Genomic DNA, 54832 nt, shown 5'->3' with positions numbered 1-54832 from the left:
GTCCTCGTTGACGAGCCGGTGGACGGTGCCCGGCGTGAACCAGGCGACCGTGCCGGGCACGAGGGGCGTGACCTCGTACCCGGACGTCGTGAGCGTCTGCACGGCGCCCCGCCCGCCGGTGACCACGTACGCCTCCGAGCACGCCAGGTGCAGATGAGGAGTTCCGCCCCGGACGCCGTCGGCCGCGGGCCAGTCGTACACGCACAGCCGGGAGACGGCGACGCCGCCCGGCAGGCCGGCGAACTCCCCGCCGCTCACCACGGATGCGCCTCCAGGTACTTGGCGATCTCCGCCCGCTCCCAGGCCCCGTCCGCGACGACAACCCGGTAGCGCCGGCGCAGTGTGTCACCGGGGGCCAGTTCCAGCTCGTCGAAGAACGCCCAGGAGGGGGCGACGGCGGCGAACGGGTCGTTGCGTACGAACCAGTGGGACGGGTGGGCCCCTTCGGCGCCGAGGTGGTCGTTCTCGGGAGCGTGCGCGAAGACGAGCGTCGCGTGGCCGTCGGTGCCGTCGTGTTCGCCGGAGAAGGCCAGCCAGGGCGCCTGGGCCCCCATCAGGCCGGGGCCCTCGGTCTCGGGACCGATGATCCGGCCGTCGCGGAAGGCCCGCGGGCCGCGCCAGAACAGGCCCGTGTACCCGGCCATCGCACGGCCGGCGGTCGTCGGGCTGCCGAAGCGCAGCGGCTCGGCCCGCTGGTTGGTGATGGCGCTGGTCCAGGTCAGCGCCCAGGAACCCGACGCCGGGTCGACGTCGTGCACCTCGATCCGGCGCTCCTCCTCGGCCCACAGTTCACCGGTGTACGGGTGCCAGGTCAGCCGCTCCGCGATGACCACGCGGTCGTCGTGCGCGGCGACCTCGTCGAAGCCGACGTGCGCCATCGAGCCGACCCGCTCCGGGAGCGGCAGGTACCCCTGGCCGTGGACGTAGGAGTTGCCGCCCCAGAGGTTGGCTCCGGACAGGTGCGAGGCCGTCAGCTGCAGGCCCTTGTGCCAGCGGTGGTCGTTCGGCCGGTAGTCGGTGACGACGTCGCCGGCCAGCGTCCGGACCGGGTGGAGGTACGGCTTCGGCGCCTCCCAGGCGGCCTCGGGGCGGTACACGTAGGCGAGGAGTTCGACGCCGGTGCCCGGCTCGGTGACGGTGATGCGGTCACCGTGGGCGTGGACGACGCGCAGTCGGCTCGCACGGGTCACGCGGGCACCTCCTCCGCGACGACGGGCGCCCAGCCGGGCGCGCCCCCGTGCATCGCCGTGTAGAACGGGTCGCCGGGCCCGATCTCGCCCGCCCGCACCGTGGTGTCCGTGAACGCCGACTTGTACAGCGCGGTGATCAGTTCCAGGCTGGTGCGCCCGTCCGCGCCGCTGCTGCGCGGCCGCCGGCCCGCACGCATGCTGGCGACCAGCTCCCGCAGTTGCTCCAGGTGCGAACTGGGCACGTCGGGGCCGAAGTCCTGCCAGGCGGCGGCTTCGGCGGTCGGCACGTCGCGGGCCGGGGTGACGCGCCAGTTCTCGTTGCTGTGGCCGTAGAGGTGCGTGAGCTCGACGGTCGCGCGCTCGCAGTCGATGCGGATGCGGCTCACCTCGTCGGGGCTCAGCACGCTGTTGACGATCGTCGCCAGCGCTCCGCTCTCGAAGCGGACCAGCGCCGTGGAGACGTCCTCGGTCTCCACGTCGTGGACCAGCCGCCCGGCCATGGCACGCACCTCGCTCCATGGACCGAGCAGGTCGAGGAGCAGATCCATCTGGTGGATGCCGTGGCCCATGGCGGGCCCGCCGCCCTCGGTGTGCCAGCGGCCCCGCCAGGGCACCGCGTAGTACGCGGTGTCGCGGTACCAGGTGGTCTGGCAGTGCGCCACCAGCGGGCGCCCCATCGCCCGCTCGGCGATCAGCCGGCGCACGTGCCGGGAGCCCGAGCCGAAACGGTGCTGGAAGACGATCGACGCGTACGGGCCGCCGTCGGTACCCTCTTCCGCCTCCACGGCGTCGTAGTCGGCGAGAGTCGGCACCGGCGGCTTCTCGCACCACACCCAGGCCCCGGCGCGCAGCGCGGCCACGGTCTGCTCACGGTGCAGCGTCGGCGGGGTGCAGACGCAGACCAGGTCGGGCCGCTGTTCCTCGAGCATCCGGTCCAGGTCGGTGTAGGCGTGCGGGATGCCGGTCTCGGCGCAGAACGCCTCGACGGCGGCCGCGTCGATGTCCACGGCCGCGACGACCTCCGTCTCGCCCTCCTCGGCGAGCCGCGCCAGCGCGGGCAGATGGGATCCGCGCCCGATGGCGCCGGTGCCGATGACGGCGGCCCTGATGCGCCGGCCGGTGAGCGGGGGTGTGGGACGGGACATGGGCGTGATCAGCACCTCTCCGGACGACGGGCGCGCGCGGACAAGCGCAGCAAGCGCTTTCCCTTTCCGCTGCAACGTATGTGGCGACGACGCGGCCGGTCAACACCTCCGGCCCGGCCGGCCAGGTGAACCCCTGTGTCCGGCCCCTCGCAGCGGGACGGTACGCTGCCCTCCGCGACACAAGATCGCGACACAGGACCACCGCCGGACGACCGTCGGATCGCGCTCAACCTCCTCGGCCTTCTCAGCACTTGGACGTCACACCTTCATGTCATGGTTTGAATCCCTCGTCCTCGGACTCGTCCAGGGGCTGACCGAGTTCCTCCCCGTCTCCTCCAGCGCGCACCTGCGGCTGACCGCGGCCTTCTCCGGCTGGAAGGACCCGGGCGCGGCGTTCACTGCCATCACCCAGATCGGCACGGAGGCCGCGGTGCTGATCTACTTCCGCAAGGACATCGGACGGATCATCTCCGCCTGGTTCCGGTCGCTGGCCGACAAGGGGATGCGCCGGGACCACGACGCCCAGATGGGTTGGCTGGTGATCGTGGGCTCCATACCCATCGGGGTCCTCGGCGTGACCCTCAAAGACCAGATCGAGGGCCCCTTCCGCGACCTGCGGGTCACCGCGACCATGCTGATCGTGATCGGCGTGGTCATCGGCATCGCCGACCGGCTGGCGGCGCGCGACGAGACCGGCGGACGGCACCGGGCGCCCAAGCAGCGCAAGACGCTGGAGAACCTCGGCGTGAAGGACGGTCTGATCTTCGGCCTTTGCCAGGCCTGCGCCCTGGTCCCCGGCGTCTCCCGCTCCGGCGCCACGATCAGCGGCGGCCTGTTCATGGGCTACAAGCGCGAAGCGGCCGCCCGCTACTCCTTCCTGCTCGCCGTCCCGGCGGTGCTCGCCTCCGGGGCCTTCGAGGTGAAGGACGCGGTGGGCAGCGGGCATGTGGCGTGGGGACCGACCCTCTTCGCCACGGCGATCGCCTTCGCCTCGGGGTACGCGGTGATCGCCTGGTTCATGAAATACATCTCCTCGAAGAGCTTCATGCCGTTCGTCTGGTACCGCGTCGCCCTCGGCATCGTCATCATCGCCCTGGTCACAGCGGGTGCGCTCAGCCCGCACGCGGCCGAGTCGGCGAGCTGAGGCCCCACTCGGCCCGCCTTCCCGTGACCGACCACATACGGTCTGCGTAGCCGTGCGGTAGCGGACTGTCAGTGCTTGGCCCTAGGCTTGTCCGCGTGTCCCCCGATTCCACGACCCCTGGTTCCGTGCGGTCTGCTGCCGATCTGAACGAGCAGATCCGCGCCCTGTGGCTGCGCGCGGGCGGGTCCCTCTCGGCGCAGGAGCGGGCGGAGTACGAGCTGTTGGTGATCGAGTGGGCCGAGGCGATCCGGGACGGGGTGATCGAGGCGGCCTGACGGAAGGGCGGCTCGTACGATCCGGATCATGGAGCATCTCAGCAGTGTGCCGCCACGCCGGGGCCTCGTCGTCTTCCTCAACGGCACGTCCAGTTCGGGCAAGTCGACCATCGCGGCGGAGTTGCTGCGGATCCTGGACGAGCCGTACTTTCACATGCCCGTCGACGCGTTCCACGCCATGCGGTCGCGGGCCGAGATCGCGCCGGACCAGCTCTCCACCGTGCTCCACCGGACCTGGCAGGGCTTCCACCGTGCCGTCGCGGGTATGGCCGCGGCCGGCAACAACGTCGTCGTGGACCACGTACTGAGCGCCGAGTGGCGGCTGCGGGACTGCCTGGCGCTGTTCCCGGCACGTGATGTGGTGTTCGTCGGTGTCCACTGTTCCCCTGAGGAACTCGAGCGCCGCGAGCGCGAGCGCGGTGACCGGACGAGCGGGCTCGCCGCGCGGCAGCTGGCCCAGGTGCACGCCCACGGTGACTACGACATCGAGTGCGACACGGGTGTTTTGAACGCCCAGGAGTGCGCCCGCCGCATCAAGGAGTTCCTGCCGACGAGGCCCTTGCCGACGGCGTTCGAAAGACTGCTGTCCGCCGCGCAGGGGCCGATGCACTCACTCTGAGGCCGCAGGTAGTGCCGGCACGCCTCTTGGATCCGTGCGCCTGGTGCCCAACACTGTGTCGGTGACGCAGCGTGTGGAGCTCGCGACGGTGATGGACCGGCTGGCCGTGGACGGGGTGGTGACCGACTACGCGGTGGCCGTGGACGACGGCGACTGGACGGCGTACCGGGAGTTGTTCACGGCGGACGGGCGGGCCGACTACCGCAGCGCGGGCGGCATCGAGGGGGACGTGGGGCAGGTCGCCGGATGGCTCGCGGAGAGTCTGGGACTGTTCGCGATGCGCCAGCATCTGATCGTCAACCGGCGGGTCCGGTTCGGTCTTCTGGAGCGGGACACCGGGGACACCGCCCGGGTCCAGGCCGACTACCTCAATCCGATGCGGTTCGCGGGCGGCGACGGCGACTCCACCGCGCCGGACCTGGTGTGCGGCGGCCGTTACTCCTTCGGTCTGCTGCGCACGGCCGACGGCTGGCGGCTGCGCGAGGTGGTCGTCCAGGAGAAATGGCGTCGTCTCCCCGGCCCCCGCCCGGCACCGGTGGCTGGGTGAGCCCGGCTTCCGACCGGCACCGGTGGCGGGGGAAGTCCAGCTCCTGACCGGTGCCCGGCCGACGCACCCGGTGCCGGAAGGACGTGCGGTGCGCACACTGGAACCGTCCACCGGGAAATCGGTATGCACAGGCCGGCGCTCGCAGGGTAGAGAGGCGACGTATGAATACGTTCGACCGCTGGCTCGCCTCCCCATGGCGGCGATCCCTCACCGCCGTCCTCGCGGGTGCCCTTCCCGTGTTCGCCTTCCCCGAGCCCTCCCTGTGGTGGTTCGCCTACGTCGCGCTGGTCCCGTGGATCCTGCTCGCGCGCGCCGCACCGACCGGTCGGCGGGCGGCGTACGACGGCTGGTGCGGCGGGTTCGGTTTCATGGTGGCGGTGCACCACTGGCTGCTGCCGAGTCTGAACGTCTTCATCTTCCTGCTGGCCGCGCTGCTGGGTGCGCTGTGGGCGCCGTGGGGCTGGCTGGCACGCCGGTTCCTCGGCGACGGACCGGCGGGCGGCGGACCGGCGGGCGGCGGACCGGCGGGCGGCGGACCGGCGGGCGGCGCGCCCGGGCCCGGGCGGGTGACAGCCGCGCTGCTGGTGCTGCCGTCGGCCTGGCTGGCGGCGGAGCTGGTCCGTTCCTGGCAGGGGCTGGGCGGTCCCTGGGGCATGCTCGGCTCCACCCAGTGGCAGGTGGCCCCGGCGCTGCGGCTCGCCTCGGTGGGCGGGGTCTGGCTGCTCAGTTTCCTGGTGGTGGCGGTGAACGTGGCGGTCGCCGTGCTGGTGTCGGTGCGCGCCTCCCGGTTGCCCGCCGTGGCCTCGCTGGTGGCGACCGCCGCCGCGGCCTCCGCGGCCTGGATGTGGGCGCCGCGGCCCGACGTCGACGGCGGGGTGCGGATCGCGATCGTCCAGCCCGGGGTGATCAAGGGACCGACGGCACGCTTCGAGCGCGAGGAGGCGCTCACCCGACGGCTCGCCGGGAAGGGCGTCGACCTGGTCGTATGGGGCGAGAGCAGCGTCGGCTACGACCTCGACGACCGCCCGGACCTGACCCGTCGGCTCGCCGCGCTGTCCCGTTCCACCGGCGCCGACGTGCTGGTCAACGTCGACGCCCGGCGTTCCGACCGGCCCGGCATCTACAAGAGCTCGATGCTGATCGGCCCGGGCGGTCCGACCGGCGCCCGGTACGACAAGATGCGGCTCGTGCCGTTCGGTGAGTACATACCCGCCCGCTCGCTGCTGGGCTGGGTCACCTCGGTGGGCAAGGCGGCCGGCGAGGACCGGCGGCGGGGCAGCGAGCAGGTGGTGATGAACGTCGGGCACGGGTTGCGCGTCGGCCCGCTCGTGTGCTTCGAGACGGCCTTCCCCGACATGAGCCGCCATCTCGCGGAGGACGGCGCGGACCTCCTGCTCGGCCAGTCCTCGACGTCCTCGTTCCAGGACAGCTGGGCCCCGGAGCAGCACGCCTCGCTGGCCGCGCTGCGGGCCGCCGAGACCGGACGCCCGATGGTGCACGCGACGCTGACCGGTGTCTCCGCGGTCTACGGACCCGGCGGACAGCGGCTCGGCCCGTGGCTCGGCACGGACGCGAGCACGACCCACGTGTACGAGGTGCCGCTGGCACACGGCGTCACCCCGTACGTCCGCTACGGCGACTGGCCGGTGCACGTCGCGCTGCTGGTGCTCGCCGCCCTCTGCGTCGGCGAGGGGACGCTGACGGTCAGGCGGCGCCGGAGGAGGACTCCCGGACCGCACCTACCACCCGTTCGCACAGTTCATGGGTCGCCAGTGCGTCACGGGCGCTGACCACCTTGCCCTCCCGCACGGCCCCGAGGAAGGCCAGCACGGCCTGCTCGATGCCGCGCTGGCGGGCCACCGGCACCCAGTCGCCGCGCCGCCGCACCGTCGGCTGGCCCTTGTGGTCGATTATCTCGGCGAGGTTGACCACCTGGCGCTTTGTGTCCTGCCCGGAGACCTCGAGGATCTCCTCCGCCGAGCCGCTGAGCCGGTTCATGATGCCGAGCGCGGTGAAGCCTTCCCCGGCGAGCTGCAGGACCACATGGTGCAGCAGGCCGCCCTCCGTGCGGGCGCGGACGGTCACGTCCTCGATCGGTCCCGGCACGAGGAACCGCAGGGTGTCCACGACGTGGATGAAGTCGTCGAGGATCATCGAACGCGGCTCCTCCGGCAGCCCGATCCGGTTCTTCTGCATGACGATCAGCTCGCGCGGATGGTCGGCGCACTGCGCGTAGCCCGGGGCGTGGCGCCGGTTGAAGCCGACGGCGAGCGAGACGCCGCGCCGTTCGGCGAGCGCCACCAGCCGCTCGGAGTCGGACAGTTCGTAGGCCAGCGGCTTGTCGACGTACGTCGGTACGCCCGCCTCGAGCAGCCGGCCGACGATCTCCGGGTGCACGACGGTGGGCGCGTGCACGAAGGCGGCGTCGAGGTCCTCGGCGAGCAGCGAGTCCAGGGTGGGGTGCCGGTGTCCGGCCGGTAGGTGGAGGCCGTCGGCGACCCGGGCCAGGGTCGCGGGCGTGCGGGTGTGCAGGTGCAGGTCGACGCCCGGCTGCACGGCCAGCACCGGCAGGTAGGCCTTCTGCGCGATGTCGCCGAGTCCGATGCAGCCGACCTTCACGAGCGCTCCCCTAGCGGTTGCGTGCTGGTGTCCTCCCGGCAGCATACGGGGGGCTCCAGTCGGCGATCCCGTCGAAGCCGCGCAGCAACAGCGCCGGGGCGGCCTTCGACAGCGCGGTGATCGCGGTGTCGCGTACGGCGGCGGCGACCCGGCTGCCGGCCATGCTCATACCGGCGGCCCGGACGGCCCGGCGGGCGATCGCGGTCGTACGGGGAAGTCTGGCCGCCGTATAGGCGGGGAGGTCGCCGGCGAGCAGGGCCAGGACGACGGCGTCCTCGACGGCCTGGTTGCCGCCCTGCCCCAGGGTGGGCGGCATGGCGTGCGCGGCGTCACCGACCAGGGCGGTCCGGCCGCGGTGGAAGGCCGGCAGCGGCTCGGCGAGGTGGTGGACGTCGTGGCGGAGCACGCCCTCGGGGCGCGCGGCGGCGAGGACGGCCGGGATCGGGTGGTGCCAGTGACCGAACCGGCGCAGCAGCTCGGCGCGTTCGTCGTCCGGGGCGCGCTCCCCGGCCGGGGCGGTGGCGGCGGCGTACGCGTACACCTGGCCGTCCTTGAGCGGGTGCGTGCCCCACAGGCACCCCCGGCCCCAGGTCTCGTGCGAGGCGAACCGCTCACCGGGCGCCGGGGTCAGCACCCGCCAGGTGGTGAAGCCGGCGTACACGGCGCCCGGGTGCCCGGGGAACAGCAGGCCCCGCGCGCGGGAGTGGACGCCGTCCGCGGCCACCACCAGGTCGGCCTCCAGATCGTCGTCGGCGGTGGTCACACGGGCGGGCCGGCCGCTGTCGCCCGGGTCGGCGAGGGTCGCCGTGGCGTCGGCGCGGACGGTGCCCGGCGGCAGCAGGGCTGCCAGCGTGGCGACCAGGGTGGCGCGGTGCAGCAGGACGAGGGGGCCGCCGAAGCGTGCGGCGGCCGCCTCGGCGTTGGAGCGGGACAGCCAGCGGCCGCGCGGCGTGCGCAGCCCTCCGTCGCCCTGCCAGGCGGCCAGGTCGCGTATTTCCTCACCGATGCCGAGGAGGTCCAGGGCGCGTAGCGAGTTCGGCGCCAGGGAGATGGCCGCGCCGACCGGCTCCAGGGAGCGCGCCCGTTCCAGGACGGTGACCTGCCACCCCTGCTGGTGCAGGGCCGCGGCGGCGGTCAGGCCTCCGATGCCGCCCCCGATCACGACGGCGCTCGACGACTGTGCCATGGCTCCTCCAACGGCGCGGAGCATCCGCGCACTACAAGTGTAGTTCGGCAACGCCTCGAAGGTACTACATGTGTAGTCGAAGAGGTAGGTTGACCGGCATGTCCGTACACACCCCGAGCGCCTCCCGCGCCGATCTCGTCGCCGACACCGCCCTCGCCCTGCTCGCCGAACGCGGCATGCGCGGGCTGACGCACCGGGCGATCGACGAGGCCGCTGGACTGCCGCAGGGCTCCACGTCGAACCTGGCGCGGACCCGGCAGGCGCTGCTGGAACTGGCGGTGCGCAGGCACGCCGAGCGGGAGGCGCGCGTACTGGCCCTGGAGGAGCTGCCCGATCCGCGCGGCGGCGCGGACGCGCTGGCGGACGCCCTGGCCCTGGCCGCGCACCGCTCGATCACCCGGCACCGCGCGCTGCTCGTGGCCCGCTACGAACTGGCCCTGGAGGCAGCCCGCCGCCCGGAACTGCGCGCCTTCTACGATGCGACGGGCGCCGTCTTCCGCGAACAGCTGACCGCGATGCTCGACGCCGCGGGCTCGGCCGACCCCACCCGGCATGTGCTGTCGCTGGTCGCGTGGGCGGACGGCTTGATGTTCAGTTGCGTGGCCGGGTCGTTCAACGCCGAGGCGCCGAGCCTGGCGGACGTGCGGGCGGGGATGCGGGAGCTGCTGCGGGGGATGCTCGGTGGCTGAAAGGAACCGCCGTTCTCGGCCGGGAAATCCCGTGGTGAAGGGCGGCGGGGGTGGGTCAGGATGCGGGCATGACGATCACACGTGAAGAGCCCGCCCAGAACGCCGACGAACGCTCCATGCTGGAGGGCTGGCTGGACTACCACCGGCGGACGCTGGCCTGGAAGTGCGAGGGCCTGACGGACGAGCAGTTGCGGACCGCGTCGGTGGAGCCGTCCGAGCTGTCGCTGCTGGGGCTGGTGCGGCACATGACCGAGGTGGAGCGGTGGTGGTTCCACGAGGTGCTGCTGGGCGAGGACCCCGGGGTGCTCTACTGCACCGAGGACGACCCGGACGGCGACTTCCACCTCACCGGGACGGAGACCTGGGACGAGACCCGAGCCGCCTGGGAAGCCGCGATCGAGACGTCTCGGCGCCACGCAGCGGCCCTGACCCTCGACGACTTCTCCAAGATGCGGGGCAGGACGACCGGGGAGCCCTTCAACCTCCGCTGGATCTACACCCACATGATCGAGGAGTACGCCCGCCACAACGGCCACGCCGACCTGGTCCGGGAGCGACTGGACGGCGCGACCGGCGACTGACGTCAACCGCGGCACAGCCGTACTCCCCGTACGGGGCACGAGATCACCCGTGCGGGGCATCATCCGCTCCCGTACCGTTTCCAACCCGGGCCCCAGCCAGCAGAGTTGCGCGCGTGCATCGTACGACGACCACCGCAGCGCTCCTGGCCACCGTGGCCGTCTCGGCCCTCTCCGGCTGTGTGACGGTCCAGCGCCCGCCGGCACCCGGCCCGCCGCAGGGCTCCGCCCCGTCGCAGGCACCGGTGCCCCGGCCGGACGGCAGCGCCCAGCCGCGTGCCGTGCAGGCACCGGTACGGGAGGCGCTGGAGATGGTCGGCCCGTCCCGTCACCCTCAGCAGCGCACGTCCCCCGCTCCGCGTCCGCCGGTGGACCCGCCCACCACCCGGCAGCCGCCATCCCGTGTGCAGCCCCCTCCGCATCCGCATCCCCGCCCCCACCGGCGCAGGCCCCCGGAGCAGCCGCACATCGAGGTCCCGGACTTCTCCCGGACGGCGCCGAAGTCCCCGGACGTCTGCGCCCTCGGCAGGAAGTACGGCGGCTGGCGCCCGGACAGTCCCGAGGCGACGATCTGCGAACAGGCCTATCGGCGCTGACCGGGGCGGGCCGGGGCGGGCCGCCTACGTCGGGCGCTGCCTCGGCGGTCCCCAGGGTCCCCCTCCGGCGGAACCCCCCTCCGCGAGCCGCACCTCCAGCCTGCTGATCGCCGCGCGCACCCCGTCCCCGTACCGGTCGTCGCCGAGTGCGCCGGCCGCCCCCCGGGCCTGGCGCAGATGGGTGCGGGCGGCCTCGCGGTGGCCGAGCTTCACGTAGTCGGCGGCGAGGTTCAGATGCAGGCTGGGGTAGAAGGCGCGCACCGCCGCCGGACTGCCGTCCCCGGGCGCGTGGGCCTCGGCCAGCTCCTGAGCCGCCGACAACGCCCGCAGGTCCCAGGCGAGTTCGTCCGAGGGGTCGTCCTGGGTGTCGGCCAGGTAGTGGGCCAGCGTGCAGCGGTGCAGTGGGTGCCCGTCCGCTCCCAGCTCCGCCCACAGGTCCAGGAAGCGGCGCCGGGCCTCCTCACGGTCCCCGCCGTGATGCAGCATCACGACCTGCCCGATCCGGGTCAGCACGGCGTCGGGCGCCGTCTGCTCCTGTCGCTCCGCCACCGCGTCCTCCGGGCACACTAGGGGCCTGTCCCGGACGACGCTAACCGGCGGCACCGGCAAACCCGGTCAGGCGGCCCCGTACGACACGGGGCCGCCGGGTCGCGGTCAGCCGAGATCGGGGATCGTCCAGTCGATCGGCTCGTGGCCCTGCGCGGCGACCGCCTCGTTGATCTGCGTGAACGGACGCGAGCCGAAGAACTTCTTGGCCGACAGCGGCGAGGGGTGCGCGCCCTTCACCACGGCGTGCCGCTCGGCGTCGATCAGCGGGAGCTTCTTCTGCGCGTAGTTGCCCCACAGCACGAAGACCGCCGGGTCGGGGCGGTCGGCCACGGCCCGGATCACCGCGTCCGTGAACCGCTCCCAGCCCCGGCCCTTGTGCGAGTTGGCCTCGCCGCCCCGGACCGTGAGCACCGCGTTCAGCAGCAGGACGCCCTGCTGGGCCCACGGCATCAGATAGCCGTTGTCCGGGATCGGCGTGCCCAGCTCCTCGTGCATCTCCTTGTAGATGTTGCGCAGCGACGGCGGGATCCGCACCCCCGGACGGACCGAGAAGCACAGGCCATGGCCCTGGCCCTCGCCGTGGTAGGGGTCCTGACCGAGGACGAGGACCTTCACGCTCTCGTACGGCGTGGCGTCCAGCGCGGCGAAGACCTCCTCCCGGGGCGGATAGACGGGACCCTTCGACCGCTCCTCCTCGACGAACTCGGTCAGCTCCTTGAAGTAGGGCTGCTGCAGTTCGTCGCCCAGAACCCCGCGCCAGGACTCGGGCAGCATGGCGATGTCGGTCACGTCAACGTCCTCACGATGTCAATCAACTACGGCGTGCGGTCACTTCCAGGCTTCAGAACCTACAGGCGACCACTGACAACGGGAGCCCGCCCTCGGAAAAGCACCCCTGACCAGCAGCTGCCGACTACCAGCTGGTCTTCCGGTGCAGCTCCCACATCATCATGATCGTGGACGGGTCGAGCGCCTGCTCTCCGCCGGAGATGTCGTCGCTGGCCGCCACGTACTGGCGGCCCTGCCACAGCGGCAGCAGCCGGGCGTCGTTGACCAGGATCTGCTGCGCCTCCTGGAACTCCTTCACGACCTTGGCGCGGTCGCTCTCGCGGCGCGACTCGGGCAGCAGGGTCTTGGTGATCTTCGGCGACGGGTAGGGCGTGCCCAGCGCGTTCTGCTCGCCCACGAACGGGGCGATGAAGTTGTCCGCGTCCGGGAAGTCCGGGAACCAGCCGCGCCCGAACACCGGGTACTCACCGTTCTCGTACCCCTGCACGTACGTCTTCCACGGGCGGCTCTTCAGGGTGATCGTGAACAGGCCGGAGCCGTCCAGCTGCCGCTTGAGCTCCTGGAACTCCTTGGCGGTCTCCGAACCGTAGCGGTCGGTGGTGTACCAGAGCGTGAGCGGGACGCGCTGGTGGATGCCCGCCTTGGTGAGGATCTCGCGGGCCTTGGGGACGCTGGGGTCGCCGAAGTCGTCGAAGAAGCCGGTGGTGTGGCCCGTCAGCCCCGCGGGGACCATGGAGTACAGCGGGTCCACGGTGTCCTTGTACACCTTGTGCGCGATGGCGGCGCGGTCGACGACCTGCGCGACGGCCTTGCGGACGGCCGGGTTCTTGGCCCAGGGGTCCTTGGGGTTGAACACCAGGTAGTTGATGTCCGTGCCGGCGCCGTCCACCAGCTGGAGGTCGGAGGAGTCCTTGCTCTGCAGGGCGACGATGTCGTCGGCGGCGAGGCCGCGGTAGGTGACGTCGATCTGCTTGTCCTTGAGCGCCTTGACCATGGTGCCGGAGTCCCGGAAGTAGCGGATGGTCACCGCGTCGTTCTGGCGCTGGGCGAAGCCCTGGTAGTGGTCGTTGCGGACCAGTACGGCCTTCTCGCCCTCCCGGTACGACTGGAGCTCGTAGGGCCCGGATCCGTCGACCTTGCCGTCCTTGCGCAGCGACCTGGCGGGGTAGTCGTCGGGGTCGACGATGGACATGGCCGGGGTGGCGAGCACGAAGGGGAAGGTCGCGTCGGGCTTGTTCAGGTGGAAGACCACCTGGCGGTCGCCGAGCACCTGCACCCGGTCGAGGCTGCCGAGCAGTCCGGCGGGGCCGGTCTTGGCGTTGATGGTGCGGATGCGGTCGATGGAGTACTTGACGGCCTGGGCCGTGAGCGCGTCGCCGTTCGAGAACTTCATGCCGGGGCGTATCTCGCAGCTGTAGGTGCGGTAGCCGGAGTCGGTGAACTTGCAGCTCTTGGCGGCGTCGGGCTGAGGGGTGGTGGCGCCGCCCGGGTAGGCGAGGAGCGTCTGGTAGATGTTCCGGAACAGCTCCCAGGAGCCGTCCCAGGACGCGGCCGGGTCCAGGGTGCTGGGGGCGCTGGTGGTCCCCACGACGATCGGCCCCTCGCTGTTCGGGTCGCTCGCGGAGAAGACACTGCACCCGGCCATCAGGCCTATGGACGCGACAGCCGCCACTCGTCTCAGGCATCGCTTCCGGTTGAACACGCGCACGCTCCTCGATCCGCCATACCAAGGGTCGGCAGACCTTACCGCAGCGTTCCGCGCCCTGAACCACCCTGTGACCAGCGCCCTTGATCAACTGTGCTATGACGACGTTGTCACCGGACCGTGCGGGCCCGGTACTACGCAAAACGGGCGTCTTCCCCGCGAGGAAGACGCCCGAAGCGCTGTGCCGGCCGTGCCGTCAGCCCACGCCGGCGTTCAGGAAGATGCCGCCGTCGACCACGAGCGTCTGCCCGGTGATCCAGTCCGACTGCACCGAGGTGAGGAACGCGGCGGCGCCGCCTATGTCGGAGGGCACACCGAGCCTGGCGAGCGGGTAGGCGGCGGCCGCCTCCGCCTCGCGGCCCTCGTACAGGGCCTGCGCGAACTTGGTCTTCACGACGGCCGGGGCGATGGCGTTGACCCGCACCTTGGGCGCGAACTCGTGCGCCAGCTGCTGGGTCAGATTGATCATCGCGGCCTTGCTGACGCCGTAGGCGCCGATGAACGGCGAGGGCGCGAGGCCGGCGACCGAGGCGATGTTGACGATCGCGCCGCCGTTGTCCTTCTGCCAGGCGTGCCACGTCTTCTGCGCGAAGCCGAGCGCCGAGATCACGTTGGTCTCGAACACCTTGCGCGCGACGTCCAGGTCGAGGTCGGCGATCGGCCCGAAGACCGGGTTCGTACCGGCGTTGTTGACCAGGAAGTCGATGCGGCCGAAGGCCTCCATGGTGCGCTCGACGGCCTCGGCCTGGTGGGCGAGGTCGTGCGCCTTGCCGGCGACGCCGATGACCCGCTCGGCGCCGAGCTGCTCGACAGCCTCCTTCAGTGCCTCCTCGTTGCGGCCGGTGATGCACACCCGGTCGCCGCGCGCGACCAGCGCCTCGGCGACGCCGTGGCCGATGCCGCGGCTGGCGCCCGTGACGAGGGCGACCTTGCCGGAGAGTTCGGGAAGTTCAGTCATGTCCGTGATCCCCAGGGTTCTAGTCGAGCGGTCCGCCGGCCACGTACAGCACCTGGCCGGAGACGAAGCCGGCGGCCTCGCCCGTGAAGAACGCGATGGCGTTGGCGATGTCCTCGGGCTCACCGACGCGCTGGACGGGGATCTGGGTGGCGGCGGCGGCCTTGAACTCCTCGAAGCCCATCTTGACGCGCTCGGCCGTGGCCTTGGTCATCTCGGTGGCGATGAAGCCGGGGGCGACGGCGTTGGCGGTGATGCCGAACTTGCCCAGTTCGATGGCGAGGGTCTTGGTGAAGCCCTGCAGGCCCGCCTTGGCGGCGGAGTAGTTGGCCTGACCCCGGTTGCCCAGCGCGGAGGAGGAGGACAGGTTGACGACGCGGCCGAAGCCCGCGTCGACCATGTGCTTCTGCACGGCCTTGGTCATCAGGAAGGAACCGCGCAGGTGCACGTTCAGGACGGTGTCCCAGTCGGAGACGCTCATCTTGAACAGCAGGTTGTCACGGAGCACGCCCGCGTTGTTCACCAGGATGGTGGGCGCGCCGAGTTCCTCGACGATGCGCGCCACGGCCGCCTCGACCTGCGCCTCGTCGGAGACGTCGGCGCCGACCGCGATGGCCTTGCCGCCGGCCGCGGTGATCTTCTCGACGGTGTCCTTGCAGGCGGCCTCGTCGAGGTCGATCACTGCGACCGCGCGACCCTCGGCGGCCAGGCGCACGGCGGTGGCGGCGCCGATGCCGCGTGCCGCGCCGGTGACCACGGCGACCCGCTGCTCAGTGGTGGACATTGCTGGTTCTCCTCGCCCTAGAGAAGGTGCGCCCGTTTGGTGAGCGACCGCTTAGTACCTTCAGTACACGTGACGCTAGAAGCCGTGGCACCCGGTGTCAACGGCACACCGGGTGCGTGTGATCCATTACCTCACCAGGAGGTCCAGCAACCGCGCAGCCTCGCCCGCCGGATCGGTGGTGAGCCCGGTGTGGACCGGGCCTGGCTGTACGACCGTGGAGCGGGGTGCGATCAGCCAGCGGAAGCGCCGCCCGGCGTCGTCGCCCGCCGCCTGCCCGGCCGCCGCCCCGCCGGTGCACACCCCCTCGACGGCCCCGAGCGCGGCCCGGACGCCGGCCACGTCCGCGGCGGGGTCCAGGGCCAGCAGCCGGGCCTCGTCGAGGTGGGTGCGGGCGCCGACGTACGCCTTGGCGCGGCAGTAGACGACCACGCCGGCGTTGATGCACTCGCCCCGCTCGACACGGGGTACGACCCTGAGCAGCGCGTACTCGAAGACGTCGCGGTCGCCGCCCTGGCCCGCCCTGGTGATGTGACGCTCGGTCATTTGTGCCCCTTGGTGCCTTCGATGCCTTCGATGCCTTCGATGCGCCCATGGATGACGGCGGCTCGCGCTAGCAGCGGCCGGGCGTACGCCCGCCGGAGGTCGTCCGGGGTGGCGAAGCCCGGCTCGTCGGCCAGCCAGGCGTCGGGGATCTCGGCGGTGACCTCGGCGAGGAGCTCCTCGGTGACCAGGGGCGCCAGCTCGGCGGCGGCGCGCGCGACATCCGGTGCGAACCGTACGAGGGCGTGGTCCGAGGCGTCGTACGGGCGGGTGGCGGAGGTCTCGGCGGAGGGCCAGTTGTGGTGCCAGATCATGGTGGCGCCATGGTCGATGAGCCACACCTCTCCCCCGCGCACCAGCAGGTTCGGGTTGCGCCAGGAACGGTCGACGTTGTTCACCAGCGCGTCGAACCAGACGATCCGCCCGGCCTCCGCACGGCTGACCGTGAAGGCGAGCGGGTCGAAGCCGAGGGCTCCGGAGAGGAAGTCCATCCCGAGATTGGTGCCGCCGCTGGACCTGAGCAGTTCCTGCACCTGCTGGTCGGGCTCGCCGAGCCCCAGCACCGGGTCGAGCTCGATCGCCACCAGCCGGGGCATCCGGAAACCGAGACGGCGGGCCAGTTCGCCGCAGACGACCTCGGCGACCAGGGTCTTGCGGCCCTGGCCGGCGCCGGTGAACTTCATGACGTACGTGCCGAGGTCGTCGGCCTCGACGAGCCCCGGCAGCGAGCCTCCCTCACGCAGGGGCGTGATGTAGCGGGTCGCGGTGACTTCCTTGAGCATCGCCCCAGGTTACTGGCCTGCGCCGAAGGCCGGACCGACAGCGCGGCCACAGCTCCGGCTTACGCGGGCCTCATCTCCGGGAGGACAAGATCTCGATGCCGTCTGAACAGGTGGTGCTCCGAGACCGTACCCCTGGACGGATCACGAAAAGCTCCGCGGAAGGGAACCCCTCATGACCAGCGCATCGCCCACTCCCGCAGCCGGACCGGCCCGCCGTACCGTCGTGGCGGCGGCCGGAGCGGCGGGACTCGCAGCCGCGCTGGCTGCCTGCGGCTCGGACGACGATTCGTCGAACACCTCCGGCGCGGCCGGGTCCTCCGGTACCTCCACCGGGGCGGCGGGAGCCGCCGGCTCCGGCACCGCGCCCAACGAGCAGGCGAGCGGCGGCAGCGCCGGCGGCACGGCGCTCGCCAAGACCTCGGACATCCCCGAGGGCGGCGGCAAGGTCTTCAAGGACCAGGGCGTGGTGGTCACGCAGCCGACCGCGGGTACGTACAAGGCGTTCTCGTCCAAGTGCACCCACGCGGGATGCGCGGTGGGCAGTGTCGCCGACGGTGTCATCGTCTGCCCGTGCCACAACAGCCACTTCTCCGCCGCCGACGGCAGTGTGAAGCAGGGCCCTGCGACCCAGCCGTTGGCCGCCGCGAACATCACCGTCTCCGGGGACGAGATCAAGCTGGCGTGAACGCGGGCGTCAGCCCCGCCGACGCGGCCGTCCGAGGCAGCCGAGCACCTCGTTCGTCGTCGTGACCGTGGCGACCAGCGCGAGGGTGTTGCGGATCATCACCGGGGTGTATTCAGGGGGCACCCCGGCGATGGCGTCGGCGGGCACGACGGCGGTGTAGCCGAGGTTCACGGCGTCGAAGACGGCGTTGGGGACCGCCACGTTGGCCGACACCCCGGTGACGACCAGCGTGCGGCAGCCCAGGTTGCGCAGCAGCGCGTCGACCTCGGTTCCCTGCACGGGCGACAGGCCGTGCAGCCGTCGTACGACGATGTCCTCGTCGGCCACCTCGATGGGGGCCGCGACACGCACCGCCGCGGTGCCGGACAGCTGCTGGACCGGAAGCCGTTCGGCGGCACGGAACAGCCGGGCGTTGCGGCCGGCGCCCCGGCCGTCGGGGCGGCGTTCGGCGATGGCGTGGATCACCTGGACGCCACTGTCGTGCGCGGCGGCGACCAGCCGGGCGACGTTGCGCAGGGCACCGGAGGAGCGGGCCTGACTGGCGAGTTCGGGCAGCGCGCTGTCGGGGCCGACCACGCCCTGCTGGCACTCGACGGTGAGCAGGACGGTGCTCGCGGGTTCGAGAAGCTCACCGAGCTGCTCGCGGGACACCATGAGACCCTCTTTCGCCGGGTTGCGGGGCGGGCGAGACTAACGGCCATTGCGCACGAGGGGAAGACGACCCATTCTTTTCTGACGTGATGTCAGAGGATCTAGGCGCCGGACAGGACCCGGACCGTCTCCTCTGGCACGACGTGGGAGAAGAGGGGGACGCATGACCGCCACTCAGCGCCGGGGCCGCAAGATCATGATGACAACGGGTGAGGTGGACGAGTTCCTCACCACCCAGCGCACCTGCCGGGTCGCCACCGTGTCGGCGAACGGCGCTCCGCACGTGAGTGCCCTGTGGTACGCCTGGGACGGCGTGTCGCTGTGGCTGTACTCCGTGGTGCGCAGCAAGCGCTGGACGGACCTCAGTCGCGATCCGCGGGTGGCGATCGTGGTCGACTCGGGTGAGGAGTACGAGCAGCTGCGCGGTGTCGAGCTGACCGGCACGATCGAGTTCGTGGGCGAGGTGCCCCGGATCGGCGAGCTGTGCGCCGAACTGGACACCGCCGAGATGCTCTTCGCCCGGAAGAACTTCGGCCTGGACGAGATGCCCCACGACGGGCGGCATGCCTGGGCCCGGCTGACACCGGACAAGATAGTCTCCTGGGACTTCAGCAAGCTGGGGCCCGCGTAGGACGGCCGGGACGGCTCAGCCGACCTTCTCAGCCGACCTTCTCGGCCGCCGTCCGCAGGGCCTCGACCGCCGCCCGGATCGACGGGCGGCGGTCGGCGTCCGCACGCCAGACGACGTAGACATGGCGGCGTACCCGCTGCCTGAGCGGGACCGTGACGACGCCGGAGGGCACCGGATGGCGGCCCAGCAGCGGCGCGATGCACACGCCCAGACCGGCTGCCACCAGGCCGAGCTGGGTGTGGGTCTCGGCCGCGCGGTGGCCGACGATCGGCTCGACGCCGCGTGAGCGCAGGGTGAACATCAGCCATTCGTGGCAGAACTCGCCCTCGCCCCAGGTGATCCACTCGTCCTCGGCGAACTCCCCGAGGTCCACCTCGTCCCGGTCCGCGAGCGGGTGGCCGACCGGCATGGCGACGTCGGCGGGGTCGTCCAGGAGGGGCGCCTTGACGAGGCCGTCGGGCACCGGCATCGGCTTGTTGTACCAGTCGAGGACGACGGCGAGGTCCAGGTCGCCGCGGACCACGCCGGCGACGCCGTTCTCCGGCTCCAGTTCGCAGGAGCGCACCCGTAGCGCGGGATGCAGGGCGCGCAGACCTGCGAGGGCGGCGGGGAACAGGCCGCGTGCGGCGGTCGGGAAAGCCGACATTCGCAGCTCGCCGGCGACCTGGCCCCGGTGCGCCTCGAGGTCGGACTGAGCGAGCTCCACCTGGGAGAGGATGCGTGCCGCGTGCTCGGCGAGCAGCCGACCACCGTCGGTGAGCCGGACGCCACGCCCGTTCTTGGCGAGCAGCTGCTGACCGACCTCCCGCTCCAGTTTGCCCAGTTGCTGGGAGACCGCGGACGTCGTGACGTGCAGCGCCTCGGCCGCGCCGCTGACGGAGCCGTGCCGGGCGAGGGCGTCGAGGGTACGCAGGCGCTCCAGGTTCAACATGTAAGTAATACTAAGGCGTACAGCTGTGGAAATCTCAATTGTGCTACGAGGTTCGCTGCAGCATCGTGGAGCCATGACCACCGCCACCACCGCATGCACCGCCACAGGCACAGGCACAGGCACTGCCACCCGGAGCGAAGCCCGTACCGCCTCGAGCCCCCGCGTCCGCCTCGACTGGCGCCTCCGCTTCGGTGCCCTGTCCCTGATATGGGGCTTCAGTTTTCTGCTCATCAAGGTGGGCACCGACGGCTACGCGCCGTTCCAGGTCACCCTGGGGCGGCTGGTGTTCGGCACGGCGGTGCTCGGGGCCGCGATGGCGGTGAAGCGGCAGCGGCTGCCCCGCGGGGCCCGGACCTGGGGGCACCTGGCGGTTGCCGCCTTCCTGCTCAACGCCCTGCCCTTCTCCCTCTTCGCCTACTCGGAACTGACCATTCCGTCCACGCTGGCCGGCATCTGCAACGCCACCTCCCCGCTGTGGGGCATGGTCCTGTCCCTGGTCGCCCTCTCCGAGGACCGGCCGACGCGGGTGCGGGTCGCCGGGCTCGGCCTGGGCTTCCTCGGCGTCCTGACGGTCCTCGGCGCCTGGCAGGGCTTCAGCGGCCTGGACGCCACGGGCACGGCGCTGGCCCTGATGGCCTCGCTCAGCTACCCGGTCGGCTGGATCTACCTGCGCCGCACACTCGCCGGTTCCGGCCACTCGCACCTGTCGATGACCGGCGCCCAGCTGCTCCTGGCCACTCTGCAACTGGCAGTCGTCACCCCCGCGTTCACCACCCTTCCCGGCCACTTCCCCGTCATACCGCTGCTCGCCGTCGCAGCGCTGGGCGCCCTCGGCACCGGCCTCGCGGTCCTCATCCAGTACGGCCTGGTCGCCGAGGTCGGTCCGACGACGGCCCAGATGGTCACCTACTTCATCCCGGTCATCGCCACCGCCGCCGGCGTGGCCGTCCTGGGCGAGACGCTGCGCTGGACGACACCGGTGGGCGCCGCGATCGTGCTGGCGGGTGCGGCACTGACCCAGGCTCGGGGCAGGCGGACGGGCTGAGGGCTCCGGCGCCGTCCGGCGGCCTGGGCCTGCCGGGGTACTAGACGTAGCTGCGCATCGGAGCCGGCCCGACGGCGGAGGTGATCGCGTCCGCCAGCGGGCCGGCCTCGGCCGGGTCCAGGGTCGAGACGGTGATCCGGATGCCGGGTGGGGTGTTCAGACGGAAGCGTGCGCCGGGTGAGACGGCCCAGCCCGCGTGCAGGAGGCGGGCGACCGCGCCGGTCTCGTCGGGGACGGGCACCCAGACGTTCATGCCGCTGCGGCCGTGGGCGCGGACCCCGCGCTCGGCGAGCGCGTCGATGAGCAGCTCCCGCCGGGTCCGGTACGCCGCAGCCACCGCCGGCCCGTCCACCACGCCGTCCGCCCACATCCGGAACACCGCCCGTTGCAGCAGCAGGCTCACCCAGCCCGGGCCCAGCCGTTGGCGGCCACGGACCCGGTCGACGGTGACCGGGTCGCCCGTGAGCACCGCGAGCCTGAGGTCGGGACCGTAGGCCTTGGCCGCGGAGCGGACGAACGCCCAGTGACGGGTGACGCCCGCGAGGGGGTGCAGCGGCAGGTCGACGATGCCATGACCGTGGTCGTCCTCGATCAGCAGGGTCTCCGGGTACTCGCGCAGGACGGCGCGCAGGGCACGGGCGCGGGGCGCGCTCACCGCGGCACCAGTGGGGTTCTGGGCGCGATCGGTGACTATGAGGGCGCGCGCGCCGGAGCGCAGGGCGGTGCGCAGTTCCTCGGGCCGTGGCCCCTCGTCGTCGACGCCCACGGGGGTCGTACGCAGTCCGAGCGCGGCGACGAGGTCGAGGGTGTGGCCCCAGCCGGGGTCCTCGACGGCGACGGCGTCCCCCGGCCTCAGGTGAGCGGTGAGAACCCGTTCGACGGCGTCGAGCGCCCCGGAGAGCACGGCGAGCGGGCCCTCGGGCACGTGGTCGGCGTCGAGTTCCGCTCGTGCGACGCGCGCCAGTTCCGGCTCCACCGGGTCGTCGCCGTAGAGCACCGGCTCCCGGTCCAGTTCCTCGGCCACGGCTGCCAGCGTGGGGGCGAGCGGCGGCAGCAGTGCCGGGTCGGGGTTGCCGTCGGACAGGTCGCGCACTCCGGCCGGTACGTCCACGCGCACCTCCTCCCGCCCGGTGGTGGCCGGCTTGGGCCTGATCCGGCTGCCCCGGCGCCCGGCGGTCTCGATGACTCCGCGCTCGCGCAGGGTGCGGTAGGCGGCCGCGACGGTATTGGGGTTCACCCCCAGGCTGAGGGCCAACTCCCGCATGGGCGGCAGAAGCCGGCCGGGCTCGAGGGCACCGGTCCCCACCGCGCCCTCGATGCTCGCGGCAATCTCCGCTGCGCCACGTCCACTGATCCGATACTCTCCTAGCACAAAGACAATTATGCACTAGTGCAATCAACACGCAAGGAAGCCGCCATGCAGGGCACCCAGCAGACGCCGCCCCCGTCCGCCGCCTACTCCCCGACCGACCGCACCGTCCCCACCCGCTCCGCCGACCGGGCGTCGTACGACCGGGATCTGGTGCACGCGATACTCGACGAGGGCTACGTCTGCCACCTCGGTTTCGTCCGCGACGGCGCACCCGTCGTACTGCCCACGCTCTACGGCCGGGTCGGCGAGCGCCTGTACGTCCACGGCTCCACGGGCTCGCGCCCGCTGCGCATGACCGGTGAGGCCGACCCGGGTCTGCCCGTGTGCCTGACGGTCACCCATGTCGACGGCCTGGTGCTGGCCCGCTCCGCGTTCCACCACTCCATCAACTACCGCTCCGTGGTGGTGCACGGCACCGCGCATCAGGTCACCGACCCGGAGGAGAAGCGGCTCGCGCTGGACGCCCTGGTCGACCACGTGGTCCCGGGCCGCACCGCCGACTCCCGGCCCGCCAACAAGAAGGAGCTGGCCGCCACCTCCGTGATCCGCCTCGACCTGAACGAGGTCTCCGCCAAGCTCCGCACCGGCGGTGTGAACGACGAGCCCGAGGATCTCGCGCTCCCCCACTGGGCCGGCGTGGTACCGCTGCGCAAGGGGTACGACACTCCGCTCCCCGAGGCCGATCTGGCCCCTGGCACGACGCTGCCCGACTACCTGGCGGACCTGTGATGCCGATACATCCCTGGGACGCGCCCACGACGACTCCGAGCGGCAGACCTGGCTGGCCACCCATGACTTCGGCCGGCCGGCGGTCAACGGCCCGCCCGGCGGATCCCCGCTCGTCCAGCCGCTGCACTTCGCCTGCGATCCCGAGCGCGGCGGGGCCGTCACCCACCTCGCCCGTCCCAACCCGCTGTGGCAGGCACTGGAGGCGAACCCGCGGGTGCTGCCGAGCGTGGTCGACGACTACGTCCATGTCCCCGGCCCGTGGCAGGCCGTGCCGGGCACCCCGCCCGAGCACGGCGGCGTGCCCACCAGCTTCTACGCGGCGGTCCAGCCGAGCTGCACCGCCCACGTCGTGGACGACCCGGCGGCCAAGGCCGACCTCCTCAACCGCCAGGTCGGCCACTTCCAGCCGGAGGGCGGCTCGGCCCGGGCGGCCGCCGACGCAGCCCCGTACGGCCGCCTGCTGTCCGGCATCCGCGACCTGCGCCTGGAAGTGACCGACGTCCGGGCCAAGTTCAAGTACGCGGGCAGGAAGGCGGAGGAGGCCGGCAGCAGATGGCGGCCGCTCCGACGACCCGGAACGGCCCGCGCGACGCGGCGGCGCTGGAGCATCTGGTGCGGCGGGGGCTGTTGCCGACCACCCCCGCCCACCCCGTCCGTCCCGCCCGCCGCCTCCTGACGGCGCGCACGGCCCGGTCTCACAGCAGCACCGGCCGCTCCTCCCCGCGTGCCCGCCGCGCCCCGCGCGCCTCCGCCACCGCGAGCCCGGTGACCGAGCCGAGCATCAGCAGGGTTCCGGCCACCGTGGAGGCGGTCAGGTGCTCGCCGAGGAGGACGACGGCCAGGACGGCGGCGCTCACCGGCTCCAGCAGCATGATCACGGAGACGGTGGCCGCCCGTACGACGGCGGCGCCAGCGAAGTAGAGGGCGTACGCGAGAGCCGTGGGGATCGCCGCGATGTATCCCAGCAGCCAGAGCACCCGCATGGGGTGGGCGGTGTGCGGCAGCAGCCCCTCGTCCAGGGCGAACGGCAGCAGACACAGGCTGGTCACTCCGAATGCCCACACCGCAGCGTCCGAGGCGTCGGTCCCGCCGCGCTGCCCCCACCAACGGGTGAGCAGAGTCATCATGGAGTAGCCGGCCGCCGACACGAGCGCGAGCAGTACGCCCCACGGACGTACGGTCGCGCCCGTGCCGCCGAACGTCAGCACGGCGAGTGCGGTGAGCGCACCGGCGACAGCGACGGCACCGGCCGCGCCGAGCCGCTCCCCCAGCGCGAAGCGGGCGCCGAGCGCGATCAGCACGGGACCGGCGCCGAGGGTGACCACGGTGGCTACGGCCAGTCCGGTCGCGGACACGGCCGCGAAATAGGCGGTCTGGAACACGGCGGGGCCGACCCCGTTGGCCACGGCCTTCAGCACACGGTGGCCGAGCGGCTCGGTCGCCGCGGGACGCGGACGGCGGCGCAGAAGCCAGCCGACGAGCAGCAGCGCGAGCCCGGCGGCGCAGCGCCAGAAGGAAAGGGTGACGGCCCCGATGTCACTGGTCCGGTAGACCAGGGAAGCGGCGGCGCCGGCGGTGCCCCAGGCGGCACCAGCGACGGTAAGACAGAGCAGGCCACGCCCGACGGGCAGGCCAGAGACAACATGCGACACGAGTGGTCTCCGCAGCGGTGGAAGTTCGGTATCGGCCCCGCGTCAGCAGGACCCACGGACTTCGTCTGCGGGCAGCACCGTCCCGCCCGGCGACACGCCGGGCGCGTTCCCGGAGGCCCGCCTCAGGCGGCGGGGGGCGAGAGGACGAGTGCGTTCATCGGCATGGTCGCCACCTTAGGCAGCCGTTCGGCGGGCGGACAACTGCCTTTCGGGACCGCCGCCGGCCACCGGCTCCACGGCGCCCTCGGCCGGTGCCGACGACTGCGCGATGAACGCGCCGAGCAGGACGACGGCACCGCCGACGACCTGCGGCGCCGAGAGGTGCTCGCCGAGCAGCACCCACGCCAGCACGGTCGCGATCACCGCCTCCAGACAGGCCACGACGCCCGCGACCTGCGGGGACAGCCGGCGTACGGACAGCACGCCGGTGACGTACGCGACGACCGTGGCCACGAGCACGATCCAGGCCAGCAGGACGGCGGCCGGAACCTCGCCGCCGTCCATGCGCGCGGTGCCGGACAGGACCGACCAGTCCATGGTCCAGGGACGGGCGACGAAGGTCAGGACCACGGCCCCGACGAGGAGTCCGTAGGCGATGACGCCGAGCGGGTCCGGTGCTTCCTCCCCCGTCCCGGCGCCGTGGTCGGACAGCATGAAATAGCCGACCTGGCAGCCGGCCGCGCCGAGCGCCAGCAGCAGCCCCAGCACGTCGAAGGCGAGTCCTGACCACACCTCCACCACGCAGGCGAGGCCGCCGACCGCGAGGACCACCCCGAGCGCGGCCGCCCTGGTCACCGGCCGCCGCTGCACGAACCGCACCCAGCCGAGCACGAGCGCGGGTGCCAGGTACTCCACGAGCAGTGCGACCCCCACTGGGATCCGGGACAGCGCGGCGAAGTAGCAGGCCTGGACCCCGGCGACGGCGAGCAGCCCGAACCCGGCGAGCAGCGCGGGGCGGCGGCGCGGGAGGGAGCGGTGACGCACCGCGAGCGGCAGCATCACGAGCGCGGCGCCCGCCACCCGAAGCCACACCACGTGCAGCGGGTCGAGCCCCGCCTCGATCAGCGGCTTGGCGGCTGGTCCCGACCCACCGAAGGCGAGCGCGGAGCCGAACGCCATGCCGAGCCCGACGCTCTTCCCGCCCCCGCCGTGACTGCCCTCAGAGATGCGCACCGGCACATGATGACAGGCGATGACATGAGCGTCACCCCGGTTGACACCTGTCTCAACGGCTGGACGGCGCCGGGCCGTCAGGCGCCGCTCAGCGCGCCGTACCGCAGTCGCCCACGCGTTCCGCCGTGGCGCCGTCGATCCGCGCGAGCAGGTCGGGCACCTCGACGCCGGCGTGCTCGAGCACCTCGACGGCACGGGCCCCGGGGTCGGCGGCCAGCGCCGCCAGGAGGTCGGTGCCGCGGACCCGGTCCTCTCCGCGCCGCGTGGCGCGCTCGCGGGCGGAGCGCATGGCGGCCGCGGCCACCGGTGACCAGCCCTCGGCGTCGGCCAGGACGTGCAGCGCGCCGGAATCTTCCACTCCGCTCTGCCAGCGCAGGCCGTAACCGATGCTGCGCTGCACGAGGTAGCCGAGCAGACGGACGGCCTTCCGGGCGTCGCCGATGGCGGCGCGCGCCTCGGCGTCGGCCTCCAGGAGTGAGTGCAGCAGATGGGCGGTGTCGATCTGCCGGTCCCCGTCCCGGACGGCCCTGCGGCGGGCACGGTCGACCACCGCCGCGAGTTCCGCACCGAACCCGGCTTCGTCGTCCGCGCGGCGGACGCCCTGGTCGCGGGCGGGCCGACGGTGAATACGGGGTTGCACGTCCTCCACCTCATCAGTCACCGACGGCCCGCGTCATCCGCGAAAGGGAGCATTTCGGCCTCCCGCGGAGAGTGGACGCCGATGTTCGGGATCTCATCCCTGCGGAGGAGACCGGACCCGCACGACGCCGGACAGCCCCGCTCTCCACACATTCTGACGGTTCGTCAGTATTGAATGTTCAGGGCCCTGCGGCTACGTTCCGCGACACCGTAGCCCGACACGAAGGGGTGGTCGCATGGCCGAAGTCAGCGCGGAGGCACGCATCCAGGCACCGGCCGAGAAGGTGTGGGAGAAGCTCACCGACTGGTCGGCGTACGGGGAGTGGAACGCCACCCACACCAGCTTCCCCAAGGGCGGCCCCGAGACCCTGGAAGCAGGCGGGACCTTCCAGGAGAACATGAAGCTGATGGGCTTCCCGGCCGAGGTCGAGTGGACCATCGAGGAACTGGAACCGGCCCGGGTGTTCGCCATTCGCGGCAAGGGCCCGATGGCGGTGAACGTCGCCACGCGTTACACGCTCACCCCCGACGGCGACGGCACGACGGTGCGCATCGACGGCGAGTTCACCGGCGCGGCCGTCTCCCTCATGGCCGGCAAGCTCAAGGACTCCGCGACGGCGGCCCTCAACGAATCGCTGCGCAAGCTGAACGGCCTGGTGACCTGAGCCCCGCCCCACACGAAGGCGCCCCGCGAATCACTCCACGGGGCGCCTCCCACGGGCCGCACAGGCGTCAGTCCTCGTCGGCGAGGATCAAGTACAGCCTCTTGCGGGCGTCGTTGATCACACCCAGCGCCTTCTCGCGCTGCTCCTTGCTACCGGTCTTCCAGACCTGACCGAAGGCCTCCATCAGACCGAACCCGGCCTGGCGGATCTCGTTGAGCACCTCCCAGTCGACCCCGCGGGACGCCTCCTCCCAAGGGACGTCGGAGCCCGCCTCGGCCGCGGCCCGGCCCTCGTCGGTGAGCGCGAACAGCTTCTTGCCGCCCTCGCTCTCGCTGGTGATCAGGCCCTCGTCCTCCAGCAGCTGCAGTGTGGGGTAGACCGAGCCGGGGCTGGGCTTCCACGCGCCGCCACTGCGCTCGGCGATCTCCTGGATCATCTCGTAGCCGTGCATGGGCCGCTCCTTGAGCAGAGCCAGGATCGAGGCCCGCACGTCACCGCGCCGCGCCCGTCCCCTCGGACCGCCACGCCCCCGCGGCCCCCAGGGCCCCGGACCGAAACCGGGCCCGAACCCCGGACCACCCGGTCCGAAGGGCCCGAAAGCGGCCCGCAGCCCGTCCCTCCCGTGCCGGTGGGGGCCGTCCTGTCGATGTCCACGCTCGAATCCGTGGGTACGCATCGCAATCACTCCATCCATCGTTGATCTGTCGCGATGCTTCAACGATATATCGGAACCGATCGCATGACAAGAGTCTCGGCTGGACGGCGCGAAAGCGGGACGGTCACACGGCCTGCGGAGTGAACCGGAACAGCTCGTCCCGTCCCTCCTGCACCACGCCCCAGCTGCTCTCCGGAACCTCGTTCCACGCACCGGGCAGATCGCCCAGCGGTTCGGACACGACAAGGCGGGTCTCGTCGGAGATGTCCCTGAGGAAGGCCACGTCGGAGTGGAGGGCACGCAGCGTCTCCACCTCGGTGCTGTAGTAGAGCGAGCGCGAGGCTCCCTGGCTGGAGTACCGGAAGGCCCACAGCCGTCGCCCGTCCGTCAGCGCGACGGTCATCTGCAGCGGGAACTCCACGCCGTTGCGGTGACCGGTTCCCTCCACCAGGCCGACCATCCGGGCCACGGCCGCCGGCGGGTCGTCCTCCAGGCCGAAGGTCAGCGCGAGGAAGAACATCATCTCGGAGTCCGTCGACCCCTCGATGGCGGGGTAGAGCGCCGGGTCGACGGCCAGGGCGAGGTCGCGACGCGTCTGGTGGAAACCGTTGATCGCTCCGTTGTGCATCCACATCCACCGGCCGTGACGGAACGGGTGGCAGTTGGTCTGCTGCACCGGGGTACCTGTCGAGGCCCTGATGTGGGCGAAGAAGAGCGGGGAGCGGACGTGGCCGGCGATCTCCCGCAGGTTGCGGTTGCTCCACGCCGGGGCGGTGTCCCGGACGACCGCGGGGGTCTCGAGGTCCGACGCGTACCAGCCGACGCCGAACCCGTCGCCATTGGTCGTCTCCACGCCCAGTCGGGAGTGCAGACTCTGGTCGATCAGCGAGTGAGCCGGTCTGTACAGAATCGCATCGAGCAGTACTGGTGTTCCCGAGTAGGCGAGCCAACGGCACATCGCCACCGCCTCCTGATGCCTGTTCCGTGACGGGCCGGCCGACGCGGCGGCCCCGCCTCCCGGGTGCCCTGCCCGCGTCCCGCAGCCACCCGTGCGGGTCCGCCGCTCCGGCGCGCGGCAGCCGTTCCGGGCCGTCTTCAGGGTGCGCACGACGCCGGTCAGGCGCCTCACCCCGGGCGGGTGAGGATCGGCTCACCGGGCGCTCCCCGCCCGGAACGCGGCCGTCGTGCCCGGACCGCGGCACGACCGGTCCAGTGTCCCGGAATTGGCCTTGGCCGGGCGGCAGCCGTGGACCCTACCGTCGGCCCATGCGTATCCGAATCGTCGACGCCTTCACCGACCGCCCCTTCGCGGGCAACCCCGCCGGGGTCCTGCTGCTCGACGCCTTCCCGGACGACGACCGGCTGCAGAAGATCGCCATGGAGCTCAATCTCTCCGAGACGGCGTTCGCCCACCGCCTCCCCGAGGGTTCGGGCGCGGACTGGGCGCTGCGGTGGTTCACACCCGTCACCGAGGTGGCCATGTGCGGCCACGCGACGCTCGCCACGGCCCACGTCCTGCACACCACCGCCGCCCACGAAGGGCCGGTCCGGTTCACGACGCGCAGCGGGGTGCTCAGTGCCACGCCCGGCGAGGACGGCTCGATCACTCTGGAGTTCCCGGCCGCCCCGCTCACCCCGGTGGACGTCCCGGCGGGGGTCGCCCGGGCGCTCGGCGCGGAGCCGGTGACCGCCTTCGACACCGGACCGAACGTCGGCGACCTGCTGCTGGAGCTGGAGGACGAGAAGACCGTCCTCGGGCTCTCCCCCGACCACAGGACCCTCGCCGCCTACTCCGCACGTGGGATCATCGTAACCGCCCGCGCCGAGGACCCGGCCCGGGGCCATGACTTCGTCTCCCGCTGCTTCTTCCCGAACGTCGGCATCGACGAGGACCCGGTCACCGGCAGCGCCCACACCGCCCTGGCGCCCTACTGGTCCGAGCGCCTCGGCCGCACCGACCTGACCGGCCTGCAGGCCTCCCGCCGCCCCGGCCTGGTGCGCACCGGCCTGCGCGGCGACCGGGTCCTGCTGACCGGCCGAGCGGTCACGGTCGTCGAGGGCGCACTGCTCGTCTGAACCCAGGGGCGCAAGTGACGCGAAGGGGCGTGCGACAGCCTCGTACGCCCCTTCGCGTACGAGGCTGTCATACGCCCCTCGTCCGGCCGCCGTTACGCGGTCGGCAGCCAGCCCACCTTTCCCGCCAGCACCGCGTATCCCACGAACGCTCCGATGTCGAGCAGGGAATGTGCCACCACCAGGGGGCCGACCCGGCCCCAGCGCCGGTAGAGGTACACGAACACCACGCCCATGACCATGTTGCCGACGAAGCCGCCGATGCCCTGGTACAGGTGGTAGGAGCCGCGCAGTACCGCACTGGCCACCAGCGCGGTTCCCGGTGTCCAGCCCAACTGGCCCAGCCGGCGCAGCAGATAGCCGACGACGATCACTTCTTCGAGGACGGCGTTCTGCACCGCCGACAGGATCAGCACGGGGAACTTCCACCACACGTCGGGCAACGCCTCGGGCACCACCGTGAGGTTGAAACCCAGTCCCCGTGCGGCCAGGTAGAAGGCGATGCCTGTGCTGCCGATCACCGCGGCGATCCCGGCCCCGCGGCCGAGGTCGGGCCAGGGCCGGGTCCGGTCGAAGCCAAGGGTGCGCAGGCTCTCGCTCTCGCGCATCAGGAAGTGCGCGACCAGTGCCACCGGCACCAGCGCCGTGGCGATGCCGAACAGCTGCCAGGCCAGGTCGAGCCAGGGACGGCCCGGCGCGGCCGAGGCGTTGAGGGTGGCCGCCTGGTCCTTGAGGCCGCCGGGTTTGGTGACCGATCCGATGAAGCTGATCAGAGCGGACACTCCGCTCGCTCCGAGCGAGAGCCCCAGAACGAGCAGTGTCTCGTCCCGGTAGATCCGCCGCGAGGGCCGCTCCCGCGGAACGGAACCGGCCTCCAATCCCGCCTCCACCTGCACACCTGCCTTCGATCACGAAGATCGTGCGCCGCAGGCCGTCGGGACCGGAAGGGGCACCATCCTCATCGGAGGTCACAGCTTGCCCCATCCGCGCGTCTGCCCGGACATCGCCCCCACGCCGAGGGGCCGGCCGGGCACCGGCGGTCGCCCTATCCCAGCGGCACCGGCTCCGGCAGGCCCACCGGCCAGGTGTGCACCGGTTCTCCCAGATGCATGAGCTCGCCGTAGCGGCGGGTCGTGGCCGCCAGGGCCACGTCCCGGGGAAGGCCCTGTTCGAGGGCGCGGTGGAAGGTCGCCGCCTGCCAGGAGGCTCCGTTGACGCGGCGCCGGCACCGTTCCTCGATGACGCCGAGGTAGAGGTCCCGGTCGGCGGCCTCGACGCCCCACGCCGCGAGCCCCGCCTCGGCCAGCGGCAGCAGTTCCTCGCGCACCAGCGTCACCGCGTCGACCTCGCTGGTACCGCCGTGCCGTCCGCGCCGCGGCCACTGCAGACGCGCGTCGATGCCGTACCGGCACGCGGCGTCGAAGTTGGCGGCGGCCGTTTCGAACGGCATACGTGTCCACACGGGCCGGGACTCCTCGGCGAGGGAGCGGACCAGACCGTAGTAGAAGGCCGCGTTGGCGATGACGTCGGTGATGGTGGGCCCGGCGGGCAGGACGCGGTTCTCCACCCTCAGGTGCGGCACACCGTCGGCGACGTCGTACACCGGGCGGTTCCAGCGGTACACCGTGCCGTTGTGCAGGACGAGTTCGGCGAGCTTCGGCACGCCACCGGCGTCGAGCACCTCCAGCGGGTCCTCGTCGTCGCAGATGGGCAGCAGCGCCGGGAAGTAGCGCAGGTTCTCCTCGAACAGGTCGTACGCCGAGGAGATCCACCGCTCCCCGAACCAGGTGCGCGGCCGCACGCCCTGGGCCTGCAGCTCGGGCGGACGGGTGTCGGTGGCCTGCAGGAAGAGCGGGGGGCGGGACTCGCGCCACAATTCGTGGCCGAAGAGGAACGGGGAGTTGGCGCCGAGGGCGATCTGCGGCGCGCTGGCCACCTGGGCGGCGTTCCACACATCGGCGAAACGGCCCGGGGTGACCTGGAGGTGCAGCTGCACGGACGTGCAGGCGGCCTCGGGGACGATGGAGCGGGACGTGCAGGTCAGGTGCTCGACCCCGTCGATGTCGAGCCGGAAGTCCTCACCGCGGGCGGCCACGATCTGGTCGTTGAGCAGGGTGTAGCGGTCGACCTCGGAGAGGTTGGAAGAGACCAGGTCGTCACGGTCCAGTGTGGGCAGGATGCCGATCATCACGATTCCGGCGTCCAGCTCGCCCGCTTTGCGGTCGGCGTACGCCAGCGACGTACGGAGTTCCTCGGCGAGCTGGTCGAATACCCGCCCGCCCAGCCTGTGGGGGGCGATGTTCACTTCCAGATTGAACATGGCGAGTTCTGTTTGGAAATCTCGGCTTGCGATCCGTTCGAGCACCTGTCCGTTCAGCATTTTCGGCAGCCCGTCGGGCCCGACGAGATTCAGCTCGATCTCCACACCCATCAGGTTCTTGGGCCGATCGAACCGCTTCTGGGCCAGCAGCCGCTCCAATCCCGTCAGGCACCTGCCGAGCTTCTCCCGGTAGCGCTGCGGGTCGGACAGGTCGAACGGCCCTGCCACGACCTTCTCCCCCATCGAAGCGTCCCTCCTCGGATGGGCGGGCGGAAGATCCGGCCGCCGGGGTCCAGGGTCAGGTGGGATGATGCCCACCCGACGCGATCGATAACGTCCCGCGCGTGCCCTGTCCCCGCTACTCTGTTGGAATGTGTCCGGCGGCACATTCACGGGGCATGAGGCAGCGCGCACCTTCGTGTGCCCCGTCGCCCTCGTGAAAAACGCCGACGAGAATGGGCCGTCCGCTACGCCGGCGTATTCCATGGTCAGGAGGGGCCGTCCGGCCCCTGAATCGGGATGATTCACACAAATCGCCGACCGAATACGAACTTGTTTTACTCACCGGAAACAGCTAGACGAAACACCTTCTGAACTTAAGTCGTATAAACTCCGCGAAGAAGGCAGAAGGTTGGCGCCCACCGTTCTGGTTCCCGCCGTCCAGGCGACGTGCGGCAGGCCGCGTCCGCACCTCTCGTTCACCGCCACGGGCCCCCGCCTCTCTGACCCCATGAGCTGACAGCGCCGTCCGCCCGCCCCGCCCTCGCGCCATCGCGCCTGTCGAATGAGAGGCGACCCACCATGCCCCTCCACGTTCCCCCTGCCCCCGCGCCCGCCCTGCGCTCCGTGCTCACGGCCCTCGGTTCCCCCACCGCCGTCCGTGAGGCCCGCACTCCTTCCCTGCGCACCGCGCAGGGGCCCGCCACCCCCGAACTGCCCCTCCCGGTACACGTACTCGACCGGATCACCGCCGAGGGCGTGTCCGCGACCCGGCTGACGGGCTGGCGGTTCCTGATCCGCAGCGGCGGCCGTGCCGTGGCCGCGGCCGAGATCCGGCTGACCCCCGACGGCTGGGCGTTCTCGCACTTCTTCGAAGGTCCCTACATCGCCTCCACGGAACGCGCCCTGCGCCAGGCCGAGACCATGCAGCAGCCGTACCAGGTGCGTCTGCTGTCCGTGCCGGCCCTGTACATGCTCACGCTCTGGCTGCACGGCGACTGCACCGCGGACGGCGCCGAGGGCCATCCGGCCGCCACCGATCTGCTCGTCCCGCTCGCCCCCGCGCCGCCCGGTATCGCGGCGCACCGGCCTCATCCGGTCGCCGAACTGCTTCCCGTGCTGACCCACCGGGTGACTCCCGTCCCGCTGCTCGGCTCGCCCGCCTGACACCACCCTCCCGCCCCTTCTTCCCCGGTCCCGCTTTCGTACCCCGCCGCCCCTTCGGTGGCGGGGTACGAGCGTGCATTCCAAGACCATTTCGCTCGTACGAGCATTCACCCGCTCTGCGGAGCCGCCAAAACCGTGCGCGCCACCCTGACTAGCCCCATCCGGCCACTGAGAACCACCCGAAAAGACAGTGCGGAGGAGATGAACCGTGCGCGTGGACGATGCGTCATGAACCTGTGAGAAGCGGTGCTGCGAAATACCTGCGGATTGACGCCCGGAGGGCAACACTGGGTTCCGACCGACTTATGACCACGGGGGGCGGACATGACCACGACAGAGCGAGAGATCCCACCCATGTGCCAGCACCAGCCACCGTGCCCGACAGCCGAATCCGCCGACCGGGAGTCCGCCCGCCTCGTGGCGCACCACCCGGAGCAGGGATGGAGCCTGCTGTGCAACGGCGTTCTGCTCTTCGAGGACACCGGTGAGCTCCTGCCCGACGGCCAGATCGTCGCCCCGCACCGGGCCCTGGACACCAGCAGGGTGATGACGGTCGCCTAGGCACACCTGTGGGGCCGGCTCGCACCACCGGGTGCGCACCGGCCCCGACGTATGTCCGGGGACGACTACCGACCGTGTCCGTCCGTCACCCGAGCGCTTCGCGCAACGCCTCGTAGGCGGGCTTCGGCTTCAGCTGCTCGTCCCACGGCAGGGCGGCCCCCTCGCCCGGGAAGACCGCCGGGATCCAGGAGTACTTGTCGGTGTAGTCCCACACCGTCACCCCCACGCACCGGCGTACGGCGAGGCAGGCCTCGGTCAGGTCCCGGTACCAGGTCGCCTGCTCGGCCAGCTTGGCGTCGGTGGCGGGCAGTTGCATACGGACGTCGACCTCGGTGAGGGCGGTGTCCAGCCCCAGGCGGGAGAAGCGGCGCAGGTTGTCCTCCAGGGTGGTGGGATAGCCGTACTGGAGGGCCAGGTGGGCCTGGAAGCCGATGCCGTTCAGGGGCACGCCCCGCTTCCTGAGGTCCTTGGCCAGCGCGTAGTAGGCGTCGCTCTTCGGGCCGGTCGCCTCGATGTTGTAGTCGTTGAGGTACAGCTTGGCGTGCGGGTCGGCCTGGTGGGCCCAGCGCAGCGCGTCGGCGATGTAGCCGGGGCCGAGCGTCTTGTACCAGATGGTCTCGCGGTAGGTGCCGTCCTCGTTGAAGGCCTCGTTGACGACGTCCCAGGAGTAGACCTTGCCCCGGTAGTGTCGGACCTCGGCGAAGATGTGCTTCTTCAGGACGGCCCGCAGCTCGGTGGCGGTCCATTCACGCGAGGTGAGCCAGTCGGGCAGCTGGCTGTGCCAGACCAGGGTGTGGGCGCGGACGCGCTGGTGGTTCTTGCGGGCGAGAGCGACGATCTCGTCGCCGTTCGTCCAGTCGAAGACGCCTTGCCGGGGTTCGGTGGCGTACCACTTCATGCCGTTCCCCGGCGTGATCGTGTCGAACTCGGTGCCGAGGATCTTCGTGTACGCGCTGTCGGTCAGCTCGGGGTTGTCGGTGGCGCTGCCGAAGTAGCGTCCGTGCCGGTGGGCGAGTTCGGCGAGCGTGGGCTGCCGTCCCTGCGCCTGGGCGGCGGGGCCGGTGGCCACGCCGGCCGCCACCAGGACTGCGGCGAGGGCGCCGGCGAGTCTGAGACGTGTACTGGACCTGGGCATGGTGCGACTCCTCACGGTCGGGTGCGGGTGGGGTCGTACTCGGGTGCGGACGGGGCCGTACACCCGTCGGCGCGGGTCATCCCTTCGTCGCGCCGGCGGTCAGGCCGCCGACGAGCTGGCGCTCGGCGACGGAGTAGAAGGCGAGGGCGGGGACCATCGCCAGGACCAGGTAGGCGAAGACACGGGCGTACTCCGCCGAGTACTGGCCCTGGAACTGCGCGACGCCGAGGGGCAGCGTCCACCACTTCGAGTCGGTGAACACCAGCAGCGGCAGCATGAAGTTGTTCCAGCTGGTGACGACGGCCAGCACCGACACCGTGCCGAGCGCGGGCCGCGCCATGGGCAGCAGCACCCGCCAGAAGAACCCGAAGGCGCTGCACCCGTCGAGCGTGGCCGCCTCCTCCAGCTCGCCGGGGATCTGCCGGAAGAAGCCGCGCAGGATGATGATGGTCGTCGGCAGCCCGAAGGCGGCCTGCGGGAGGATCACGCCGAGCGGGTTGTCCAGCAGACCGAGGTAGCGCAGCAGCAGGAAGAGGGGCAGCGCGGCCACCGCGAAGGGGAACATGAGCCCCATCGTGAAGAAGGTGAACAACAACTCCCGCCCACGGAAGGCGAACCGCGCGAAGGAGAAGGCCGCCAGCGCGGACGCGGCGACCACGAGCACGGTCGTCGCCACCGCGACCAGCGTGCTGTTGCCCACCAGCCGCCAGAAGTCGCCCGAGCCGAGGATGTCCGTGTAGTTGCCGGTCAGCCAGTGCTCGGGCAGTCCGAAGGGGTTGCGGGAGAGCTCGGCGGTGGACTTGAAGCCGGACAGGACGGCGTACAGCAGGGGTACGACCATCATCGCGCCGACCGCGACGAGCACCAGGTGCAGTGGCAGTTCGCGTACGGCATTGGTCCTGCGGGTCACTTGCCGTCTCCCCTCATCGTCGTGGTGGCCCCTTCGAGGTCGCGGCGGAGCACGAACCGCTGGTAGACGACGGCGAAGACGAGGCAGATGCCGAACATGACCACGCTGATCGCGCTGGCGTAGCCGACCTGGTAGCGCTTGAAGCCGTACTGGAACATGGTCACGGCCAGCGTCTCGGAGTGGTGGTCGGGCCCGCCCTGGGTGATCACCCAGACCAGGTCGAAGAGCTGGATCGCCCCGATGACGGACAGGAACACACTGATGCGCAGGGTGGGCGCGAGCAGCGGCAGGGTGACGTTGCGGAACCGCTGCCATGGGTTCGCGCCGTCGATCAGCGCCGCCTCGGTCAGCTCGGGCGGGATCGCCTGCATCCCGGCGAGGTAGAGCATCATGTGGAAGCCGAAGAACTTCCAGGTCATGACGAGGAACAGCGTCGCCATGACGTAGGAGGGGTCGGCGAACCACTCCCCGCCGACGCCGTCCAGCCCGATGGCGCCCAGAAAGTGGTCGGCGAGCCCGTCGTCGGGGGCGAAGACCATGCTGAACAGCACACCGGTGATCGCCTCGGACAGGACGTAGGGCGCGAAGAACAGCATCCGGTACACGGCCCGCCCGCGCAGCCGCTGGTTGAGCGCGACGGCCATGGCGAGCGCGAACGGCAGCTGCAGCGCGAGGGACAGGACCACCAGGAGCAGACAGCGCCACAGGTCGCCCAGGAAGACGTCGTCCTTGAAGAGCTGGGTGAAGTTGTCCGTGCCGATGTAGTCGGAGGGCATGCCGAAGCCGCCCCAGCGGAAGAAGGCGGCGTACAGCGCGAACAGCATCGGCAGCAGCACCAGCCCGAGGAACAGCACCAGCGCGGGCACCTGGAAGGCGACCGCGGTGAGCCAGTTCAGCAGGCGTCGGCGCGCCCGTCCCCGGGCCGACGCCGCCGCCGGGGCGGAGAGGGCGACACCGGGGTCCGTCCGCTTGTCCGGGAGGAAGGTCGAGGTCATCGCCGGCTACTACGCTTCCTTCGCGGCCTTGGTGATCGACTGGGCGACCTGCTCGGGTGACTTCGAGCCGGCGATCAGCGCGGCGACACTGTCGTTGACCTCCTGGCCGACGGCGGGCGCGTACGCCTGGTCCAGGTAGAGCTGGAAGCCGGTGGCACCCTTCAACTGTGCCTGCACGGCCTTGGTGTTGGGGTCGGAGAGCGCCTTCTCGGCGCCGGGCACCACCGGGAGGGTGTTGGTCTTCTTCACGAGTTCCAGGTCGGTGGTCTCGGAGGCGAAGAACTTCAGGAAGTCGACGGCCGCCTGCGGGGCACCCTTGCGCAGGGCGTGCCCGCCGCCACCGCCGAACACCTCGTTGATGGCGCCCTTTCCGCCCTCGACGGCCGGGAAGGGGAAGAAACCGAGGTTCGAGCCGAGTCCCTTGCCCGAGTCGGCCTCGACGACCGGGGCCCACTGCCCCATGAGCTCCATGGCCGCCTTGCCGTTGCCCACCGCGGCCGCCTGGCCGGTCGGAGTGGAGTACCCGGCGCCCAGGAACCCCTTCTGGAACGGCTGGAGCTGGACCAGGTCCTTGAGGTGCTGTCCGGCCTGGACGATCCCCGGGTCGCTGAAGTCCTTGGCCTCGTCGGCCTTCTTGAGGGCGTCGATTCCGGCCGTGCGCATGGCGAGGTAGGCCCAGTAGTACATCTCGGGCCACTTCTCCTTGCCGGCCACGGCGATCGGCGTGATGTTCTTAGCCTTCAGCTTCCGCACGGCGTCGAGGAAGCCGCTCCAGGTGGTCGGCGGGGTGCTGATGCCGGCCTGCTTGAAGAGCGCCTTGTTGTACCAGAAGCCGATCATGCCGATGTCGAACGGGATGCCGTACAGCTTGTCGTCGATGAGGTAGGGCTGCTTGGCGACGGACAGCATTCCGTCGGACCAGGGCTTGGTCCTGTCGGTGAGGTCCTCGACGAGCCCCGCGTCGACCTGCTGCTTGAGCACGCCACCGCCCCAGGTGTGGAAGATGTCCGGCAGCTTCCCGGAGGCGATCAGCGCCGTCATCTTCGACTTGTAGGCGTCGTTCTCCAACTGGACGATCTTTACCTTGACCTTGGGGTTCTGCGCCTCGAACTTCTTGGCCAGACCGGCCCAGACCGTCTTCGTCGGCTGGGTGGTGGAGATGTTCCACCACTCGATGGTGGTCGTGCCGTTCGACGACCCTCCGCCCGAGTCGCCGCCGCAGCCGCTCAGTGCCGTCATGCCCAGACCGGCCGCGGCGGAGGCCGCCAGGAAGCCGCGGCGGGAGAGTGCCGGGTCGCCCATGATGCGCTCCTTCTCTTCGAAACTTTCGGAACTACGCCGGAAAGCTGCGCCGCACCCTAGAGACCGCTCTTGCCGGGTGGCAACCCTTTGGACGACGCTTGTGCGGCGAAATCGGCATCCCCTGGCCGGAAGTGCCGCTGCGGTGCATGCAGTGGTACACGATGGTGAGCCGAAACATTCGGCGATATCACCGAACGTTCCGAACCGCGACTCTAGAAAGGCCGCTCAGAGGCGTCAAGGTGTCGTGCATCAGGTAGGGGGCCGGTCGTCGAATGAGTCGAAGACGGCAGGGCCCCGGCGGGGCCCGTACCGACTCCCTCGGACCCGCGCCCTATCGTGACCGGCATGCAGTCCTACACGATCGGCCAGGCAGCACGACTGCTCGGCGTGAGCCCGGACACCGCCCGCCGCTGGGCGGACGCGGGCCGGGTGGCGACCCACCGCGACGAGGCGGGGCGACGGCTCATCGACGGCAAGGACCTGGCCGCGTTCTCCGTGGAACTCGCCAAGGCGGGCGGCAACGACGAGGACACAGCCGGGTCCCACACCTCCGTGCGCAACGCCTTCCCCGGCATCGTCACCGCGATCAAGCTCGGCGACGTCGCCGCCCAGGTGGAGATCCAGGCCGGCCCCCACCGGCTCGTCTCCCTCCTCACCCGGGAGGCCGTCGAGGAACTGGGTCTGGAGGTCGGCATGGAGGCCACCGCGCGAGTGAAGTCGACGAATGTACATATCGACCGTGTGTGATCGAGCCGATGACGGCCAGGGTGACGCAAACCCGCGCATACCGTCCCAGAAGCCGCACGCGCACTACGGTGATGAGTCATGACCCTGAGCATCCGCAACCAGCTCCCCGGCACCGTCACCGCCATCCAGCCCGGCGACGTCATGACCGCAGTCAAGGTCCGCCTGGACGGTGGCCAGGACCTCATCGCGGCGATCACTTCGGAGGCCGTCGACCAACTGGCCCTGGCCCCGGGTGTCTCCGTCCGCGCTCTGGTGAAGTCGACGGGGGTCTCCCTGGCCACCAGCCGGGTCGACGGCCTCTCCATCCGCAACAGGCTCTCCGGAACGATCACCCACCTGGAGCTCGGCGAGGTCATGGCCCACGTGAAGGTCACCGTGGACGGCGGCAGGATCACCGCGGCGATCACCAAGGAGGCCGCCACCGACCTCGGCCTCTTCGTGGGCTCCGACGTGGTCGCCCTGATCAAGTCGACCGAGGTGTCGCTGGCGACGGCGTGAACGCGCAAGGGCCTGCGTCCGCCCAGGTCGTGTCCGCAACCTCCGCCCGGAGGGCGAGCCGCGCGGCGTCTGGTGCCTCTGGGGGAGCATGCCGGGCGTCGCGGAGCAGGCGGGACTTTGCGGACACGGCCCAGGACCCGCGTCTGCCCGGCAGAAGGCTTCAGTTTGTGCGCCAGAGCGGCAGATCCGCGTGCCGGACCCGGTAGCCACCCTTCGTGACGGGTGCGGAGGGTGCCGGTGCCATGCAGGAATTCACCTCATCCATGTGCTTGTCGCCGCCGACCGTCCAGTTCTCGGCGTCGTCCCAGGAGAAACCCACCCGGTCCCGGGACGGCTTCCCTGGCTTGTCCTCCCCGCCGTCGTACACGCTGAACCCGAGCCGCTTCCCCACCCAGTCCGGGCCTCCGGCGCTCACCTCGGTGATGACCGCGGTCAGGGTGGCGCTGCCGGGCGCGGTCACCAGGCAGTCGACCGTACCTTCGGCGGTGTAGGTGATGTTCCGCTCCGAGGAGTAATGGGAGACCTTCACCGTGCCGCGCGCGTCGGTCGGCAGCCCGCCGGGTAAGCCGGGGATCGGCCTGCTGAAGGGTACGGCGTGCGCGGCGAACGTCAGCGAGCGGATGTCGTCATCCTCCGCGTACGGCAGGCGGAACACGGCGGACCCGGTGACAGCCGCCTGTACCGGCCGCTCTCGGGGACTGCCTGACACCGCCGTGGCGCCGCTGGCCGCGGTGGCGGCAGCCGCGATCGCGACGACCATGGCCAGGGAAGCCGACTTGCGGGAGCGAAGCAGGGAACGCACAGGACTCATCAGGGTCTCCAGTCGCCGATGTGGTCGGGCGGCGGAGGTCCTCCCCACCCGAACTCATCCTCCGGTTCGCCCGCGCCGAGCACGTCACCCCGCAGAAGCGTCCACCTGTGAGACCCAGGTCGTACGGTCACGGTGCCCGTACGACCGGAAGTCGATCCCGGATGCCGAAGGGCAAGCCGAAGGCCCCGCCCAGGACGGACGGGGCCTCACACGCTCTCTCAGTCCTCGTAGGCGTCCAGCGGCGGGCAGGAGCAGACCAGGTTCCGGTCACCGAAGGCCTGGTCGATGCGGCGCACCGGCGGCCAGTACTTGTCGGCGGCCGAGGCCCCGGCCGGGAACACGGCCTCCGCCCGGCTGTAGGCGTGGTCCCACTCGCCGCCCAGCGCGCCGGCGGTGTGCGGGGCGTTCCGCAGCGGGTTGTCCTCGGCGGGCCACTCGCCCGTGCCGACCTTCTCGATCTCCGCGCGGATCGCGATCATCGCCTCGCAGAACCGGTCCAGCTCGGCCAGGTCCTCCGACTCGGTCGGCTCGATCATCAGCGTGCCGGCCACGGGGAAGGACATCGTCGGGGCGTGGAAGCCGTAGTCGATGAGCCGCTTGGCCACGTCGTCCACGGACACCCCGGTCGCCTTGGTCAGCGGCCGCAGGTCGATGATGCACTCGTGCGCGACCAGGCCGCCCGGGCCGGTGTAGAGCACCGGGTAGTGCGGCTCCAGTCGCTTGGCGATGTAGTTGGCGGACAGCACGGCCACCTGGGTGGCCCGCTTGAGGCCCTCGCCGCCCATCAGACGGACGTACGCCCACGAGATCGGCAGGATGCCCGCCGAGCCCCAGGGCGCGGCCGAGATCGGGCCGACACCCGTCTCGGGCCCGGCCGCCGGCTGGAGCGGGTGGTTCGGCAGGTACGGCGCGAGGTGCTCGCGCACGGCCACCGGGCCGACGCCGGGACCGCCGCCGCCGTGCGGGATGCAGAACGTCTTGTGCAGGTTGAGGTGCGAGACGTCACCTCCGAAGTGCCCCGGCTTGGCGAGCCCGACCAGCGCGTTGAGGTTGGCGCCATCGACGTACACCTGGCCGCCGGCCTCGTGGACCTGTGCGCAGATGTCGGCGACGTGCTCCTCGAAGACGCCGTGCGTCGAGGGATACGTGATCATGAGCACGGCCAGCTCGTCGCGGTACTGCTCGATCTTCGCGCGCAGGTCCTCGACGTCGATCTCGCCGTCCTCGGCGGTCTTGACGACGACGACCTTCATGCCGGCCATCACGGCGCTGGCGGCGTTGGTGCCGTGCGCGGAGGACGGGATGAGGCAGACGGTCCGCTGGTCGTCGCCGTTGGCGCGGTGGTAGCCGCGCACGGCGAGCAGGCCGGCGAACTCGCCCTGCGAACCGGCGTTGGGCTGCAGCGACACCTTGTCGTATCCGGTGACCTCGGCGAGACGTTCCTCCAGCTCACGGATGAGCGTGAGGTAACCCTGTGCCTGCTCCGCGGGGGCGAAGGGATGCAGCTGCCCGAACTCCGGCCAGGTGACCGGCTCCATCTCGGTGGTCGCGTTGAGCTTCATGGTGCAGGAGCCCAACGGGATCATGCCGCGGTCGAGCGCGTAGTCGCGGTCGGCCAGCCGGCGCAGGTAGCGCAGCATCGCCGTCTCGGAACGGTGCTGGCGGAAGACCGGATGGGTGAGGTATTCGTCGGTGCGCAGCAGGGCCTCGGGCAGCGTGTCCCCGGTCACCGCGTCCAGTGCCTCGATGTCCGCGTCGGTCCCGAAAGCCGACCACACGGCGGCCAGCCGGTCCCGGGTCGTGGTCTCGTCGCAGGCGGCCGAGACATGGTCGGCGTCGACGAGCCGCAGGTTGACCCCGTTCTCCCGGGCCGCGGCCACCACCTCGGCGGCCTTGCCCGGCACCCGCGCGGTGACCGTGTCGAAGAACGCGCCGTGCACGACCTCGATCCCGGCCGCCCGCAGACCCGCGGCCAGGAGGGTGGCGTAGCGGTGGGTGCGCCGGGCGATGCTCCGCAGGCCCTCGGGGCCGTGGTAGACGGCGTACATACCGGCCATGACGGCGAGCAGCACCTGAGCGGTGCAGATGTTGCTGGTGGCCTTCTCCCGGCGGATGTGCTGCTCACGGGTCTGCAGCGCCAGCCGGTAGGCCTTGTGCCCGTCCGCGTCCACGGACACGCCCACAAGACGGCCCGGCAGGCTGCGGGCGAACTTCTCGCGCACCGCCATGTAACCGGCGTGCGGGCCGCCGAAGCCCATCGGCACACCGAAGCGCTGGGTCGTACCGACCGCGATGTCCGCGCCGAGCTCGCCCGGGGAGGTCAGCAGGGTGAGTGCCAGCAGGTCGGCGGCGACGGTGACGAGCGCCCCGAGCCCGTGGGCCTGCTCGATGACGGGCCTGATGTCGCGTACGGCCCCGGAGGCGCCCGGGTACTGGATCAGCACGCCGTTGATCTCACGCTCGGCGACCTCGGCCGGGATGCCCTCGCTGAGGTCGGCCACGACGACCTCCACGCCGGTCGGTTCGGCGCGGGTCCGGATCACGGCGACGGTCTGCGGCAGCACGTCGGCGTCGACCAGGAAGAGGCCCTTCTTGTTCCTGCCCATGCGCCGGGAGAGCGCCATCGCCTCGGCCGCGGCGGTGCCCTCGTCGAGCAGCGAGGCGCCGGAGGTCGGCAGTCCGGTGAGCTCGGCGACCATCGTCTGGAAGTTCAGCAGGGCCTCGAGCCGGCCCTGGGAGATCTCCGGCTGGTACGGCGTGTAGGCCGTGTACCAGGCCGGGTTCTCCATGACGTTGCGCAGGATGACCGGCGGCGTGAAGGTCCCGTAGTAGCCCAGCCCGATCATCGAGCCGAGGACCTGGTTGCGGTCGGCGAGGGATCGCAGTTCGGCGAGCACCTCGGCCTCGGTGCGGGCGCCCGGCAGGTCCAGGGCGTCGGCGTTCTTGATCACGTCCGGTACCGCGGCGGCGGTCAGTTCGCCGAGTGAGCCGTAGCCGACGTGCGCGAGCATCTTGGCCCGCGCCTCCTGGTCGGGGCCGATGTGGCGCTGCTCGAACGGAATGCCCTGTTCGAGCTCGGAGAGCGGAGTGCGGTGGGCGGTCATTGCGGAGGCCTCCTGGTCTGACGCGACCTTCGAGGGGCACCCCGGTACGGATACCCCGACGGCCTCCCCCTCTGTCATCTCGACCTGAGAGCTTCACCGGGTCGCCCGAAGGTCCCGGCTTTCACCGTCGGTGAGAGCGGAAGCCGTCGAGACACCGCCCTGCTTTCCAGAGTGACCTCGTCCGTGCGGTACGTGGGCCTGAGAGATTCCGGGGAGGAGTTGCTCCTTCGGCGCCTCCGATGGTGTCCGGAGGACTCTCCCGCACGGGGTCAGCAGCCGCTTGCCAGCGTACCAGCGAGGTCAACGTGTGAGCCTCGAGTGGCCGCCTTCCTGAATGTGCTCTTTTGTAGTGCTAACGGATGAGTTGCGACCAAGAGGAGGGACCGTGCGAACCGATATCGATCCGCGCCACCTGATCGGCCGCAAGGCGTTCGACCGGAACGGCGACAAGATCGGCACGATCGACGAGGTCTACCTCGACGACGCGACCGGCGAGCCCGAGTGGGCGGCCATACGCACCGGGCTGTTCTCCAGGGACGCCTTCGTCCCTCTGGAGCCCAGCGAGCTGATCGACGGCGCCCTGCAAGTCCCCTTCGACCGGTCCCTCATCAAGGACGCACCCGACTTCGGCGTCGGCCGCCATCTCTCCCCGGAGCAGGAGCTCCAGCTGTACCACCACTACGGCCTCGACGTGAGCACCTCTCCCCCACTCCCGGACCACGACTTCGGCGATCTCGCGGGCACGGACGAGACGGCGGGACCGACGTAGCAGCCGGGGGCACGCCGCCCGCCCAGGGCTGCTCCCGCTAGGGCTGATCCCGCTAGGGCTGCTCCTGCTAGGGGCTGCTCCCGCCATGGTCTGCTCGCGCTATGGGCTGCTCGCGGCGCCTCGGGCCCCCTCGTCCCGCGCACCGCCCCGGAGGCCGCTCGACGCTGCCCCGGCGGTCAGCGGGAGCGGGTCCGCCGGTTCCAGGGCCGGATCCTCGACCCTGAAGGTCCGCACCCGGCCGGGCCCCGAGTCGGGGGTCTCGAAGCGCACGGTGACCCGCCCGAGGCCGCTGCCCTGCACCCAGCCGTGGCCGAACTCGGTGTGCCGTATGTCGTGCCCCGCGGGCCAGCGCCGTTCGGCCGGCGTCGGCTGGTGCTCGGCGGAATCGGTCACCACCTCCTCCGCCGCCGCCGTTTCCGTCAGCTCGCCCGCCGCCTGCGCGAACAGGTCCTCCTGGGTGTAGTCGGCGAGCCCGGAGACCCCCACGCCGAGCAGCCGTACGCCGCCGGTCGTGTCAACGGAGTCCAGCAGCCGGGCCGCCGCCTCCCGCACCACCGCCGGATCGTCCGTGGGCCCGCGCAGGGTCTCGGACCGGGTCAGCGTCGAGAAGTCGTACCGCCGTACCTTCAGCACGATGGTCCGTCCGGACAGCCCGGCCCCGCGCAGCCGCCGCACGCACCGGTCGGCCAGCCGCTGCACCTCCAGACCGACCCGGACCCGGTCGTGGATGTCCACGTCATAGGTGTCCTCGACCGACACCGACTTGGCCTCCCGCTCCGCCACCACAGGACGTTCGTCGCGTGCCAGCGCCATGGCGTACAGAGCGTGGCCATGAGCCTTCCCCAGCAGCCGTACGAGTTCGTCCTCGCCCGCCTCGGCGAGTTCGTCGACCGTGGTGATACCGGCGCGTCGCAGATGGTCCCCGGTGGCCGGGCCCACCCCGGGCAGCGTGCGCACCGGCATGGGACCGAGCATCGCCCGCTCGGTGCCCGGCTCGATCAGTACCAGCCCGTCCGGCTTGGCCTGCTCGGAGGCGATCTTCGCGAGCATCTTGGAGGCGGCGAGTCCCACCGACCCCGTGAGCCCCGTGGCGGCCCGGATGTCCGCGCGCAGCCTCGCTCCCGCCAGTCGCGCCGACTGCTCGTCCCAGGCCGTTCCGCCGGCCTCCAGGTCCACGAACGCCTCGTCCAGGCTGAGCGGCTCCACGAGCGGGGACAGCGCCCGCAGCAACGCCATCACCTGTTCACTGATCGAGCGGTACAACCCGAAGCGCGGAACGAGGTAGGCCGCGTTGGGGGCGAGCCGACGCGCCTGCGCCATCGGCATCGCCGAATGGACTCCGAACACCCGCGCCTCGTACGACGCGGTGGCGACCACTCCGCGCGGCCCGAGCCCGCCCACGACGACGGCCTTGCCGCGCAGGCTCGGCTTGGACGCCTGCTCCACCGAGGCGAAGAAGGCATCCATGTCGAGATGCAGGATCGTGGGCGCGTTTCTCACATCTCCGATGCTGCACCACACCACTGACAACGCCCGGCCGGCCGGCGCACCGGCGGCAGCGCATCCTCCGTCGCCGGACGGCGGCCGCGCTCAGACCGCCCTGTTGCGCCGCCGCGCCAGCTCGTCCGCGGGGTTCTGGCCGACGAGGGTCTCACCGGTGTCGATGCGCTCCCCGTGCAGTTGGGAGAGCGCGCTTTCCACGTCTCGCCACACCACTCCCACGGCGATTCCGAAGATCCCCTGACCGCCCTGCAACAGGGCGTGGACCTCGTCGGGGGAGGTGCATTCGTACACCGTGGCGCCGTCGCTCATCAGCGTCATGCGTTCCAGGTCACTGAAGCCGCGTTCTCTGAGGTGCTGGACGGCGGTGCGGATGTTCTGCAGTGAGACACCGGTGTCCAGAAAGCGCTTCACGATCTTGAGGACGACCACATCGCGGAAGCTGTACAGACGCTGCGTGCCCGACCCGTAGGCCGGCCGCACGCTCGGCTCGACCAGACCTGTGCGGGCCCAGTAGTCGAGTTGGCGGTAAGTGATCCCGGCGGCCGCGCAGGCCGTCGGTCCGCGGTAGCCGATCTGTTCGGACGCCATGGACGCCGCCCCTCCGCCGTTCGGCACGGCCGTCGGCCGCTTCGGGACGGGATCTGCCGCGCCGGCATGAGGGGGGTACCCCCTGCCCGAGCGGAGCCGAGCGCTGGGGGAAGGGTACGGACCGCTCTCCCCGAAACCGCGTCCGGGGGCACCCCCAGCCGTACCGTCGCCGCTGCTTCTCACGCCGACCTCCGTCCTTGACCTGCCTTCTCGACGGTAGGCAGTCACCAGGGGTGCGTCAACGATCGCCACACTCGGCACGCCGAGTGATAATCACCCTAAGAGTGGTTTCCCGTGCCCCACCGCGGGGAAAGGCTAGCCGAATGCGCTGGCGGGGAACGTCAGGACGCTCTCGTCGGCCCTGGGCGGGCACCGCCGCAACTGCGGTCACACGCCGTCAAGGGGCCGGTCACGGACCGCGTGTCCGCCACCGGCCGCCCACCGCTCTCACTGGCTGCTGGTGCCGAAGTCCTCGGGCGAGATCTGGTCGAGGAACTCGCGGAACTTCTCCACCTCGTCCTCCTGCTCGTCCGGAATCGCGATGCCCGCGTCGTCGAGCACCGTGTCACTGCCGTAGATCGGCGTTCCGGTGCGCAGGGCCAGCGCTATGGCGTCGGACGGGCGGGCGCTCACCTCGACGCCGCTGGCGAAGACCAGCTCCGCGTAGAAGACGCCCTCACGCAGGTCCGTGATGCGTACTTCGGTGAGCTCCTGACCGACGGCCTCCAGCACGTCCTTGAACAGGTCGTGGGTCAGCGGTCGTGCGGGGGCCATGCCCTGCTGGGCGAAGGCGATCGCCGTGGCCTCCCCCGGCCCGATCCAGATGGGGAGGTACCGGTCGCCGCCCACTTCACGCAGGAGCACGATCGGTTGGTTGGAGGGCATTTCCACCCGGACACCTACGACATCGAGCTCGTTCACACAGCAACCCTAGGCCGTGCCCGGGACGTTTGGGTAGTCGGGCCGGGAACGGGTGCCCGATCCGGCCTCCGCACACCAGTACCGCTCAAGGCAGCCGCACCCCGAGCGCGGTCTGCACCAGAGCCGCGTGCAGCCTCACCGTGAGCGCTGCCAGCTCCCTCGTACGGGCCTCCGCATGCGCCCTGGTCTGCGGATTCCGGTGGCGCTTGAGCGGGGCCACCACCTGGTCCACCAGCCCGGCCTCACGGTCGGCGGCGGCCTTCATCACCCGAAGATGGCGCGGCTCGATACCGAACCGACCCAGTTCCGCCACCAGGGAGGCAACGGTGACGGCCTCCGCGTCGTACACCCCGCCCTCCAGGGGAGTGAGGAGTCCGTACGACTCCCACTCCTCCAGATCGCTCTCGTCGATCCCGGCGGCCGCCAGCAGCTCGGCCCGCCCGATCCGGGCCGCTGTGGGCCCCTCGGCGGGCTGGAGCACGGACTCTCCGTCGCGCTGGCGCCCGACGACCGGCAACTGCACGGCCTCACCGCGCTCCATCGCGTCCAGGTGCTCCCGGATCACCTTGAGCGGCAGATAGTGGTCCCGCTGCATCCTCAGGACGTGACCGAGGCGCTCGACGTCCCCGGCGCTGAACTTCCGGTAGCCCGAGGGGGTCCGCTGCGGCTCGACCAGCCCTTCCGACTCCAGGAACCGGATCTTGGAGATCGTGACTTCGGGGAACTCGTCACGCAGCGCGTTCAGCACCGTGCCGATGCTCACCAGCCCACTGTCCGTGGCGGCGGTGCCGTGCCCGGCACCGCCGCTCGGTGTTCGAAGCATGGACCTTCCCTGGGGGTTCCCCCGGACGGCGTCCGGGGGATGGTCAGATGCCCTGCCGGCTCGCGTAGAACACCAGCCGGTACTTGCCGATCTGCACTTCGTCACCGTTCGACAGGGCGACCTGGTCGATCCGCTCCCGGTTGACGTACGTACCGTTCAGACTGCCGACGTCGGCCACCGTGAAGGAGCCGTCCGGGGAGCGCCGGAACTCCACGTGCCGACGCGAGACCGTGACGTCGTCCAGGAAGATGTCGCTCTGCGGATGACGTCCGGCCGTGGTCAGCTCGCTGTCCAGCAGGAAGCGGCTGCCCGAGTTCGGCCCACGGCGCACCACCAGCAGCGCCGAGCCCAGCGGCAGCGCGTCGACGGCCGCCTGCGCCTCCGGGGAGAGCATCGGCGTCTGGCCGGTCGCCTCGGCGTCGTAGGCCTCGAGACCCGAGATGGAGATCGTGGACGTCGTCTCGGACGCACGCTCCGGCACGGCTCCGGGGCGCAGCGGCGCGCCACAGTTGGAACAGAAGCGGGCGTTGTCCGCGTTGCGGTTTCCGCACCTCGTACACACCACTGCCGACATGGACGGATCCTCCTGCCCCGCCGGAGCGCTGGACGCGTACGGGCCGGAGGTAAACCCTCCACCCGTACCTGAGGTTGACGGTTGCCCGAAACCTATGCCGCCGGACTGGGCAGGGTCAACAGACGGCGCGCCCTGACCTCCGGAAATGTCACCGCCCGGACCAGCGACCTGGTCACGGAACAGCGGGCGCTGACCCTCTGCGTCAGGCTGTGCGCGATGGCGGGCGGTCGCGTTGTCGCTGCCCTCTCGCGCGCTCTTGCCGAACAACTTCGCAAACAACTTCACGGGCGATTCCCCTTGACCGAAACAGACCCGCCCGTGGGGCAGGACGAACCCTGATTGCCTACACCGGCCGACCCGGACACCCTCACAACGTCCGTGGCCACCAGACAGTTTCCACCACGCACCACCCCTTCGGTACGCCGACCCCCCGCAACCTCATGCCCCTGTCCGACGTCCCCCATGCACTCTCGGTTCACTATGAGGACGACCGAGCGTAGTCAGGCTGCTTCGCCGGTCGCAAGGCATCCACGACGATCTTGTTCGACCGATCGACGGTCACGGTGGCCTGCTCCTTCTCGAGAGTCTGCACCACGCCTCCGGGGATGTTGAGGGCCGGTTCCAGGTCCTGCGGCTTGCCGATGACCTTGAAACGATAGGGGGAGTTGATCTTGTTCCCGTCGACGCTCACACTCTTGCCGGAGTCGGTGAGGTACGTCCCGGCGACGACCCGCACACCGTTCACCTGGATCGCCTCCGCGCCGGCCGCGCGCAGTTCCTGGATCGCGTCGAGCAGCATGTCCGCCTGGACCGTCCCCTTCGTGTCGTCGATCGTCATCGTGATGCCGGGACCCTCGGCCGCCACGGTGCCCGCGAGGATACCGAGTTGCTTCTCCTTCTCGGCGGTCTGCTTGCGCGCCTCCGCGGCCTGGTCGGAGCTGCTCTGCAGCTCCTGCCGCTGCTTCTCCAGTCCCTGCTTCTCGTCCTCAAGACGCTGAGTACGGTCGTCCAGTTCATCGAGGATGCGAACGAGATCCTCCTGGCGGGCACCGCGCAGGGCGCTGTCACTGTCACTGTTCGACGCCACCTGCACGGCCAGCCCGAAGCCGAGACCGAACAACAGCACCGCGACGATCAGTTGGGCCCGGCTGACGCGCGGCGGCCACAGCCCCTGGACCAGGCGCTGCCGACCGGTCAGGGCCTGCTGAGGCCGCTGCTCGGCGGCCTCCTCGGGCAGGGGGGCCGAAGCCGGCACCTCGGCGGGCACTTCTGCGGGCGCTTCGGCGGGCACCTCTGCGGGCAGTTCCTTGCGCAGCCTCTTCTCCGGCTGCTCGTCCTGGTTGCTCATCGCCGTCACGCCCGGAACACGTGCCGCCGGATCGCCGCGGCGTTGGAGAAGATGCGGATACCGAGGACCACCACGACACCGGTGGACAACTGCGCGCCCACGCCCAATTTGTCGCCCAGGAACACGATCAGCGCGGCCACGACCACGTTGGACAGGAACGACACCACGAAGACCTTGTCGTCGAAGATGCCGTCGAGCATGGCCCGCAGACCGCCGAAGACGGCGTCGAGCGCCGCGACGACGGCGATCGGCAGATAAGGCTCGACGACCGCCGGAACCTCAGGACGGACCAACAGGCCGGCCACGACTCCCACGACGAGGCCCAGTACGGCGATCACGATGTGCCCTTCTCAGTGCTCGGCTGTGCTGTACGTACGATCACACTCGGTGCTGCGGGCAACCGGACGTCGCTCTCCGTGGAAATGCCGGTCCGGATGCCGTAGTTCTCTTCCAGGGCGTGCAGATACAGCCCGTCTGCGCTGTTCTGGAACCTGGTGCTCAACTTCTTCCCGTCCCCCACCGCCAGGACCGTGTAGGGCGGCACCAGCGGCTTGTTGTCGACCAGTATCGCGTCCCCCGCGGCCCTGATCGCCGACAGGGTGGTCAGCCGTTGTCCGTTGATGGAGATGGCCTCCGCGCCCGAGGCCCACAACCCGTTCACCACGCGCTGCATGTCGCGGTCCCGCACCCGGCCGGTGTCGGAGAACCCCGAGGTCTCGCGCGGATTGCCCGCCTGGCCGCTCGAGGCTTCCTTGGCGTCGTTCACGACGAGCTTGACGCCGGGCCCGTGCACGGCCGTGGCACCCGACAGGACGCCCACCAGATCCGCCTGCCCGCTGCCGCCGCTCTTCTCCAGCGCCGCCCGCTGGCGGGCGCTCACGTCGTCACGCAGCTTGTCCACGTCGCTCTCGAGCCTGTCCGCCGACGACGTCTCGCTGTCGATACGGTTGATCAGCTCTTGGCGCTCCTTGGCGACCACCGGCGCCGCCACATGCGCCTGCGCCGCGCCCACCGTCACCACGAGCGCGGCGAGGACCAGGCCGGCGGCGAGGCCCAGCTTGGCCCGCAGCGTCTTCGGTACGCCGCCGGCCTCCCCGTGGGCCTTCCGCCGGGCCGCGGCCTCGGCGTACCCGTCGTCCAGGCTGTGATCCATGACGTTGGTGATCAACGACATGGAGGCATCCGGACGCGCGGGCCGCGAGGATGTGCTCCGAACGGGGGATTGCTGCGGCATGCCGCACATCGTCGCATGTCGCGACCAGTACCTCCGAACGGCCCCTGCACGTGCCGGACAGGCCCCCTTGGGGAACGCTTGTCCGGCACGCGCGCGTGCGGCGGTCTTTACCTTCCGGCGCTGTCCACGACGGCCGACCACTCGTCGAGCAGGGCCTGCGCGGACGCGTCGTCCGGCCCTTCCGCCCACAGGTGGGTGACCGCCTCGGCCGGGTCGGGCAGCACCATCACCCAGCGCCCGTCGGTCTCCACGACCCGTACGCCGTCGGTCGTGTCCACATAGCGGTCTCCGGCGGCCTCGACGACTCGCCGCATGACGAGACCCTTGACGGCCCACGGAGTCGCCAGGTCCCGCTTGAGGACGTGCGCACGCGGAATACGGGCGTCGATCTGGCTGAGGGTGAGCTGCGTCCGCGCCACCAGCCCGATCAGCCGCACGAAAGCAGCCGTACCGTCGTAGACGCTGCTGAACTCGGGGACGATGAAGCCGCCCTTGCCGTCACCGCCGAAGATGGCCCCTTCCTCGCCTCCCACGCGGGTGAGGTCGTCGGGGGACGTGGTGGTCCACTCCACCTGGGTGCCGTGGTAGGCGGCGACCTGCTCGGCGATCCTGGTCGTGGTGACCGGGAGCGCGACACGGCCGCTGCGCCGCTCGGCGGCGACGAGGTCCAGCATCACGAGCAGTGCCCGGTCGTCCTCGATGATCCGGCCCTTCTCGTCGACGAGCGACAGCCGCTCGCCCACCGGGTCGAACCGGACCCCGAACGCCGCCCCGGAGGACGCCACGATCTCTCCGAGGCGCTTCAGCCCGGACCGCCGCATCTCGCCGGTCTCCGTCGGCCTGGACTCGTCGAGGCCCGGATTGATGGTCAGCGAGTCCACACCGAGCTTGCCGAGCAGGCTGGGCAGGACGAGCCCGGCACTGCCGTTCGAGGCGTCCACGACCACCTTGAGCCCCGACTCGGCGATCCCCGTGGTGTCGACGTTCCGCAGCAGCGATCCCGTGTACGAGTCGAAGACGCTCGCCGGGAAGTGCAGATCACCGATTTCGCCCGGGAACGCGCGCCGGTACTCCTGCCGCGCGAACACCCGGTCCAGCTTCCGCTGGCTTCCCTGGGAGAGGTCCGCCCCGTTGCCGTCGAAGAACATGATGTCGACGGAGTCCGGCACACCGGGCGAGGTCCGGATCATGATGCCGCCGGCGCTGCCCCGCGCGGTCTGCTGCCGGGCCACGGGCAGCGGTACGTTCTCCAGGTCGCGTACGTCGATGGCGCTGGCCTGGAGCGCGGAGATCACGGCGCGCTTGAGCGCACGGGCACCACGGGAGTGGTCACGGGCCGTGGTGACGGTGGAGCCCTTCTTGAGGGTGGTGGCGTAGGCGCCGGCCAGCCGCACCGCGAGTTCGGGCGTGATCTCGACGTTCAGGATTCCGGTGACACCGCGGGCTCCGAAGAGGTGCGCCTGGCCCCTGGACTCCCAGATGACCGAGGTGTTGACGAAGGCACCGGCCTCGATGGTCTTGAACGGGTAGACCCGCACGTTGCCCTGGACGATCGATTCTTCGCCGATCAGGCACTCGTCGCCGATGACCGCGCCGTCCTCGATCCGGGCGGCACGCATGATGTCGGTGTTCTTCCCGACGACACAGCCCCGCAGGTTGCTGTGCTGCCCGACGTAGACGTTGTCGTGCACGACGGCCTTGTGCAGGAAGGCACCGCTCTTGACGACCACGTTCGACCCGACGACGGTGTGCTCGCGGATTTCCGCGCCGGCCTCGACCTTGGCGTAGTCGCCGATGTAGAGCGGCCCCCGGAGCACGGCGTCGGGGTGCACCTCGGCGCCCTCGGCCACCCATACGCCCGGGGAGATCTCGAACCCGTCGATGTCGACGTCGACCTTGCCCTCCAGGACGTCGGCCTGCGCCTTGACGTAGCTCTCGTGGGTACCGACGTCCTCCCAGTAGCCTTCGGCGACGAAGCCGTAGATCGGCTTGCCGTCCTTCATGAGCTGCGGGAAGACATCGCCGGACCAGTCGACGGGGACGTCCGGCTCGACGTAGTCGAAGACCTCGGGCTCCATGACGTAGATGCCCGTGTTCACGGTGTCCGAGAAGACCTGTCCCCAGGTCGGCTTCTCGAGGAACCGCTCGACCTTGCCTTCCTCGTCGACGATGGTGATGCCGAACTCCAGTGGATTGGGCACACGCGTCAGACAGACGGTGACCAGCGCGCCCTTTTCCTTGTGGAAATTGATCAGCTCGGTGAGGTCGAAGTCGGTCAGGGCATCGCCGGAGATGACGAGGAAGGCATCGTCCTTCAACGCCTCTTCGGCGTTCTTGACGCTTCCGGCGGTACCGAGTGGCTTCTCCTCATTGGCATACGTGAGCTCCATTCCGAGCTCCTCGCCGTCACCGAAGTAGTTCTTGACGAGCGATGCCAGGAACTGCACGGTAACGACGGTCTCGCTGAGCCCATGCCGTTTGAGCAGCCGTAGCACGTGCTCCATGATCGGGCGGTTCGCCACGGGCAGGAGCGGCTTGGGCATGCTCGAGGTCATAGGGCGAAGGCGAGTGCCTTCGCCACCGGCCATCACGACGGCCTTCATGTCGGAAGCGTCCTCCTCTAAGAGACGACGGTCCAGCCGACTTCACCCGTCCAGATTGTCCCGCACTTTTCCGCCAGGGGCCATCTCAAGCCACTACGTCCGGACAATCGGCGGGTTCAACCGGCCACGGCGTCCGCGCGAACCAGGCGTCGGACTTGGACCACGTAGAGCACTCCTGCCCACCAATAGAGGGTTGTACCCCATCCTGCGAACGCCCATCCGAAAATAGCAGCGAGTGACGAGATCCATCCGCTTCCGTCACTGAGCAGCAACAAGGGGAAGGCATACATCAGGTTGAAGGTCGCCGCCTTACCCAGGAAGTTCACCTGCGGTGGCGGATAGCCGTGCCGCCTGAGGATGCCCACCATCACCAGGAGAACCAGCTCTCGCGCCAGGAGCACCGCGGTCAGCCACGCCGGCAGGATCTCACGCCAGGTGAGCCCCAGCAGCGTCGACAGCACGTAGAGCCGGTCGGCCGCGGGGTCGAGCAGCCGGCCGAGGCTGCTGATCTGGTTCCAGCGTCGCGCCAGCTTGCCGTCCAGATAGTCGCTGATCCCGCTCAGCGCCAGCACGAGCAGCGCCCAGGTGTCGCTCTTGGGCCCGCCGAACTCGGGCCTGAGGATCAGCCACAGGAAGAGCGGTACGCCGAGGAGCCGCGCCATGCTGAGGATGTTCGGGATGGTGAGGACCCGGTCTGTCTGGACGCGGGTCTCCTGGACCTCCACCCGGGGGCCTCCTGTGCGAAACGTGCCGACGATGCTCCCTGACCTTACCCCAACGCAAAAAAGCTCCGGCTCCTGGGCTGGTGCCCAAGAGCCGGAGCTACAAAAGGAGTTCGGCGGTGTCCTACTCTCCCACAGGGTCCCCCCTGCAGTACCATCGGCGCTGTGAGGCTTAGCTTCCGGGTTCGGAATGTAACCGGGCGTTTCCCTCACGCTATGACCACCGAAACACTATGAAACTGACAACCGAACCATGTGTGGCACATGGGGCTGTTCGTGGTTTCAGAACCAACACAGTGGACGCGAGCAACTGAGGACAAGCCCTCGGCCTATTAGTACCGGTCACCTCCACCAGTTACCTGGCTTCCAGATCCGGCCTATCAAC

57 protein-coding genes, 1 rRNA gene, 1 pseudogene and 1 riboswitch (1 of these 60 cut by a window edge) are annotated in these 54832 nt (G+C 70.8%); of the genes and pseudogenes, 20 read left to right on the top strand and 39 right to left on the bottom strand.

What is annotated here, in order from left to right:
• The 3 genes in view from ACFYZQ_RS11675 to ACFYZQ_RS11665 are tightly spaced (each overlapping or abutting the next) and all read right to left on the bottom strand, a layout consistent with a single transcriptional unit that may run on beyond the window.
• Window positions 1-261, bottom strand: partial view of a cupin domain-containing protein gene (locus tag ACFYZQ_RS11675; RefSeq protein ID WP_389144919.1) — the start only. The gene continues 462 nt to the left of window position 1, outside the view; 261 of the gene's 723 nt are visible here — the first part of the coding sequence; the start codon lies at window positions 259-261; its stop codon lies beyond the left edge, outside the window.
• Window positions 255-1190, bottom strand: coding sequence for a PmoA family protein (locus ACFYZQ_RS11670; RefSeq protein WP_389144916.1), 936 nt, complete (start codon window positions 1188-1190; stop codon window positions 255-257). Before ACFYZQ_RS11670 ends, ACFYZQ_RS11675 begins: the two co-directional genes overlap by 7 nt.
• Window positions 1187-2335 (bottom strand): Gfo/Idh/MocA family protein, encoded by a 1149-nt coding sequence (locus ACFYZQ_RS11665; RefSeq protein WP_389144913.1) that lies wholly within the window; start codon window positions 2333-2335, stop codon window positions 1187-1189. The genes ACFYZQ_RS11670 and ACFYZQ_RS11665 overlap by 4 nt, the downstream gene beginning before the upstream one ends.
• Window positions 2336-2603: 268 nt before the next feature.
• Between ACFYZQ_RS11665 and ACFYZQ_RS11660 the strand changes: the two genes are divergently transcribed.
• The 5 genes from ACFYZQ_RS11660 to lnt all read left to right on the top strand — a co-directional run bounded on the left by ACFYZQ_RS11660 (window position 2604) and on the right by lnt (window position 6710).
• Entirely contained in the window at window positions 2604-3479 is an 876-nt protein-coding gene (locus ACFYZQ_RS11660) for an undecaprenyl-diphosphate phosphatase (RefSeq protein ID WP_389144910.1), read from the top strand.
• A gap of 95 nt (window positions 3480-3574) precedes the next feature.
• Entirely contained in the window at window positions 3575-3754 is a 180-nt protein-coding gene (locus tag ACFYZQ_RS11655; protein ID WP_389144907.1) for a hypothetical protein, read from the top strand.
• Between the two features lie 28 nt (window positions 3755-3782).
• Window positions 3783-4373, top strand: a complete 591-nt coding sequence (locus tag ACFYZQ_RS11650; RefSeq protein WP_389144905.1) for a chloramphenicol phosphotransferase CPT family protein — start codon at window positions 3783-3785, stop codon at window positions 4371-4373.
• A gap of 61 nt (window positions 4374-4434) precedes the next feature.
• Window positions 4435-4920: a nuclear transport factor 2 family protein gene (locus tag ACFYZQ_RS11645; protein ID WP_389144902.1), complete on the top strand. Its 486-nt coding sequence runs from the start codon at window positions 4435-4437 to the stop codon at window positions 4918-4920.
• A 161-nt stretch (window positions 4921-5081) separates the two neighbouring features.
• A complete protein-coding gene (gene lnt / locus ACFYZQ_RS11640; protein WP_389144899.1) occupies window positions 5082-6710 on the top strand; it encodes an apolipoprotein N-acyltransferase in 1629 nt (542 codons plus the stop codon).
• On the opposite strand, the gene ACFYZQ_RS11635 is transcribed toward lnt, so the two are convergent.
• Both ACFYZQ_RS11635 and ACFYZQ_RS11630 read right to left on the bottom strand, forming a co-directional pair.
• Window positions 6625-7539 (bottom strand): Gfo/Idh/MocA family protein, encoded by a 915-nt coding sequence (locus tag ACFYZQ_RS11635; protein ID WP_389144896.1) that lies wholly within the window; start codon window positions 7537-7539, stop codon window positions 6625-6627. The genes lnt and ACFYZQ_RS11635 overlap by 86 nt on opposite strands.
• 10 nt (window positions 7540-7549) lie before the next feature.
• The gene (locus tag ACFYZQ_RS11630; protein WP_389144893.1) at window positions 7550-8725 is read right to left on the bottom strand and encodes an FAD-dependent monooxygenase; all 1176 of its coding nucleotides are present in this window, start codon (window positions 8723-8725) and stop codon (window positions 7550-7552) included.
• Window positions 8726-8823: 98 nt separating this feature from the next.
• On the opposite strand from ACFYZQ_RS11630, the gene ACFYZQ_RS11625 reads away from it, so the two are divergent.
• The 3 genes from ACFYZQ_RS11625 (at window position 8824) to ACFYZQ_RS11615 (ending at window position 10588) form a co-directional block, all read left to right on the top strand.
• Complete coding sequence (locus ACFYZQ_RS11625) at window positions 8824-9414, top strand: TetR/AcrR family transcriptional regulator (RefSeq protein WP_389144890.1); 591 nt, start codon at window positions 8824-8826, stop codon at window positions 9412-9414.
• Between the two features lie 68 nt (window positions 9415-9482).
• Complete coding sequence (locus ACFYZQ_RS11620) at window positions 9483-9995, top strand: DinB family protein (RefSeq protein ID WP_389144887.1); 513 nt, start codon at window positions 9483-9485, stop codon at window positions 9993-9995.
• Window positions 9996-10108: 113 nt separating this feature from the next.
• Window positions 10109-10588, top strand: a complete 480-nt coding sequence (locus ACFYZQ_RS11615; RefSeq protein WP_389144884.1) for a hypothetical protein — start codon at window positions 10109-10111, stop codon at window positions 10586-10588.
• A 24-nt stretch (window positions 10589-10612) separates the two neighbouring features.
• On the opposite strand, the gene ACFYZQ_RS11610 is transcribed toward ACFYZQ_RS11615, so the two are convergent.
• The 7 genes from ACFYZQ_RS11610 to ACFYZQ_RS11580 all read right to left on the bottom strand — a co-directional run bounded on the left by ACFYZQ_RS11610 (window position 10613) and on the right by ACFYZQ_RS11580 (window position 16692).
• Window positions 10613-11137 carry a hypothetical protein gene (locus tag ACFYZQ_RS11610; protein WP_389144881.1) on the bottom strand — a complete coding sequence of 175 codons (525 nt, stop codon included), beginning with the start codon at window positions 11135-11137 and terminating at the stop codon, window positions 10613-10615.
• 105 nt (window positions 11138-11242) lie between these two features.
• Complete coding sequence (ung, locus tag ACFYZQ_RS11605; protein ID WP_389144878.1) at window positions 11243-11926, bottom strand: uracil-DNA glycosylase; 684 nt, start codon at window positions 11924-11926, stop codon at window positions 11243-11245.
• A gap of 124 nt (window positions 11927-12050) precedes the next feature.
• Window positions 12051-13628, bottom strand: coding sequence for an ABC transporter substrate-binding protein (locus tag ACFYZQ_RS11600; protein ID WP_389144875.1), 1578 nt, complete (start codon window positions 13626-13628; stop codon window positions 12051-12053).
• 199 nt (window positions 13629-13827) lie between these two features.
• Window positions 13828-14589 (bottom strand): SDR family oxidoreductase, encoded by a 762-nt coding sequence (locus tag ACFYZQ_RS11595; RefSeq protein WP_388803647.1) that lies wholly within the window; start codon window positions 14587-14589, stop codon window positions 13828-13830.
• Window positions 14590-14608: 19 nt separating this feature from the next.
• Window positions 14609-15370 carry a 3-oxoacyl-ACP reductase FabG gene (fabG, locus tag ACFYZQ_RS11590; RefSeq protein WP_389144872.1) on the bottom strand — a complete coding sequence of 254 codons (762 nt, stop codon included), beginning with the start codon at window positions 15368-15370 and terminating at the stop codon, window positions 14609-14611.
• A 126-nt stretch (window positions 15371-15496) separates the two neighbouring features.
• Window positions 15497-15913, bottom strand: coding sequence for a DUF3037 domain-containing protein (locus ACFYZQ_RS11585; protein WP_389144869.1), 417 nt, complete (start codon window positions 15911-15913; stop codon window positions 15497-15499).
• Window positions 15910-16692, bottom strand: a complete 783-nt coding sequence (locus ACFYZQ_RS11580; protein ID WP_389144867.1) for a HipA family kinase — start codon at window positions 16690-16692, stop codon at window positions 15910-15912. The genes ACFYZQ_RS11585 and ACFYZQ_RS11580 overlap by 4 nt, the downstream gene beginning before the upstream one ends.
• A gap of 172 nt (window positions 16693-16864) precedes the next feature.
• Here ACFYZQ_RS11580 and ACFYZQ_RS11575 point away from each other — a divergent pair, with 172 nt between their 5' ends.
• Window positions 16865-17377, top strand: coding sequence for a Rieske (2Fe-2S) protein (locus tag ACFYZQ_RS11575; protein ID WP_389144864.1), 513 nt, complete (start codon window positions 16865-16867; stop codon window positions 17375-17377).
• Between the two features lie 9 nt (window positions 17378-17386).
• On the opposite strand, the gene ACFYZQ_RS11570 is transcribed toward ACFYZQ_RS11575, so the two are convergent.
• The gene (locus tag ACFYZQ_RS11570) at window positions 17387-18031 is read right to left on the bottom strand and encodes a cysteine hydrolase (protein WP_389144861.1); all 645 of its coding nucleotides are present in this window, start codon (window positions 18029-18031) and stop codon (window positions 17387-17389) included.
• A gap of 160 nt (window positions 18032-18191) precedes the next feature.
• Between ACFYZQ_RS11570 and ACFYZQ_RS11565 the strand changes: the two genes are divergently transcribed.
• On the top strand, window positions 18192-18659 hold the full coding sequence (locus tag ACFYZQ_RS11565) for a pyridoxamine 5'-phosphate oxidase family protein (RefSeq protein WP_389144854.1): 468 nt from the start codon (window positions 18192-18194) through the stop codon (window positions 18657-18659).
• A 28-nt stretch (window positions 18660-18687) separates the two neighbouring features.
• Here ACFYZQ_RS11565 and ACFYZQ_RS11560 read toward each other — a convergent pair whose 3' ends face one another.
• On the bottom strand, window positions 18688-19590 hold the full coding sequence (locus tag ACFYZQ_RS11560; RefSeq protein ID WP_389144851.1) for a LysR family transcriptional regulator: 903 nt from the start codon (window positions 19588-19590) through the stop codon (window positions 18688-18690).
• Between the two features lie 73 nt (window positions 19591-19663).
• Between ACFYZQ_RS11560 and ACFYZQ_RS11555 the strand changes: the two genes are divergently transcribed.
• The gene (locus ACFYZQ_RS11555) at window positions 19664-20635 is read left to right on the top strand and encodes a DMT family transporter (RefSeq protein WP_389144848.1); all 972 of its coding nucleotides are present in this window, start codon (window positions 19664-19666) and stop codon (window positions 20633-20635) included.
• A 40-nt stretch (window positions 20636-20675) separates the two neighbouring features.
• On the opposite strand, the gene ACFYZQ_RS11550 is transcribed toward ACFYZQ_RS11555, so the two are convergent.
• Entirely contained in the window at window positions 20676-22007 is a 1332-nt protein-coding gene (locus ACFYZQ_RS11550; protein ID WP_389144845.1) for an aminotransferase class I/II-fold pyridoxal phosphate-dependent enzyme, read from the bottom strand.
• Between the two features lie 45 nt (window positions 22008-22052).
• Between ACFYZQ_RS11550 and ACFYZQ_RS11545 the strand changes: the two genes are divergently transcribed.
• Together ACFYZQ_RS11545 and ACFYZQ_RS11540 are read left to right on the top strand one after the other, a co-directional pair.
• Complete coding sequence (locus ACFYZQ_RS11545; RefSeq protein ID WP_389144842.1) at window positions 22053-22736, top strand: pyridoxamine 5'-phosphate oxidase family protein; 684 nt, start codon at window positions 22053-22055, stop codon at window positions 22734-22736.
• Window positions 22736-23357: pseudogene (locus ACFYZQ_RS11540) on the top strand (FMN-binding negative transcriptional regulator); the annotation flags it as partial. The gene ACFYZQ_RS11545 and the pseudogene ACFYZQ_RS11540, both read left to right, overlap by 1 nt.
• 74 nt (window positions 23358-23431) lie before the next feature.
• Here ACFYZQ_RS11540 and ACFYZQ_RS11535 read toward each other — a convergent pair.
• The 3 genes from ACFYZQ_RS11535 to ACFYZQ_RS11525 all read right to left on the bottom strand — a co-directional run bounded on the left by ACFYZQ_RS11535 (window position 23432) and on the right by ACFYZQ_RS11525 (window position 26201).
• Window positions 23432-24388, bottom strand: coding sequence for a DMT family transporter (locus ACFYZQ_RS11535; protein ID WP_389144840.1), 957 nt, complete (start codon window positions 24386-24388; stop codon window positions 23432-23434).
• Between the two features lie 174 nt (window positions 24389-24562).
• A complete protein-coding gene (locus ACFYZQ_RS11530; protein WP_389146200.1) occupies window positions 24563-25507 on the bottom strand; it encodes a DMT family transporter in 945 nt (314 codons plus the stop codon).
• 142 nt (window positions 25508-25649) lie between these two features.
• Complete coding sequence (locus tag ACFYZQ_RS11525; protein WP_389144838.1) at window positions 25650-26201, bottom strand: Clp protease N-terminal domain-containing protein; 552 nt, start codon at window positions 26199-26201, stop codon at window positions 25650-25652.
• A gap of 235 nt (window positions 26202-26436) precedes the next feature.
• On the opposite strand from ACFYZQ_RS11525, the gene ACFYZQ_RS11520 reads away from it, so the two are divergent.
• Window positions 26437-26865, top strand: a complete 429-nt coding sequence (locus tag ACFYZQ_RS11520; RefSeq protein WP_389144836.1) for an SRPBCC family protein — start codon at window positions 26437-26439, stop codon at window positions 26863-26865.
• A 67-nt stretch (window positions 26866-26932) separates the two neighbouring features.
• On the opposite strand, the gene ACFYZQ_RS11515 is transcribed toward ACFYZQ_RS11520, so the two are convergent.
• Together ACFYZQ_RS11515 and ACFYZQ_RS11510 are read right to left on the bottom strand one after the other, a co-directional pair.
• Window positions 26933-27541, bottom strand: a complete 609-nt coding sequence (locus tag ACFYZQ_RS11515) for a PadR family transcriptional regulator (RefSeq protein ID WP_389144834.1) — start codon at window positions 27539-27541, stop codon at window positions 26933-26935.
• Window positions 27542-27644: 103 nt separating this feature from the next.
• Complete coding sequence (locus ACFYZQ_RS11510; protein ID WP_389144832.1) at window positions 27645-28478, bottom strand: class II glutamine amidotransferase; 834 nt, start codon at window positions 28476-28478, stop codon at window positions 27645-27647.
• A 308-nt stretch (window positions 28479-28786) separates the two neighbouring features.
• Between ACFYZQ_RS11510 and ACFYZQ_RS11505 the strand changes: the two genes are divergently transcribed.
• Entirely contained in the window at window positions 28787-29596 is an 810-nt protein-coding gene (locus ACFYZQ_RS11505; protein WP_389144830.1) for a PhzF family phenazine biosynthesis protein, read from the top strand.
• 92 nt (window positions 29597-29688) lie between these two features.
• Here ACFYZQ_RS11505 and ACFYZQ_RS11500 read toward each other — a convergent pair whose 3' ends face one another.
• Together ACFYZQ_RS11500 and ACFYZQ_RS11495 are read right to left on the bottom strand one after the other, a co-directional pair.
• The gene (locus tag ACFYZQ_RS11500) at window positions 29689-30489 is read right to left on the bottom strand and encodes a CPBP family intramembrane glutamic endopeptidase (RefSeq protein WP_389144828.1); all 801 of its coding nucleotides are present in this window, start codon (window positions 30487-30489) and stop codon (window positions 29689-29691) included.
• 149 nt (window positions 30490-30638) lie between these two features.
• Window positions 30639-32156 (bottom strand): glutamate--cysteine ligase, encoded by a 1518-nt coding sequence (locus ACFYZQ_RS11495; RefSeq protein WP_389144825.1) that lies wholly within the window; start codon window positions 32154-32156, stop codon window positions 30639-30641.
• Window positions 32157-32714: 558 nt separating this feature from the next.
• Here ACFYZQ_RS11495 and ACFYZQ_RS11490 point away from each other — a divergent pair.
• On the top strand, window positions 32715-33299 hold the full coding sequence (locus ACFYZQ_RS11490) for a hypothetical protein (protein ID WP_389144822.1): 585 nt from the start codon (window positions 32715-32717) through the stop codon (window positions 33297-33299).
• Window positions 33300-33653: 354 nt separating this feature from the next.
• Window positions 33654-33860 (top strand): DUF5999 family protein, encoded by a 207-nt coding sequence (locus ACFYZQ_RS11485; RefSeq protein WP_389146197.1) that lies wholly within the window; start codon window positions 33654-33656, stop codon window positions 33858-33860.
• Between the two features lie 85 nt (window positions 33861-33945).
• Here ACFYZQ_RS11485 and ACFYZQ_RS11480 read toward each other — a convergent pair whose 3' ends face one another.
• The 4 genes from ACFYZQ_RS11480 to ACFYZQ_RS11465 all read right to left on the bottom strand — a co-directional run bounded on the left by ACFYZQ_RS11480 (window position 33946) and on the right by ACFYZQ_RS11465 (window position 38202).
• Window positions 33946-34995, bottom strand: a complete 1050-nt coding sequence (locus ACFYZQ_RS11480) for an endo-1,4-beta-xylanase (protein ID WP_389144820.1) — start codon at window positions 34993-34995, stop codon at window positions 33946-33948.
• Between the two features lie 76 nt (window positions 34996-35071).
• The gene (locus ACFYZQ_RS11475) at window positions 35072-35839 is read right to left on the bottom strand and encodes a carbohydrate ABC transporter permease (RefSeq protein WP_389146194.1); all 768 of its coding nucleotides are present in this window, start codon (window positions 35837-35839) and stop codon (window positions 35072-35074) included.
• Window positions 35840-35901: 62 nt separating this feature from the next.
• A complete protein-coding gene (locus tag ACFYZQ_RS11470; protein WP_389144817.1) occupies window positions 35902-36900 on the bottom strand; it encodes a carbohydrate ABC transporter permease in 999 nt (332 codons plus the stop codon).
• Between the two features lie 9 nt (window positions 36901-36909).
• Window positions 36910-38202 (bottom strand): extracellular solute-binding protein, encoded by a 1293-nt coding sequence (locus tag ACFYZQ_RS11465; RefSeq protein ID WP_389144814.1) that lies wholly within the window; start codon window positions 38200-38202, stop codon window positions 36910-36912.
• Between the two features lie 345 nt (window positions 38203-38547).
• On the opposite strand from ACFYZQ_RS11465, the gene ACFYZQ_RS11460 reads away from it, so the two are divergent.
• Entirely contained in the window at window positions 38548-38949 is a 402-nt protein-coding gene (locus tag ACFYZQ_RS11460; protein WP_389144811.1) for a molybdopterin-binding protein, read from the top strand.
• A 78-nt stretch (window positions 38950-39027) separates the two neighbouring features.
• Window positions 39028-39447, top strand: coding sequence for a molybdopterin-binding protein (locus ACFYZQ_RS11455; protein ID WP_389144808.1), 420 nt, complete (start codon window positions 39028-39030; stop codon window positions 39445-39447).
• Between the two features lie 160 nt (window positions 39448-39607).
• On the opposite strand, the gene ACFYZQ_RS11450 is transcribed toward ACFYZQ_RS11455, so the two are convergent.
• Window positions 39608-40258, bottom strand: a complete 651-nt coding sequence (locus ACFYZQ_RS11450) for a hypothetical protein (RefSeq protein ID WP_389144805.1) — start codon at window positions 40256-40258, stop codon at window positions 39608-39610.
• A 218-nt stretch (window positions 40259-40476) separates the two neighbouring features.
• The gene (gcvP, locus tag ACFYZQ_RS11445) at window positions 40477-43362 is read right to left on the bottom strand and encodes an aminomethyl-transferring glycine dehydrogenase (RefSeq protein WP_389144803.1); all 2886 of its coding nucleotides are present in this window, start codon (window positions 43360-43362) and stop codon (window positions 40477-40479) included.
• Window positions 43363-43538: 176 nt separating this feature from the next.
• Window positions 43539-43634: riboswitch (glycine riboswitch) on the bottom strand.
• Window positions 43635-43747: 113 nt separating this feature from the next.
• Here gcvP and ACFYZQ_RS11440 point away from each other — a divergent pair.
• Window positions 43748-44131 (top strand): PRC-barrel domain-containing protein, encoded by a 384-nt coding sequence (locus ACFYZQ_RS11440; RefSeq protein ID WP_389144800.1) that lies wholly within the window; start codon window positions 43748-43750, stop codon window positions 44129-44131.
• 99 nt (window positions 44132-44230) lie between these two features.
• On the opposite strand, the gene ACFYZQ_RS11435 is transcribed toward ACFYZQ_RS11440, so the two are convergent.
• The 11 genes from ACFYZQ_RS11435 to rrf form a co-directional block, all read right to left on the bottom strand.
• A complete protein-coding gene (locus ACFYZQ_RS11435; RefSeq protein WP_389144797.1) occupies window positions 44231-45631 on the bottom strand; it encodes a DNA polymerase IV in 1401 nt (466 codons plus the stop codon).
• Between the two features lie 90 nt (window positions 45632-45721).
• Window positions 45722-46405 carry a MerR family transcriptional regulator gene (locus tag ACFYZQ_RS11430; RefSeq protein ID WP_389144795.1) on the bottom strand — a complete coding sequence of 228 codons (684 nt, stop codon included), beginning with the start codon at window positions 46403-46405 and terminating at the stop codon, window positions 45722-45724.
• 264 nt (window positions 46406-46669) lie between these two features.
• On the bottom strand, window positions 46670-47143 hold the full coding sequence (locus ACFYZQ_RS11425; protein ID WP_026253112.1) for a bifunctional nuclease family protein: 474 nt from the start codon (window positions 47141-47143) through the stop codon (window positions 46670-46672).
• 85 nt (window positions 47144-47228) lie between these two features.
• Entirely contained in the window at window positions 47229-47966 is a 738-nt protein-coding gene (locus ACFYZQ_RS11420; protein WP_389144792.1) for a MerR family transcriptional regulator, read from the bottom strand.
• A 43-nt stretch (window positions 47967-48009) separates the two neighbouring features.
• Window positions 48010-48825 (bottom strand): FHA domain-containing protein, encoded by an 816-nt coding sequence (locus tag ACFYZQ_RS11415; protein WP_389144789.1) that lies wholly within the window; start codon window positions 48823-48825, stop codon window positions 48010-48012.
• 193 nt (window positions 48826-49018) lie between these two features.
• On the bottom strand, window positions 49019-49888 hold the full coding sequence (locus ACFYZQ_RS11410) for a DUF881 domain-containing protein (RefSeq protein ID WP_389144786.1): 870 nt from the start codon (window positions 49886-49888) through the stop codon (window positions 49019-49021).
• A gap of 5 nt (window positions 49889-49893) precedes the next feature.
• Window positions 49894-50226: a small basic family protein gene (locus ACFYZQ_RS11405; protein ID WP_003988855.1), complete on the bottom strand. Its 333-nt coding sequence runs from the start codon at window positions 50224-50226 to the stop codon at window positions 49894-49896.
• On the bottom strand, window positions 50223-51062 hold the full coding sequence (locus ACFYZQ_RS11400; RefSeq protein WP_389144784.1) for a DUF881 domain-containing protein: 840 nt from the start codon (window positions 51060-51062) through the stop codon (window positions 50223-50225). Before ACFYZQ_RS11400 ends, ACFYZQ_RS11405 begins: the two co-directional genes overlap by 4 nt.
• Window positions 51063-51229: 167 nt before the next feature.
• Window positions 51230-53725, bottom strand: coding sequence for a sugar phosphate nucleotidyltransferase (locus tag ACFYZQ_RS11395; RefSeq protein WP_389144781.1), 2496 nt, complete (start codon window positions 53723-53725; stop codon window positions 51230-51232).
• A 116-nt stretch (window positions 53726-53841) separates the two neighbouring features.
• Window positions 53842-54450, bottom strand: coding sequence for a CDP-alcohol phosphatidyltransferase family protein (locus ACFYZQ_RS11390; protein WP_389144778.1), 609 nt, complete (start codon window positions 54448-54450; stop codon window positions 53842-53844).
• A 108-nt stretch (window positions 54451-54558) separates the two neighbouring features.
• Window positions 54559-54675 (bottom strand): 5S ribosomal RNA (rrf, locus tag ACFYZQ_RS11385).
• Window positions 54676-54832: the final 157 nt, after the last annotated feature.

The organism is Streptomyces sp. NPDC001843, assembly GCF_042891955.1.
Lineage (GTDB): Bacteria > Actinomycetota > Actinomycetes > Streptomycetales > Streptomycetaceae > Streptomyces.
This window is presented reverse-complemented; position numbering and strand designations above follow the sequence as displayed.

What these genes read in the sequence shown, in the direction of transcription:
- ACFYZQ_RS11505 (WP_389144830.1), top strand. Translation starts at nt 28,787, where the DNA reads ATGCGTATCCGAATCGTCGACGCCTTCACCGACCGCCCCTTCGCGGGC.
- ACFYZQ_RS11625 (WP_389144890.1), top strand. Translation starts at nt 8,824, where the DNA reads ATGTCCGTACACACCCCGAGCGCCTCCCGCGCCGATCTCGTCGCCGAC.
- ACFYZQ_RS11560 (WP_389144851.1), bottom strand. Translation starts at nt 19,590, where the DNA reads ATGTTGAACCTGGAGCGCCTGCGTACCCTCGACGCCCTCGCCCGGCAC.
- ACFYZQ_RS11530 (WP_389146200.1), bottom strand. Translation starts at nt 25,507, where the DNA reads ATGGCGTTCGGCTCCGCGCTCGCCTTCGGTGGGTCGGGACCAGCCGCC.
- lnt (WP_389144899.1), top strand. Translation starts at nt 5,082, where the DNA reads ATGAATACGTTCGACCGCTGGCTCGCCTCCCCATGGCGGCGATCCCTC.
- ACFYZQ_RS11620 (WP_389144887.1), top strand. Translation starts at nt 9,483, where the DNA reads ATGACGATCACACGTGAAGAGCCCGCCCAGAACGCCGACGAACGCTCC.
- fabG (WP_389144872.1), bottom strand. Translation starts at nt 15,370, where the DNA reads ATGTCCACCACTGAGCAGCGGGTCGCCGTGGTCACCGGCGCGGCACGC.
- ACFYZQ_RS11545 (WP_389144842.1), top strand. Translation starts at nt 22,053, where the DNA reads ATGCAGGGCACCCAGCAGACGCCGCCCCCGTCCGCCGCCTACTCCCCG.
- ACFYZQ_RS11515 (WP_389144834.1), bottom strand. Translation starts at nt 27,541, where the DNA reads ATGCGTACCCACGGATTCGAGCGTGGACATCGACAGGACGGCCCCCAC.
- ACFYZQ_RS11410 (WP_389144786.1), bottom strand. Translation starts at nt 49,888, where the DNA reads ATGAGCAACCAGGACGAGCAGCCGGAGAAGAGGCTGCGCAAGGAACTG.
- ACFYZQ_RS11400 (WP_389144784.1), bottom strand. Translation starts at nt 51,062, where the DNA reads ATGTCGTTGATCACCAACGTCATGGATCACAGCCTGGACGACGGGTAC.
- ACFYZQ_RS11450 (WP_389144805.1), bottom strand. Translation starts at nt 40,258, where the DNA reads ATGAGTCCTGTGCGTTCCCTGCTTCGCTCCCGCAAGTCGGCTTCCCTG.
- ACFYZQ_RS11490 (WP_389144822.1), top strand. Translation starts at nt 32,715, where the DNA reads ATGCCCCTCCACGTTCCCCCTGCCCCCGCGCCCGCCCTGCGCTCCGTG.
- ACFYZQ_RS11510 (WP_389144832.1), bottom strand. Translation starts at nt 28,478, where the DNA reads ATGTGCCGTTGGCTCGCCTACTCGGGAACACCAGTACTGCTCGATGCG.
- ACFYZQ_RS11520 (WP_389144836.1), top strand. Translation starts at nt 26,437, where the DNA reads ATGGCCGAAGTCAGCGCGGAGGCACGCATCCAGGCACCGGCCGAGAAG.
- ACFYZQ_RS11650 (WP_389144905.1), top strand. Translation starts at nt 3,783, where the DNA reads ATGGAGCATCTCAGCAGTGTGCCGCCACGCCGGGGCCTCGTCGTCTTC.
- ACFYZQ_RS11630 (WP_389144893.1), bottom strand. Translation starts at nt 8,725, where the DNA reads ATGGCACAGTCGTCGAGCGCCGTCGTGATCGGGGGCGGCATCGGAGGC.
- ACFYZQ_RS11420 (WP_389144792.1), bottom strand. Translation starts at nt 47,966, where the DNA reads ATGCTTCGAACACCGAGCGGCGGTGCCGGGCACGGCACCGCCGCCACG.
- gcvP (WP_389144803.1), bottom strand. Translation starts at nt 43,362, where the DNA reads ATGACCGCCCACCGCACTCCGCTCTCCGAGCTCGAACAGGGCATTCCG.
- ACFYZQ_RS11475 (WP_389146194.1), bottom strand. Translation starts at nt 35,839, where the DNA reads ATGATGGTCGTACCCCTGCTGTACGCCGTCCTGTCCGGCTTCAAGTCC.
- ACFYZQ_RS11485 (WP_389146197.1), top strand. Translation starts at nt 33,654, where the DNA reads ATGTGCCAGCACCAGCCACCGTGCCCGACAGCCGAATCCGCCGACCGG.
- ACFYZQ_RS11585 (WP_389144869.1), bottom strand. Translation starts at nt 15,913, where the DNA reads ATGACCGAGCGTCACATCACCAGGGCGGGCCAGGGCGGCGACCGCGAC.
- ACFYZQ_RS11495 (WP_389144825.1), bottom strand. Translation starts at nt 32,156, where the DNA reads ATGGGGGAGAAGGTCGTGGCAGGGCCGTTCGACCTGTCCGACCCGCAG.
- ACFYZQ_RS11595 (WP_388803647.1), bottom strand. Translation starts at nt 14,589, where the DNA reads ATGACTGAACTTCCCGAACTCTCCGGCAAGGTCGCCCTCGTCACGGGC.
- ACFYZQ_RS11480 (WP_389144820.1), bottom strand. Translation starts at nt 34,995, where the DNA reads ATGCCCAGGTCCAGTACACGTCTCAGACTCGCCGGCGCCCTCGCCGCA.
- ACFYZQ_RS11580 (WP_389144867.1), bottom strand. Translation starts at nt 16,692, where the DNA reads ATGCTCAAGGAAGTCACCGCGACCCGCTACATCACGCCCCTGCGTGAG.
- ACFYZQ_RS11395 (WP_389144781.1), bottom strand. Translation starts at nt 53,725, where the DNA reads ATGAAGGCCGTCGTGATGGCCGGTGGCGAAGGCACTCGCCTTCGCCCT.
- ACFYZQ_RS11575 (WP_389144864.1), top strand. Translation starts at nt 16,865, where the DNA reads ATGACCAGCGCATCGCCCACTCCCGCAGCCGGACCGGCCCGCCGTACC.
- ACFYZQ_RS11665 (WP_389144913.1), bottom strand. Translation starts at nt 2,335, where the DNA reads ATGTCCCGTCCCACACCCCCGCTCACCGGCCGGCGCATCAGGGCCGCC.
- ACFYZQ_RS11565 (WP_389144854.1), top strand. Translation starts at nt 18,192, where the DNA reads ATGACCGCCACTCAGCGCCGGGGCCGCAAGATCATGATGACAACGGGT.
- ACFYZQ_RS11455 (WP_389144808.1), top strand. Translation starts at nt 39,028, where the DNA reads ATGACCCTGAGCATCCGCAACCAGCTCCCCGGCACCGTCACCGCCATC.
- ACFYZQ_RS11660 (WP_389144910.1), top strand. Translation starts at nt 2,604, where the DNA reads ATGTCATGGTTTGAATCCCTCGTCCTCGGACTCGTCCAGGGGCTGACC.
- ACFYZQ_RS11470 (WP_389144817.1), bottom strand. Translation starts at nt 36,900, where the DNA reads ATGACCTCGACCTTCCTCCCGGACAAGCGGACGGACCCCGGTGTCGCC.
- ACFYZQ_RS11555 (WP_389144848.1), top strand. Translation starts at nt 19,664, where the DNA reads ATGACCACCGCCACCACCGCATGCACCGCCACAGGCACAGGCACAGGC.
- ACFYZQ_RS11570 (WP_389144861.1), bottom strand. Translation starts at nt 18,031, where the DNA reads ATGGTGTCCCGCGAGCAGCTCGGTGAGCTTCTCGAACCCGCGAGCACC.
- ACFYZQ_RS11460 (WP_389144811.1), top strand. Translation starts at nt 38,548, where the DNA reads ATGCAGTCCTACACGATCGGCCAGGCAGCACGACTGCTCGGCGTGAGC.
- ACFYZQ_RS11465 (WP_389144814.1), bottom strand. Translation starts at nt 38,202, where the DNA reads ATGGGCGACCCGGCACTCTCCCGCCGCGGCTTCCTGGCGGCCTCCGCC.